Annotated in this window: 58 protein-coding genes (1 of these 58 running past the window's edge); 18 read left to right on the forward strand and 40 right to left on the reverse strand. The window is 52.1% G+C overall.

The features are described from left to right. On the reverse strand, positions 1-374 hold a 374-nt coding region (locus ABNS49_RS00900; RefSeq protein WP_348687673.1), incomplete at its 3' end, for a TetR/AcrR family transcriptional regulator. Between the two features lie 354 nt (positions 375-728). Between ABNS49_RS00900 and ABNS49_RS00905 the strand changes: the two genes are divergently transcribed. From ABNS49_RS00905 to ABNS49_RS00925, 5 genes are all read left to right on the forward strand, one after another. Further along, positions 729-2,099, forward strand: coding sequence for an MATE family efflux transporter (locus ABNS49_RS00905; RefSeq protein ID WP_288343339.1), 1,371 nt, complete (start codon positions 729-731; stop codon positions 2,097-2,099). Positions 2,100-2,174: 75 nt separating this feature from the next. Then, positions 2,175-4,307, forward strand: coding sequence for a polyphosphate kinase 1 (gene ppk1 / locus ABNS49_RS00910; RefSeq protein ID WP_135979232.1), 2,133 nt, complete (start codon positions 2,175-2,177; stop codon positions 4,305-4,307). Positions 4,308-4,328: 21 nt separating this feature from the next. Then, on the forward strand, positions 4,329-5,129 hold the full coding sequence (gene larE / locus ABNS49_RS00915) for an ATP-dependent sacrificial sulfur transferase LarE (protein ID WP_348687676.1): 801 nt from the start codon (positions 4,329-4,331) through the stop codon (positions 5,127-5,129). After that, entirely contained in the window at positions 5,104-5,790 is a 687-nt protein-coding gene (larB, locus tag ABNS49_RS00920; protein ID WP_277820721.1) for a nickel pincer cofactor biosynthesis protein LarB, read from the forward strand. The genes larE and larB overlap by 26 nt, the downstream gene beginning before the upstream one ends. A gap of 462 nt (positions 5,791-6,252) precedes the next feature. Continuing rightward, on the forward strand, positions 6,253-6,786 hold the full coding sequence (locus ABNS49_RS00925) for a DNA-directed RNA polymerase subunit alpha C-terminal domain-containing protein (RefSeq protein ID WP_135979235.1): 534 nt from the start codon (positions 6,253-6,255) through the stop codon (positions 6,784-6,786). A gap of 40 nt (positions 6,787-6,826) precedes the next feature. Here ABNS49_RS00925 and ABNS49_RS00930 read toward each other — a convergent pair whose 3' ends face one another. The 3 genes from ABNS49_RS00930 to purC form a co-directional block, all read right to left on the reverse strand. Then, entirely contained in the window at positions 6,827-7,213 is a 387-nt protein-coding gene (locus ABNS49_RS00930; RefSeq protein ID WP_135979236.1) for a hypothetical protein, read from the reverse strand. A gap of 112 nt (positions 7,214-7,325) precedes the next feature. Beyond that, complete coding sequence (gene purB, locus ABNS49_RS00935) at positions 7,326-8,762, reverse strand: adenylosuccinate lyase (protein ID WP_135979237.1); 1,437 nt, start codon at positions 8,760-8,762, stop codon at positions 7,326-7,328. Between the two features lies 1 nt (position 8,763). Further along, a complete protein-coding gene (gene purC, locus ABNS49_RS00940; protein WP_135979238.1) occupies positions 8,764-9,477 on the reverse strand; it encodes a phosphoribosylaminoimidazolesuccinocarboxamide synthase in 714 nt (237 codons plus the stop codon). 128 nt (positions 9,478-9,605) lie between these two features. Between purC and ABNS49_RS00945 the strand changes: the two genes are divergently transcribed. The 6 genes from ABNS49_RS00945 to ABNS49_RS00970 all read left to right on the forward strand — a co-directional run bounded on the left by ABNS49_RS00945 (position 9,606) and on the right by ABNS49_RS00970 (position 13,584). Further along, positions 9,606-10,928 (forward strand): Mur ligase family protein, encoded by a 1,323-nt coding sequence (locus tag ABNS49_RS00945; protein WP_135979239.1) that lies wholly within the window; start codon positions 9,606-9,608, stop codon positions 10,926-10,928. Continuing rightward, entirely contained in the window at positions 10,921-11,664 is a 744-nt protein-coding gene (locus tag ABNS49_RS00950; RefSeq protein ID WP_277820722.1) for a glutamine amidotransferase, read from the forward strand. The genes ABNS49_RS00945 and ABNS49_RS00950 overlap by 8 nt, the downstream gene beginning before the upstream one ends. Before the next feature lie 76 nt (positions 11,665-11,740). After that, entirely contained in the window at positions 11,741-12,601 is an 861-nt protein-coding gene (locus ABNS49_RS00955; RefSeq protein WP_135979240.1) for a DegV family protein, read from the forward strand. Between the two features lie 94 nt (positions 12,602-12,695). Beyond that, on the forward strand, positions 12,696-13,157 hold the full coding sequence (locus ABNS49_RS00960; RefSeq protein WP_135979241.1) for a methylated-DNA--[protein]-cysteine S-methyltransferase: 462 nt from the start codon (positions 12,696-12,698) through the stop codon (positions 13,155-13,157). Then, entirely contained in the window at positions 13,157-13,291 is a 135-nt protein-coding gene (locus tag ABNS49_RS00965) for a hypothetical protein (protein ID WP_277820723.1), read from the forward strand. Before ABNS49_RS00960 ends, ABNS49_RS00965 begins: the two co-directional genes overlap by 1 nt. Next, positions 13,264-13,584 (forward strand): hypothetical protein, encoded by a 321-nt coding sequence (locus ABNS49_RS00970; RefSeq protein ID WP_135979242.1) that lies wholly within the window; start codon positions 13,264-13,266, stop codon positions 13,582-13,584. Before ABNS49_RS00965 ends, ABNS49_RS00970 begins: the two co-directional genes overlap by 28 nt. A 21-nt stretch (positions 13,585-13,605) precedes the next feature. On the opposite strand, the gene ABNS49_RS00975 is transcribed toward ABNS49_RS00970, so the two are convergent. Then, a complete protein-coding gene (locus ABNS49_RS00975) occupies positions 13,606-14,820 on the reverse strand; it encodes an MFS transporter (RefSeq protein WP_135979243.1) in 1,215 nt (404 codons plus the stop codon). Between the two features lie 73 nt (positions 14,821-14,893). Beyond that, positions 14,894-15,427 (reverse strand): DUF1836 domain-containing protein, encoded by a 534-nt coding sequence (locus ABNS49_RS00980; protein WP_135979244.1) that lies wholly within the window; start codon positions 15,425-15,427, stop codon positions 14,894-14,896. Between the two features lie 112 nt (positions 15,428-15,539). On the opposite strand from ABNS49_RS00980, the gene ABNS49_RS00985 reads away from it, so the two are divergent. From ABNS49_RS00985 to ABNS49_RS00995, 3 genes are read left to right on the forward strand one after another with little or no spacing between them, the layout of a single operon-like run. After that, the gene (locus tag ABNS49_RS00985; protein ID WP_168353497.1) at positions 15,540-16,379 is read left to right on the forward strand and encodes a DegV family protein; all 840 of its coding nucleotides are present in this window, start codon (positions 15,540-15,542) and stop codon (positions 16,377-16,379) included. A gap of 49 nt (positions 16,380-16,428) precedes the next feature. Then, positions 16,429-17,352: a hypothetical protein gene (locus tag ABNS49_RS00990; protein ID WP_135979246.1), complete on the forward strand. Its 924-nt coding sequence runs from the start codon at positions 16,429-16,431 to the stop codon at positions 17,350-17,352. A 47-nt stretch (positions 17,353-17,399) separates the two neighbouring features. After that, positions 17,400-18,224, forward strand: coding sequence for an alpha/beta hydrolase (locus tag ABNS49_RS00995; RefSeq protein WP_135979247.1), 825 nt, complete (start codon positions 17,400-17,402; stop codon positions 18,222-18,224). A gap of 481 nt (positions 18,225-18,705) precedes the next feature. On the opposite strand, the gene ABNS49_RS01000 is transcribed toward ABNS49_RS00995, so the two are convergent. The 15 genes from ABNS49_RS01000 to ABNS49_RS01070 all read right to left on the reverse strand — a co-directional run bounded on the left by ABNS49_RS01000 (position 18,706) and on the right by ABNS49_RS01070 (position 33,490). After that, entirely contained in the window at positions 18,706-19,065 is a 360-nt protein-coding gene (locus ABNS49_RS01000; RefSeq protein WP_135979248.1) for a YccF domain-containing protein, read from the reverse strand. A 76-nt stretch (positions 19,066-19,141) separates the two neighbouring features. Next, complete coding sequence (locus ABNS49_RS01005; RefSeq protein ID WP_135979249.1) at positions 19,142-20,368, reverse strand: alkyl sulfatase dimerization domain-containing protein; 1,227 nt, start codon at positions 20,366-20,368, stop codon at positions 19,142-19,144. A 200-nt stretch (positions 20,369-20,568) separates the two neighbouring features. Continuing rightward, on the reverse strand, positions 20,569-21,372 hold the full coding sequence (locus ABNS49_RS01010; RefSeq protein ID WP_135979250.1) for a M15 family metallopeptidase: 804 nt from the start codon (positions 21,370-21,372) through the stop codon (positions 20,569-20,571). Between the two features lie 19 nt (positions 21,373-21,391). After that, the gene (locus tag ABNS49_RS01015; protein ID WP_135979251.1) at positions 21,392-21,688 is read right to left on the reverse strand and encodes an HU family DNA-binding protein; all 297 of its coding nucleotides are present in this window, start codon (positions 21,686-21,688) and stop codon (positions 21,392-21,394) included. Next, positions 21,688-22,683 carry an NAD(P)H-dependent glycerol-3-phosphate dehydrogenase gene (locus tag ABNS49_RS01020; RefSeq protein ID WP_135979252.1) on the reverse strand — a complete coding sequence of 332 codons (996 nt, stop codon included), beginning with the start codon at positions 22,681-22,683 and terminating at the stop codon, positions 21,688-21,690. The genes ABNS49_RS01015 and ABNS49_RS01020 overlap by 1 nt, the downstream gene beginning before the upstream one ends. A 106-nt stretch (positions 22,684-22,789) precedes the next feature. Further along, a complete protein-coding gene (gene der / locus ABNS49_RS01025; protein WP_135979253.1) occupies positions 22,790-24,097 on the reverse strand; it encodes a ribosome biogenesis GTPase Der in 1,308 nt (435 codons plus the stop codon). 14 nt (positions 24,098-24,111) lie between these two features. After that, complete coding sequence (gene cmk, locus ABNS49_RS01030; protein WP_135979254.1) at positions 24,112-24,768, reverse strand: (d)CMP kinase; 657 nt, start codon at positions 24,766-24,768, stop codon at positions 24,112-24,114. After that, positions 24,768-25,685: a hypothetical protein gene (locus ABNS49_RS01035; protein WP_135979255.1), complete on the reverse strand. Its 918-nt coding sequence runs from the start codon at positions 25,683-25,685 to the stop codon at positions 24,768-24,770. Before ABNS49_RS01035 ends, cmk begins: the two co-directional genes overlap by 1 nt. Before the next feature lie 125 nt (positions 25,686-25,810). Continuing rightward, a complete protein-coding gene (efp, locus tag ABNS49_RS01040) occupies positions 25,811-26,371 on the reverse strand; it encodes an elongation factor P (RefSeq protein ID WP_135979256.1) in 561 nt (186 codons plus the stop codon). A 252-nt stretch (positions 26,372-26,623) separates the two neighbouring features. After that, positions 26,624-28,015, reverse strand: coding sequence for an NADPH-dependent glutamate synthase (gene gltA / locus ABNS49_RS01045; RefSeq protein WP_135979257.1), 1,392 nt, complete (start codon positions 28,013-28,015; stop codon positions 26,624-26,626). Next, positions 28,015-28,854, reverse strand: coding sequence for a sulfide/dihydroorotate dehydrogenase-like FAD/NAD-binding protein (locus ABNS49_RS01050; protein WP_135979258.1), 840 nt, complete (start codon positions 28,852-28,854; stop codon positions 28,015-28,017). The genes gltA and ABNS49_RS01050 overlap by 1 nt, the downstream gene beginning before the upstream one ends. Positions 28,855-28,911: 57 nt before the next feature. Continuing rightward, positions 28,912-29,727, reverse strand: a complete 816-nt coding sequence (locus ABNS49_RS01055; RefSeq protein ID WP_135979259.1) for an AAC(3) family N-acetyltransferase — start codon at positions 29,725-29,727, stop codon at positions 28,912-28,914. Positions 29,728-29,755: 28 nt separating this feature from the next. Further along, positions 29,756-30,757 carry a zinc dependent phospholipase C family protein gene (locus ABNS49_RS01060; protein ID WP_135979260.1) on the reverse strand — a complete coding sequence of 334 codons (1,002 nt, stop codon included), beginning with the start codon at positions 30,755-30,757 and terminating at the stop codon, positions 29,756-29,758. After that, positions 30,750-32,141 (reverse strand): DUF2779 domain-containing protein, encoded by a 1,392-nt coding sequence (locus ABNS49_RS01065; protein WP_277820724.1) that lies wholly within the window; start codon positions 32,139-32,141, stop codon positions 30,750-30,752. The genes ABNS49_RS01060 and ABNS49_RS01065 overlap by 8 nt, the downstream gene beginning before the upstream one ends. 170 nt (positions 32,142-32,311) lie before the next feature. Then, positions 32,312-33,490, reverse strand: a complete 1,179-nt coding sequence (locus ABNS49_RS01070) for an AI-2E family transporter (protein WP_289108315.1) — start codon at positions 33,488-33,490, stop codon at positions 32,312-32,314. A 169-nt stretch (positions 33,491-33,659) separates the two neighbouring features. On the opposite strand from ABNS49_RS01070, the gene ABNS49_RS01075 reads away from it, so the two are divergent. The 4 genes from ABNS49_RS01075 (at position 33,660) to ABNS49_RS01090 (ending at position 38,670) form a co-directional block, all read left to right on the forward strand. After that, positions 33,660-35,291, forward strand: a complete 1,632-nt coding sequence (locus ABNS49_RS01075; RefSeq protein ID WP_135979263.1) for a CTP synthase — start codon at positions 33,660-33,662, stop codon at positions 35,289-35,291. Positions 35,292-35,400: 109 nt separating this feature from the next. Further along, entirely contained in the window at positions 35,401-37,488 is a 2,088-nt protein-coding gene (locus ABNS49_RS01080) for a glutamine synthetase III (RefSeq protein ID WP_135979264.1), read from the forward strand. A 72-nt stretch (positions 37,489-37,560) separates the two neighbouring features. Continuing rightward, positions 37,561-38,040 carry a hypothetical protein gene (locus ABNS49_RS01085; protein WP_135979265.1) on the forward strand — a complete coding sequence of 160 codons (480 nt, stop codon included), beginning with the start codon at positions 37,561-37,563 and terminating at the stop codon, positions 38,038-38,040. A gap of 156 nt (positions 38,041-38,196) precedes the next feature. Beyond that, positions 38,197-38,670: a hypothetical protein gene (locus ABNS49_RS01090; protein ID WP_135979266.1), complete on the forward strand. Its 474-nt coding sequence runs from the start codon at positions 38,197-38,199 to the stop codon at positions 38,668-38,670. Between the two features lie 68 nt (positions 38,671-38,738). Here the strand turns inward: ABNS49_RS01090 and ABNS49_RS01095 are convergent, their stop codons facing one another. From ABNS49_RS01095 to ABNS49_RS01185, 19 genes are all read right to left on the reverse strand, one after another. After that, positions 38,739-39,368 carry a lactate utilization protein gene (locus ABNS49_RS01095; protein ID WP_135979267.1) on the reverse strand — a complete coding sequence of 210 codons (630 nt, stop codon included), beginning with the start codon at positions 39,366-39,368 and terminating at the stop codon, positions 38,739-38,741. Between the two features lie 77 nt (positions 39,369-39,445). Continuing rightward, positions 39,446-41,965: a response regulator gene (locus ABNS49_RS01100; RefSeq protein ID WP_348687693.1), complete on the reverse strand. Its 2,520-nt coding sequence runs from the start codon at positions 41,963-41,965 to the stop codon at positions 39,446-39,448. Next, the gene (locus tag ABNS49_RS01105) at positions 41,955-42,314 is read right to left on the reverse strand and encodes an Hpt domain-containing protein (RefSeq protein WP_168353498.1); all 360 of its coding nucleotides are present in this window, start codon (positions 42,312-42,314) and stop codon (positions 41,955-41,957) included. The genes ABNS49_RS01100 and ABNS49_RS01105 overlap by 11 nt, the downstream gene beginning before the upstream one ends. Positions 42,315-42,316: 2 nt before the next feature. Next, the gene (locus ABNS49_RS01110) at positions 42,317-44,311 is read right to left on the reverse strand and encodes a diguanylate cyclase (protein ID WP_289197171.1); all 1,995 of its coding nucleotides are present in this window, start codon (positions 44,309-44,311) and stop codon (positions 42,317-42,319) included. After that, complete coding sequence (locus tag ABNS49_RS01115) at positions 44,301-45,377, reverse strand: PilT/PilU family type 4a pilus ATPase (RefSeq protein ID WP_135979271.1); 1,077 nt, start codon at positions 45,375-45,377, stop codon at positions 44,301-44,303. The genes ABNS49_RS01110 and ABNS49_RS01115 overlap by 11 nt, the downstream gene beginning before the upstream one ends. 4 nt (positions 45,378-45,381) lie before the next feature. After that, a complete protein-coding gene (locus ABNS49_RS01120; RefSeq protein ID WP_135979272.1) occupies positions 45,382-45,747 on the reverse strand; it encodes a hypothetical protein in 366 nt (121 codons plus the stop codon). Continuing rightward, a complete protein-coding gene (locus ABNS49_RS01125) occupies positions 45,744-46,118 on the reverse strand; it encodes a hypothetical protein (RefSeq protein ID WP_135979273.1) in 375 nt (124 codons plus the stop codon). Before ABNS49_RS01125 ends, ABNS49_RS01120 begins: the two co-directional genes overlap by 4 nt. Then, positions 46,115-46,555 carry a DUF4860 domain-containing protein gene (locus tag ABNS49_RS01130; RefSeq protein WP_135979274.1) on the reverse strand — a complete coding sequence of 147 codons (441 nt, stop codon included), beginning with the start codon at positions 46,553-46,555 and terminating at the stop codon, positions 46,115-46,117. The genes ABNS49_RS01125 and ABNS49_RS01130 overlap by 4 nt, the downstream gene beginning before the upstream one ends. Beyond that, entirely contained in the window at positions 46,552-46,860 is a 309-nt protein-coding gene (locus ABNS49_RS01135; protein WP_135979275.1) for a hypothetical protein, read from the reverse strand. Before ABNS49_RS01135 ends, ABNS49_RS01130 begins: the two co-directional genes overlap by 4 nt. Positions 46,861-46,869: 9 nt before the next feature. Further along, positions 46,870-47,928 carry a type II secretion system F family protein gene (locus ABNS49_RS01140; RefSeq protein WP_289108318.1) on the reverse strand — a complete coding sequence of 353 codons (1,059 nt, stop codon included), beginning with the start codon at positions 47,926-47,928 and terminating at the stop codon, positions 46,870-46,872. Further along, positions 47,928-48,797, reverse strand: coding sequence for a transglutaminase-like domain-containing protein (locus tag ABNS49_RS01145; RefSeq protein ID WP_135979277.1), 870 nt, complete (start codon positions 48,795-48,797; stop codon positions 47,928-47,930). Before ABNS49_RS01145 ends, ABNS49_RS01140 begins: the two co-directional genes overlap by 1 nt. Positions 48,798-48,962: 165 nt before the next feature. Then, entirely contained in the window at positions 48,963-49,913 is a 951-nt protein-coding gene (locus tag ABNS49_RS01150) for an NlpC/P60 family protein (protein ID WP_289113683.1), read from the reverse strand. A gap of 192 nt (positions 49,914-50,105) precedes the next feature. Continuing rightward, on the reverse strand, positions 50,106-51,416 hold the full coding sequence (locus tag ABNS49_RS01155) for an alpha-amylase family glycosyl hydrolase (protein ID WP_135979279.1): 1,311 nt from the start codon (positions 51,414-51,416) through the stop codon (positions 50,106-50,108). A 16-nt stretch (positions 51,417-51,432) separates the two neighbouring features. Further along, a complete protein-coding gene (locus ABNS49_RS01160; RefSeq protein WP_135979280.1) occupies positions 51,433-51,858 on the reverse strand; it encodes a hypothetical protein in 426 nt (141 codons plus the stop codon). A gap of 31 nt (positions 51,859-51,889) precedes the next feature. After that, positions 51,890-52,435, reverse strand: coding sequence for a sortase (locus ABNS49_RS01165; protein WP_135979281.1), 546 nt, complete (start codon positions 52,433-52,435; stop codon positions 51,890-51,892). Further along, positions 52,425-52,961 (reverse strand): hypothetical protein, encoded by a 537-nt coding sequence (locus ABNS49_RS01170; RefSeq protein WP_135979282.1) that lies wholly within the window; start codon positions 52,959-52,961, stop codon positions 52,425-52,427. Before ABNS49_RS01170 ends, ABNS49_RS01165 begins: the two co-directional genes overlap by 11 nt. Then, positions 52,958-53,797 (reverse strand): class C sortase, encoded by an 840-nt coding sequence (locus ABNS49_RS01175; RefSeq protein WP_135979283.1) that lies wholly within the window; start codon positions 53,795-53,797, stop codon positions 52,958-52,960. Before ABNS49_RS01175 ends, ABNS49_RS01170 begins: the two co-directional genes overlap by 4 nt. Beyond that, a complete protein-coding gene (locus tag ABNS49_RS01180) occupies positions 53,757-55,409 on the reverse strand; it encodes an isopeptide-forming domain-containing fimbrial protein (RefSeq protein WP_135979284.1) in 1,653 nt (550 codons plus the stop codon). The genes ABNS49_RS01175 and ABNS49_RS01180 overlap by 41 nt, the downstream gene beginning before the upstream one ends. 9 nt (positions 55,410-55,418) lie before the next feature. Further along, positions 55,419-56,057 carry the end of an isopeptide-forming domain-containing fimbrial protein gene (locus tag ABNS49_RS01185; protein WP_168353499.1) on the reverse strand. It continues 3,657 nt past the right edge of the window, so only the last 639 of its 4,296 coding nucleotides appear in the window; the start codon falls outside the window, past its right edge — the gene reads right to left on this strand; the stop codon is at positions 55,419-55,421.

Below are 56,057 nucleotides of genomic sequence, written 5' to 3' on the forward strand. Positions count from 1 at the left end.
CGAATCCATTTGGATACGACAAAAATAAAACCACCGGCCTTATAAATCAACCCGTTCAGGATAACGGGATCGTCCAGATCCGCGTTGCGATATTTTCGAAACATGTATTGAAGCAGGTCGATTAAATACGATTGGCTGGCTTTGGCAAGATCGGGTGTTTGCTGGATCTTCGTCATCAAGACCGGTTCGTCATAAACGAAATGCAAACATTTTCGATACCATACCTCGGTCGGCTCGTCGCCGATTTCAGGCTCTTTCTCTAAAAGAGCGTTCACTTTTTCTTTAAAATACTGAATAATGATATCTTCCTTGGAAGAGTAGGTTCGATAGTACGTCATGCGGGAAACTCCCGCTTTGCTCGTGATTTCAGACACAGTGATATCTTCGTATCGCTTTTGCTGTAGTAGGATCATCAGAGCTTCAAAGATACAACTTCTAAGAAATTGGCTCGATTTCTTTTTTTTGACCATGATTCGCGTCCCTTTCTAAGTGAGTCTATATTTGAATGGTGATGCTGTTGATGTAACAAAATTTGCTGTGCTGTTATCTAAATGTATTATAACGAAACTCAAAATTCGATTAAACCTGAAGGGTGCAATAAATTACACATTTTGATTTTTGTAACTCTTTCTATGCTTCAAAAGTATGGAAAACCATCGAAAAAAAGCATTCGATTTTTTTAATCGGGATTTTTATAATGAAAACGGAAAGCAGGAAAGGAAAAAAATATGAGGCAAACACTCGCCGCATTCACCACCAAAACACCAAAGACCACCCGAATGTTCACCAATGAAGCGCTCGGAAAACTCATCGTGCCGCTCGTCGTCGAGCAAGTCCTCGTCATGCTCATTGGCATGATCGACACCATTATGGTGTCTTTTGCCGGCGAAGCCGCCATCAGCGGCGTCGCCCTCGTCGATATGATCAACAATTTGTTCATCACCGTGCTCGCCTCCCTCGCCACCGGAGGCGCCGTCATCGTCTCCCAGTACCTTGGCTCGAAAAACAAGGCCGAGGCGGATCTGGGCGCAAGCCAGCTTATCTTAAGCGCCACGCTGGCCGGAACCGGGATCGGCGTTTTCTGCCTCGTTTTCAGACAGCCAATGCTCACACTGTTTTACGGCGGGGTCGAAGCCGACGTCATGGAAGCGTGCGCCGTGTATTTTCTATTCACGCTTTGCTCGTTTCTCTTTCTTGGCTTGTACAACGCCGGAACCGCCATCTTTCGCAGCATGCAAAAAACCGGTACGACGATGGTTGTCTCGCTTTTCATGAACATCTTGAACCTCGTCGGCAACTATTTGGGGGTGTTCGTCTTTCAAATGGGCGTGGCCGGCGTCGCCATCCCGACCCTCGTTTCGCGGATGGCGGGCGCCTTTCTCATTTTCGCGCTCACGCTGCGCCCGGGCCAGCCTGTCCAGGTCCGCTGTCCGTACGTGCTTTCGTGGCAGGGAGCCATGCAGCGCCGCCTCTTTCGCATCGCGGTGCCAAACGGCATCGAAAACGGATTGTTCATGCTTGGCAAAGTGCTCGTCACGAGCATCGTCGCTTTGTTCGGGACGACGCAAATCGCGGCCAACGGCGTATCCAACTCGCTGAATACAATTGCCATCCTCGTCGTCAACGCCATCAATCTGGCCATCGTCACCGTGATCGGGCAATGCGTGGGCGCCCGGGAATTGGAACAGGCACGCGCCTACACGAAAAAGCTCATGAAGATCTCCTATGTCGCGACAGCCGCCTTGTCGTTGCTCGTATGGGCGATTTTGCCGCTTTTGCTGCGCCTTTACGACATGAGCGATGCCACGTACACTCTCACTTTCCATCTTATCCTGATCCACAACGCCCTGGCGCTGCATCCTACTTCGTTCAATTTGGCCAACGCCATTCGCGCCGCCGGCGACGTGCGGTACACGATGTGGGTCGGCATCGCGTCCATGCTTGTTTTCCGGCTTGGCTGCGCCTTCTTGTTTGGTGTCGGACTTGGATGGGGAATTTATGGCGTATGGCTGGCGATGGGCGCCGACTGGCTGGGTCGATCCATCGCGTTCCTCTTTCGATACCACTCTGGAAAATGGCTGCGCCATCGGGCGATCTAACACAAAGAAGAATGGCTTTGGGCATTCTTTTTTTGTCGTCCATGATATAATCTTGGAAAAGGAAATGAGTGAATTATGAGTAAGACACATCACCGATATATGCAAAACCGCGAGTTATCGTGGCTGAAATTTAATCAACGCGTTTTAGAGGAAGCCAGCGATCCAAACGTTCCTTTGTTTGAACGGCTGAAATTCCTCTCGATTTTCACAAGCAATCTGGACGAGTTTTACATGATCCGGGTCGGCACTTTAACCGATTTGTGCTATGGCGATCCCAACCATGTCGACAGCCGCAGTCAAATGACGGTTCAGGAGCAGCTGCAAGCCATTTTCAAGGAAACCAAGCAGCTGTACGCAATGCGCGACACCATATACAAGGCGCTGGAGGAAACGATGATCGACCTCCAATTCGCCAACCGCGCATGGAAAGACTTGTCCCGCAAACAAAAAAAGCATCTTCAAAAATATTTCCGGGAGCGGATCCTGCCTTTGTTGTCGCCGCAAATCATGGACTTCCACCATCCGTTTCCACACCTGGTCAACCAGCAGTTGTACATTGTCGTCGAACTGTATGAAAAGGAAAAAAAGAAGTTCGGCATCGTGCCGGTTCCTCCGTTTGTCGAGCCGTTTATCAAGGTTGGCGAGGAGGGACAGAACTTCCTGCTGATGGAGCAGCTCATCATCAACAACCTGGATCAAATTTTCACCAAGAGCACGATCAAGGACGCCGCCGTCATCCGCGTGACCCGCAACGCCGATGTCGAAATCGACGACGACCGGGCGAAAGACGACGAGGATTATCTCGACTTCGTTAAAAACGCGCTCAAAAAACGCTCGCGGCTCGCGCCGCTGCGCATGGAGGTGTACCGGTCGATTCCCGACTCGATGCTCAACTATTTATGCGAGCAGCTTGACATTTCCAAGGCGCAGGTATTTTTGTCCAAAACCCCGCTTGAATTGAAGTTTTTGTTCGATTTGATTGGCAAGGCGCCGCAGGCGATGAAGGAAATGCTCGCGTATCCGCCGTTCGCGCCGCAGCCATCCAAATACGTCGATCCCGACCGTGGCGTCCTGTCGCAGGCGCTCGATCACGATATTTTGCTGAACTATCCGTATCAGACGATCGACCACTTTTTGAATTTGCTCAAAGAAGCCAGCGACGATCCCGACGTGCTGTCCATCAAAATCACGATTTATCGTCTGGCCACGCCATCGAGAATTTTGGACTATTTGATTCGCGCTTGCGAAAATGGCAAGGAAGTCACCGTTTTGATGGAGCTGCGCGCCCGCTTTGACGAAGACCACAACATTCAGGCGGCCCAATGGCTCGAAGAAGCCGGATGCACGGTTCTTTTCGGTTTCGAGCATTATAAAGTGCACTCGAAAATTTGCCTCATTACCGTGAAAACGAAAAAGGGCTTGCGGCTTGTGACGCAAGTGGGGACCGGCAACTACAACGAGAAGACCGCCAAGCAATACACCGATCTTTGCCTGATTACCGCCAACGAGCAAATCGGCCGGGATGCGGCCGCCTTTTTCCAAAACATGGCGCTGGCCAACGTCGAAGGCCAGTACGAGCGCCTTTTGGTGGCCCCGTCCTCGCTCAAACAAACGGTTTTGAAAAAGCTCGACGAGCAAATCGAACGGGCCAAAGAAGGCAAGGTGGCCGAAGCGTGCTTCAAAGTCAATTCGATTTCCGACACGGAAATCATGGACAAGCTACGTGAGGCGAGCTGCGCCGGCGTGAAAATCGTGATGGTCGTCCGCGGGATTTGCTGCCTGCTCCCCGGCGTCGAAGGCGAAACCGAAAACATCGAGATCTACTCGATTGTCGGCCGTTTTCTGGAGCATTCGCGCATCTACATGTTTGGGCCGAAAGAGGAGAGGACGATTTATATCGCCTCGGCCGATTTTATGACCCGCAATACGAATCATCGCGTCGAGGTGGCGGTTCCTGTTGAAAATCCGATGCTGAAGGCCGACATTGAAACGTATTTCCACAATTTGCTGATGGATAACGTCAAGCGGCGCCGGCTGACTTGTACCGGCTGCTACGAGCCAATCGAAAGCGAAAAGGAAGACCGGTTCGACTCCCAGCAATATGAGCTGGAAGCCGCCAAAGACCATCCTTGCTTGTATAAGAAAAAGGAGAACGCCTTCCAGCGGTGGTTCCATCAGCGAAGACGAGGAACAAAAAAAGAACAATAAACAAAAAAAGGGGGAATTTTGATGACAAAGGAAGATTTGCTTCGCGAGCAAATCCGCCAGTACGGCCGCGTGGCGATCGCCTACAGCGGGGGCTGCGACTCCGACTTTTTATGGACGCTTTGCAAAGACGTGCTTGGCGAGGAAAACGTGCTGCCCATTTTTGTGCGCGGGCCAATGATCAGCGAGGAGGACGCAACGGCCGCGCTCGGGCGGCTGGAGGGGACGGCCCATCTTGTGCTGGAACTGGACACGCTCTCCATTCCGGCGTTTCGACACAACGCCCGCGACCGGTGCTATTGGTGCAAGCATTCCTTAATGAAACAAATCCAAGACGCCGCGCATCAGCGCGGCTTTGATGTGGTGATCGACGGACAAAACGCGGACGATCAAGCCGAGTATCGCCCCGGAAAAGCGGCTTGCCAGGAACTGGGAATCGTGTCGCCGATGGCGCGAGTCGGACTTGACAAGGCGGCGATACGGAAATGGGCGAAAACGCTGGGCGTGCCGACGCACGACAAACCCGCCAACGCCTGTCTGGCGTCGCGTTTCGACTATGGAACGACGCTGACGCGCGAAAGCCTGGACCGGGTGGCGCAAGCCGAACGCTATTTGCACGATCTTGGCGTGCTGCATGTCCGGGTCCGGGACATGGACGGGCTGGCCCGGATTGAGTGCGAGCGAAAAGACTGGAAAAAAATTTTGGAAGCCAAGGAGTTTGTCGACACATTTCGCCGGCTTGGCTACCGGTATGTCACCTTGGATTTGAATGGCATCACAACAGGAGGGTATGATCGAAATGGGAATCCAACAAATCGACTTTGAAAAACAATACACGATCGACTATGAGCGAAAAAAGAGGACGGGCGCGCCCGAAATCATTTACGGGGAAGGAAAGACGAAGGAGCAAATCGAAGCCATCATCGCCGACATGCTGGAAAACGGCCAGGACGCGATTTTCGCTTCCCGTGTCGACGAGGAAAAAGCGGCGTACTTGCAGGCTCGTTTTCCAAAACTGGAATACGACAAGGCGGCCCGGGTACTCGTCTGGCGTCAAGACTGGAACACGGTGAATCCGGGACGGATTTGTGTCGTGTGCGCGGGAACCAGCGATGTGCCGGTCGCTATGGAAGCGGTGTGGATCGCCCGGTTTTTAGGCAACGACGTCGATTTTGTTTGCGATGTCGGCGTGGCGGGCATTCATCGTCTGCTGGCGCGAATGGATCAAATCAACGCCGCCAACGTCATCGTGGTCGTCGCGGGCATGGAAGGCGCGCTCGCTTCCGTCGTTGGCGGGCTCACAAATAAGCCGGTGATCGCCGTGCCGACGTCTGTAGGCTACGGCGCCAACTTCCAAGGTCTTTCCGCGCTGCTGTCGATGCTCAACTCGTGCGCAAGCGGCGTCAGCGTGGTGAATATCGACAATGGATTCGGGGCCGGATTCATGGCGCATACGATCAACTGTCTGGCCCGGCGCGGCGAGTAAAAAGCGGTATCCGGACGGATACCGCACACATATGATCTGATGCTCAGGGTCCCACCCCGCATTTGAAATAGGGGGTATATCCCAAAATTGGGCATGGTCCTTTAACACCATCTCCACGCAAGGCAGATTAAGCAGAAAAGAAGGATCACGACCGAATCCTTCTTTTGATATTTCTTCATTTTTAGGTAAAGCCGTGAATCAGAACAAGCTCTCTTGTTCAATTCCATTTTATGGATTAAAATGAAAAAAGTCAATTTATAATTCATTCTTTTCATGGATTTGTTTCAAAAATGCTTCAAGAATGAAGTAATTTGCAAAATAATTAAAAGAATGCACAAATGAATCTGTCTGTTTTCAATTTTCTTTCCACTCTCTGGAAAAAAACGAGAAAGTTATAGAAAATATAGTCTTTTAAAACGCTTTCTGTTATACTTTCCCTATCCCGCATGGAAGGAATAGGCGATGAACTATATATTGGTGGAAGCGCTTCCTTTTAAAGCCGGCACCCGCTCGCTGCTCAAAGAAGCCCGTTTCGATTCTGTCGAGGCGCTTCTGGAGCTGCCAATCGCAAAGATCGCGGCGCTGCCGGAAATCGACGCCGACAGTTTGGAAGAAATCGCGTCGTTCAAACGTCAGGTGGAAACCTGGCGGGCGCAGGGAATCGAAGTCCGGTTCAATCAGTCGCTGGATGGCCAGGCCACTGGCGACCATTGCTCGCTGCTGCACTATTTGTTTCCGCAAATCCAGCCCGGCGAACCGGTTGATTTCTTTTTTCGGGACGAGCAGGGAAACCAGGTTCGGGATCGTCTTGTAGACGAGGCCCGGATCTCGAGCCGTCTGAAGCATTCGCTGAAGGCCTGCGGTATTTTAGGGCTGAGGGAAATATTTCAGCTTGACTACCGGGCGCTGGACGATATTCGAAAGCTAGGGGAAAAATCAAAATCCGAATTGCTGGTGTATTTAAAAGAGAACACATGGCTTCAAATTGAAAAATAAGAGCGAAAACCAATCCAATGGATCGGAATTCGCTCTTTTTCTAAAGCAATGTTTCGATTTCATCGTCCGTTTCGATGAGCTCGTTTTCTTTGGCGATCGCGCGCACAAGCGGCAAGGCGCTTTCGGTCGCGAAAGCCATCAGCTTTTTAAACAGCCACGGATGCTCGTCCTTGCGGATCTCGAAGTTGTAGGAAAGCATGCCAATGGCTTCGCGAATCGGTTCCGATTCGAAGCTACACAACAAGTCGTACATGGGAACCTGGTACGCCCGGAAATCCAAGCCGCCCGACAACGTCCAAAAGACGTAGGCGTAATGGTTTTCTGGCTGCTTTTCGTCGCGGACAACGACTTCGGCCACTATCGGATTGGCGTCCCAGTTTTCCGGGTCAATCAAAACGTAGTTTGCGCGAAGATTGATTTGTTTCATGGCGCTCCTCCTTTCCTTTTGTTTCATTATACCGGCAGCGCCTTGTAAAAAAGAAGGAGAAGGCTCCCTACAAAAAAAACACCGCAACGGGTGTTTTCTATTGGTGAACAGGCTAGACGTTGATGTCGGCGTGCAAACCGAGATCGGCTTTGTTTTGGGCAAGAACCGGATCGACGTAGTCTTTGAAAAACTCCTCGGTTTGCTGCGGGGCGCGGCCGACAAAGTTTTTCGGATCCATGACTTCCAAAATTTGCTCTTTCGTCATGTTGAATTTCGGATCCGCCGCGATCAAGTCGATCAAGTCGTTTGGCTTGCCTTCTTCTTTCACGTGCTTTCCGGCTTCCATGGAGTGGACACGAATGGCTTCGTGCAGCTCCTGACGGTCGCCTCCCGCTTTGACGGCGTCCATCATGATGTTTTCCGTCGCCATGAACGGCAGCTCGCGCAGCAAGTCTGCCTCGATGACTTTCGGATACACGACCAGACCATCCGTAATATTCAAATACAAGTCCAGAATGCCGTCAATGGCTAAAAACGCTTCGGCCATGCTAATGCGCTTGTTAGCCGAATCGTCGAGCGTGCGCTCGAACCATTGCGTGCTGGCCGTCAAAGCCGGATTGAGCGCGTCGCAAATCACGTAGTTGGCTAAAGCCGCCATGCGCTCGGAACGCATCGGGTTACGCTTGTATGCCATGGCGCTCGAACCGATTTGTCCTTTTTCAAACGGTTCCTCGATTTCTTTCATATGCTGGAGCAGACGGATGTCGTTGCTGAACTTGTGGGCGCTTTGCGCGATGCCGACCAGCGCGTGCAGCACCCGAGTATCGTATTTGCGGCTGTAGGTTTGACCCGAAACGGGGAAGCAGGCGTCGTACCCGAGCTTTTCGCAAATCAGCCGGTCGATTTCTTTAACCTTTTCCGTGTCGCCTTCGAACAGCTCCATGAAGCTGGCTTGCGTGCCGGTCGTTCCTTTTTGTCCGAGAAGCTTTTTATGGTCGAGCAAGTACTCGATTTCCTCGTAGTCCATAAGCAAGTCATGCGCCCACAGCGCCGCCCGCTTCCCAACCGTGGTGGGCTGGGCCGGCTGGAAGTGGGTAAATGCCAGGCAAGGCAGATCCTTGTATTCGAGGGCGAATTTTTCCAAAGCGGCCAGCACATTGACGAGTTTCTTTTTCACCAGCTCGAGCGCCTCGTGCATAATGATCAAATCGGTGTTGTCGCCAACGTAGCAGCTCGTCGCGCCCAAATGGATGATTCCTTTGGCGCTTGGACATTGCTGGCCATAGGCGTACACGTGGGACATGACGTCGTGGCGGACGATTTTTTCGCGTTCCTGCGCCACGTCGTAGTTGATATCGTCCTGGTGGGCGATAAGTTCGGCGATTTGCTCGTCGGAGATGTCCAGGCCAAGCTCCTGCTCGGCTTGCGCCAGCGCGATCCACAAGCGGCGCCAGGTTTTGAATTTTTTGTCGTTGGAAAAAAGCGCCTGCATTTCCCTGGAAGCGTAGCGCTGCGAAAGCGGCGACTGGTAAATGGATGTGTCCGCCATCTTACTCACCAAACCCCAATCGTTTAAACACTTCCTGGTACGCGCCTTCCGGATCGCCCAGATCGCGGCGGAACCGGTCTTTATCGAGATGCTCTCCGGTTTCGATATCCCAGTACCGGCACGTATCCGGGGAAATCTCGTCCGCGAGCACGATCGTGCCATCGGCCGTCTTGCCAAACTCGAGCTTGAAGTCGATCAGCTCGATGCCGATTTCCCGGAAAAAGGCTTTCAGAAAGTCGTTGACTTTGAACGCATAGTCCGTAATCGTGTCGATTTCCTCCTGTGTCGCCGCGCCAATGGCTTTGGCCATGTACGAGTTGATGAGCGGATCGCCCAGGTCGTCGTCTTTGTAGGAGAACTCAAGCGTGGAGCATTTCAAAGCGGTTCCTTCCGGAATGCCGAGCCGTTTCGAGAACGATCCAGCCGCCTTGTTGCGGATAATGACTTCGAGAGGGATGATATCGACTTTTTTCACATACGTTTTGCGGTCGTCGATTTCCTCGACAAAATGCGTTGGCACGCCTTGCTCTTCGAGCTTGCGCATCAAAAAGTTCGTCATCCGGTTGTTAATGGCGCCTTTTCCAACGATCGTGCCCTTTTTCAAGCCGTTGAACGCGGTGGCATCGTCTTTGTAGTCGACGATCACCACATTGGGATCATCGGTTAAAAAAACTTTTTTCGCTTTACCTTCATAAATCATATCCAGTTGTTTCATTGTCTTTCCTCCATGTTTTACTTTCTCATTATACTCGATTTATATAAATAATCGAGATATGTTTTCGATTTCATGATTCACAACTTCGGTTTCCGTACGGTATAATGGGACAGTGAAAGGAGCGAATTATGCGCTTTTTATCTATATTGGCAACAAAATCAAGCGCGGCCATCCTTCAAAAGATGGGACGGGGCGGCAGTATGCCTGGTCAAATCGGATTGAAGCTGGACCCGCAGATTCTCAAAAAACTCAAGATCCACGCCCCGGTCATTTTGGTGACGGGCACCAACGGCAAGACGAGCACGGCGAACATGATCGCCAGCTTGTTTGAGCAAGCCGGCTACGAGGTGATTTCCAACCGCAAAGGGGACAACTTGCGGGAAGGCATCGTGACGACGCTGCTGTCGCACGCCGACCTTTCCGGACGGGTGAAGGCGGGAGCCATCGTCCTGGAAGTGGACGAGCTCAATATCAAACACATTTTGCCCAACCTGCCGGTGAGCGCTTTGGTCGTCAACAACTTTTTCCGCGACCAGCTCGACCGGGCCCGGGAAATGGAACAGCTGATTGAAAGCATCGAAAACGTGCTCCCCGGCTACGATCAGACTTTGATTTTAAATGGCAACGACCCCAATGTGGTCCGGCTTTCCCTGAAAGCGCCGCGGGCCCATATCGTTTATTTTGGCTTGGCGAAAAACGAGGCTTCCGTCACGTCGACAAGAGAGGCGAGCGAAGGAAAGTTTTGTCCGCGGTGCGGGCACCGGCTCCAATACGCGTACTATCAATATTCGCACATCGGATCGTTTTCGTGTCCGCACTGTCATTTCCGGACACCGATTTTGAATGTCGAACTCAAAAACATCGACTTGAAAAACCACACGTTCACGCTGCATGGCGAAACGTTCAAAGATCCGTATGACGGCTTGTATTCGATGTACAACTGCGCAGCGGTGCTGGCGGTGGCCGACTTGTACGACATTTCCAGCCATTGCGTGAAGGAAGTGTTCAAGCACGCCCCGCAGCCGAAAGGGCGCAACGAGCGGTTTGAACTGGATGGCCGGTCCATCATTTTAAACCTTGTAAAAAACCCGACCGGCGCCAACGAAGTCATGAAAGTCATCGAGGAGGACGAGGACAAAAAGTCGATCGTCATCGTATTGAACGACCGGGAGCAGGATGGAACGGACGTCAGCTGGATTTACGACACCCATTTTGAAAAGCTGATGAAGCCGACAACGCATCGAATCGTGACGACGGGAACGCGCGGATTCGACATGGCGCTGCGCTTGTACTATGGCGGCTATCAAGGGGTCCTGGAGGAGAAGGAAACGATCGAGCAGGCGCTGGATGAAGTGTTCCGGGATCCGGACGACATTTATGTCATCGCCACGTACACGGCGCTGCTGCCAGCGCGCAACGCAATCGTAAAGCAGGTGAAAAATTATGGATAGAACGATGCGAGTGGCCTGGATGTATCACGACGTGATGGATCTGTATGGCGACACAGGCAACATGATGGTGCTGAAAAAACGGTGCGAGGATCGCGGGATCCGCTTCGAGCTGGAAACCGTGGGCATTGGCGAAAAAGCGGATTTGGCCGCATTCGACTTGATTTTTCTTGGCGGCGGGGCGGACAAGGAACAAATGTCCATCATTCCCGATTTGCTTTCCCGCAAGGAAAACATTCAGGAAGCGATGGATAGCCGCACGTTCGTGCTGCTCATTTGCGGCGGCTACCAGCTGTTTGGAAAATATTACGAGGCCGCGGACCATTCCCAAATCCCGGGGCTTGGCTTTTACGACTACCATACCGATACAGGCAAGGAAGGATCCCGCTGCATTGGCAATGTCGTCATCGAAGCGGATCTGGATGGATTGAAAACGAAAATCGTCGGCTTTGAAAACCATGGCGGACAAACGGTCCATGTCGAGCATCCGCTTGGAAAGGTTTTGAAAGGCTACGGCAACAGCTTCGATGCGGGCTATGAAGGCTTTTACGACGGCCGGATCCTGGGCACGTATTTGCACGGGCCGCTGCTGCCAAAAAATCCGGAAGTGGCGGATTTCGTCATCACAAAAGCGCTACAAAAAAACGATCCGGACTTTAAACAAAGCGATTTGAAAAAGCTGGAGGATGTTTGGGAGACCCGGGCGCGGGAAGCGATTTTATCCAAGCTGGAACAATGAAATTTCAAAGAAGTCAGGCGAATTGGTTTGACTTCTTTTATTTCGTATAATAAAACGTAGAAAAGAGGTCATCGGTATGATTCAAATCATTTCGGATTCAGGAACGTTGTATTCGCAAATCGAGGCGGAAAAGAAAGGGCTGTATACGATTCCGCTTCAAGTCGTTGTGGATCACAAAAGCTATAAGGATTATGAGTCGATCACAAGCACGGAGCTGCTGCAAATGATCGACCAGAAAAAAGTTCCTTCCACCTCGCTGCCAAGCGTTGGCGAGCGGATCGAGCTTTACAATACATTAACGGGTAAGGGAGACGAGGTCATCGACATCACGATCGCCAATGGATTGTCGGGCGCTTACGCTTCGGCGCAAATGGCGAAAGAAGAATGCGAGCATCCTCAAATGGTGACGGTCGTGGACTCCAACACGCTGGCCGGCCCGATGCGTGCGCTGGTGGACGAGGCGCTCAAGATGGCGCAGGCCGGCGATTCGAAAGAAGCCATCGTGGCGATGCTGGACCATTCGATTCCGACGGAAGTGTCGTTTTTGATTCCGCAGGATTTTTCCTTTTTGAAGCGTGGCGGCCGCATTTCGGGCGTGGAAGCGGGAATCGGCGGATTTTTAAAGCTCATTCCAGTCATGATGCGCAAGCAGCAAAGCCACGAGGAAGGCTCGCGGCTCGTGAACTTCTCTTTGTGCCGGACGATGAAAAAAGCGTTCGTCAAAATGGCGGACCACATGGAAAAAAAAGGGGTCGGAGCCGGCTATACGATTTACATTTCGCATGCCAACAACATGGAGGACGCCGCCAAGGCGGAAGCGTATTTTGCCGAGCGCTTTCCAGACGCCAAGCTCGTCGTCATGCCGCTTTCTCCGGCGTTCATCACGCAGGGCGGTCCAAAGTGTCTGGCGGTGCAGGCCATTCAAATCATTCAGTGATTCAAAACAGGACGAAAACTTCGCGTTTTCGTTTTTTTTCGCCTTGTCTAGCCAGCGAATAGCGGTGTATGATGGAAAACAAGGAGAATCAACGATGTATTTTGACGACTATTTTTCACCGCTAGGAAAAATGCGGATCACCAGTGATGGCGAAGCCATTACCGGCTGCTGGTTTGAAGACCAAAAGCAGCCGGCTACCAAAAGCGAACGTTCCCCGTGTCCGGTAATCGTACAAGCCAAACAATGGCTTGACGCCTATTTTCAAGGAGAGCGCGTGCCGGTGACGTTTCCTCTTCGGCCGGATGGAACGCCGTTTCAAAAGGAAGTGCTCGCGACGCTGACAAATCTTGCGTACGGGCAGACGACGACGTACCAGGCGGTTGCCCGGCAAATGAACAAAGGTTCGGCCCGGGCGGTGGGCAGGGCGGTGGCGCGCAACCCGATTTTGATTTTGATCCCGTGCCACCGGGTGCTTGGCGCGAACGGAAAGCTGACCGGATACGCGGGCGGCCTGGCGCGCAAGGAGGCGCTTTTGCGACGGGAAGGGGTTTTGTGATGAAAACGCTGTGGTTGATTGGCGGACCGATGGGAATCGGAAAGACGACCGTTGGCCAGGCTTTGAAGAAAAAGCTCGACCGCGCGGTGTTTTTGGATGGCGACTGGTGCTGGACGCCGATCCATTTGTCGTGAACGAGGAAACCAAGACGATGATGATGCAGAACATCGCTTTTTTGCTTGCGCAGTTTTTGTGTTGCACCGTGTACGAAAACATCGTGTTCAGCTGGGTGATGGACGAACAGGAAATCATAGATTCGATTGTGGACGCCGTATCCTACAAAGAGGCGGTGCGCATTGCGGCGTTTTCATTAGTGGGCAGCGAGAAATGCCTGACGAAACGGCTAGAAAAAGACGTCGCGAACGGGATCCGTCAGCCGGATATCGTGGCGCGGTTATGCGCTCTTAAGCGGCAAATGGAAAAATAAAAAGTCTGCGTGCAGACTTTTTTAATCCGTGTTTATCGCTTGTTTGGCTTTGCTGCCGGTCAGGCACGGATAGCAAAGCAGCAGGCCAATCAGACTTAAAGCGACGCCAATTCCTAATACGAGGTGGACGCTGAGCATATCCATCAGCACACCGCCAAACAACGATCCGATGATGCCGGCCATGGTAATGAACATCGTGTTGACAGTTTGTCCCATTAAAATGTCGTATTCCGAAACGACCTGGTTGACATAGTACACGATGGCCGGGGTGAATAAGGCGTAGGCGCCGATTTGCAAAAAGGCGGCGAGGTAAATGCCCCAGACGTTGAAGGCGAAAAACGTGACAACGTGCTTGGCTAAATAAAAGACGAGCGATATTTTCAGCAAGCTTTCAATGCGGAATCGTTTGGCGAGTTTTTCGAAGCCAAACATGGCGGGCAGTTCGACAATGGCGGCGATAAAGACGGCGATTCCCATATTGGCGCTCGTGCCATGGACATTTTGAACAACTTGAATGTAAAAATTGTTAATGATGGAATGCGTCGTGTAGACGAGCATATAGCCAGTCAAAACGATTGTCAGCGTCTTGTATTTGGTCAGAAACTGAAGCAGCGTGATTTTGGATTTCTCTTCTTTGGCTTCAAAGGCTTTTTCGGTTTTTTGTTCCGGTTTGGACAGCTTGAGCCGATAGCTATGCACGGCCAGCGCGCTGATGAGCGCCAGAAGGAAATAAATCAGGGGCAGGATGCTGGGGGTTAGCGCGTCGATCAAGTAGCCAAGCGCCATGCTGACGATGGCGTAGGCGGCCGAACCGAGGCCCCGGGCCAAGCCATAGTTGATTCGCACGCCGAATTTCTCATACATGAAAGCGGCGGTATTGATCAGCGGCATCCCGCTCATCATGCAGGCGAAAATCAAAACGGTAATCATGGACAGCACGATGTTGCGTCCCCAGACGCGGCTGGATACGAACAGGAACAAGGAACCGAGCATGATGACAAGCAGCATCGCCAAAATCAGCCGCTGAAGAGGCACGTCGGGGTGTTTGTCGCCATACGAGGCGCAAAGCGGCTGTAAGATGAGCGAAACGACGGAATACAAAGCGAGGATGAGGCCGATTTCGGAATTGGAGTAGCCTAAGTCCAGCAAGTAGTTGGACGCGAAGGCGAGCATCGAGGCCATCATGGCGAAATACGAAAAGTTGATGAATTGATAGCGGGTGTTGAGTGACTTCATAATCCATTCTCCTTCGTCGTGTAGACGCTTTCATTATACCTGAATCACGCGTCTTTTCGAGGAGAATTTCTGGTTATCCAAAGGACTTTTCCGTTTTTCGAAGTAAGTATAACGTATAAATTTTGTAAACGACGGTTTTGATGGCGGAATCCATGAGTTTTTGCTCGTTGGAAGGGTCGGTGTACAGCTGGTACGTCAGCTGATCCGTTTCGAAAATCTCGTGGATGCTGTTTTCAAAAATCGCGATGAACCGGTCGTAGTGAAGCCCGATCTGGTCTTCTCCCATCGTGCGGTACAACTCGATCATTTCCGAAACCTCGTTGAGGGAGAAGCACTGTTTCAAAATGCATACGACGATTAAATAGCCAATATGCGCCTGCTTGTAATGTTTCTTGATGGGCGGGGTGATCATGCTGTTTTTCACGTAGTTGTTCACCATGCTTTTCGTAATAAAGACGGCCGGCTCTTCCATGGCCAGGCCTTGCAGGGCGCGGTTGATGTACTCGACGATTTGGTCCATATACAAGTCGATGTCGGGAAAATCGTTCCATTTGGGACATGAGAAAGCGAGCATGTCTTCTTTGATTTGGGTTGCGTTCTTTTTCATGTTCGAATCATAGCATAATCTTTAAAACCGTTCAATCTAGTTTTTAATACTAGATTATATTGACTTTCAAATCAGACCCTCTATAATGAACGGTAGAAAAGAGGACTTGAATATGGTTAAAATTATTAGCGATTCCTCCACTTTGTACACGACAAACGAAGCGGCGGCGAAGGGGATCGCGGTCGTTCCGCTCAATATCGTGGTGGATCAAAGCTCCTATAAAGATTTGGACGAGATGACGTCCACGAAACTGCTGCGGCTCATTCAGGAAAAGAAAATCCCGAGCTCGTCGCAGCCAAGCATTGGCGAAAAACAAGCGTGCTATGAACAATATCTCGAGGAAGAACAAATTCTGGATATCACGATGGCGCAAGGCTTGTCGGGAACGTACGACTCCGCCTGCATGGCGAAGCAGCTCGTCGACTCGGACAAGATCACGGTGTTCAACTCCAAAACCTTGTGCGGCCCGCACCGGGCGCTGGTGGACTACGCGAAGAAACTGAGCGACCAAGGCATGAGCGCGCAGGAAATCGTGGATTCGCTTGCGTCATGCGTCGAAACGGAAATCTCCTTTCTCGTTCCTCGTGACTTTTCCTTTTTGAAGCGCGGCGGCCGGGTCTCGCAGCTGGAGGCCGGCGTGGGCGGCTTTTTGAAACTCGTTCCAACGATGATCAAAAGCGCGAACGGGAAGCGGCTCGAGTCTTTCTGCGTGACAAAAACGTTTAAAAAAGCCGTAAAAAACATGATCGCGGAAATGAAGAAACGCCAGGTGGATTCCTCGTATACGTTTTTTATCTCCCACGCGTTCAACGAGGACGACGCCTTGAAAGCGCAGACGCTTATCGAGGAGCAATTCGAGGGCGCCCGCATCGTTTTGCTGCCGCTTTCGCCGGTTTTTATCGCCCAAGGCGGACCGGAATGCGTGGCGGTCCAGGCGATCCGCATCGCTTAAAAAGATTGGAAAGAAGCCCATTTTCTGATACTATTGAGTGGGTGATAGAATGAAGAAGTTTTTAAAGATCCTTTGCGTGTTTTGCATTGGCTTCGCCTTGACGGGCTGTTCCTCGAAAGAGGCCAAAACGGAAATCAAGGACGGAGTGGAATTTGAGCTGCTTGACGCGTTGCAGGTGACAAACGATACGACCAACACGGTGTACTATTATTTTTTAGGAAGCTTGTCCAACAACAGCAAAGCCGCGTATCATATGAGCGAGCTGTCGTATAAAGTGACGGACCAGGAAAACCAGGATGTCCACGCGATCGCCAGAGATCAGGCGACCAACATGGAAACGGTTCCGGCGGAGCAGTCGACGTTCGTGTATGGCTATGTGGGGTATCCCAACAACAACCAGAAAAACATGGGCATCTACTTTCCGAAAAACAAGGCGTTTTTATCGTTCGATTCGGTCAAGGTCCGCAAGATCAGCGATAAAAACGTGACGTATTCGACCGAAAACAAGTTTACCTTGTACGACGACAAGTCGTTCCAGTTCGATGTCGACGCCTCCAAGATGACGTATGATTTCGCGGATGGCAACTCCGTCGTGCAAGGCTTGACGATCACGTATACGAATAAGACCGACAAGCGGCTTGTCGTGCCGTACATCACGCCGGTGGCCACGCTGAAGGGAATCGACTTGAACGACTACAAAGACCGTGGCGACTTCAAGTCGATGGATCTTAAGCAAATCAAGGGCGTTGATTTTAAAACTAACGATATGGCGCCGAAAACGGAAGACATTGCGGGAAACGCGACCGGGTATCAATGCTTTTACCTGACGCCGAAACAGTCCGTCACGTGCAAGATCAACTTCACGTTTGAGCACGCGATTCCGGATTTCTCCAACTACAATCCGAAAGCCATTCAAATTGATTTGAATTCGGCGGCGCTTGGATATTCGCAAACGATTAGCGTCAAATATTAACAACAAAAACTGTTCAGCTCTGGACAGTTTTTTTATATAATGGGGGCATGGAAGAAAAAGTATACACCACACCGCTTGGCGATATTCACTATTGGATCCAATGGAAGGGAAAGGACGCGCAGACGCTCGTTTTTCTTCCCGGTTTAACGGCCGACCACCGTTTGTTCGACAAGCAAATCGAATATTTCGCGAACAAAGCGAACCTTTTTGTTTGGGACGCGCCGGGACACGCTTCCTCGTATCCGTTCTCCTTGCGTTTTTCAATGGACGACGAGGCGCGGTGGCTGATGGCAATTTTGCGAGAAAACGGCTTTTCCAATTTTGTTTTGGTTGGCCAGTCGCTTGGCGGCTATATCGGACAAGTGTTCACGCAGTTGTTTCCTGGCGCGCTACAAGGATTCGTGGCGATTGATTCGGCGCCGCTGCAACGCTGCTATATCACGAAAGCAGAGCTGTGGCTGTTAAAGCGCATGGAACCTGTCTATCGCTATTTGCCTTGGCAATGGCTGTTGAAGCAAGGCACAAGGGGCGTCGCGACAACCGAGTATGGCAGAAAGCTGATGCGTTCCATGATGCTTGTGTACGATGGCGACCAGCCGCGCTACGCGGCGTTGTCCGGCCATGGATTTCGCATGCTTGCCGAAGCGATAGAAACCAACCGCCCGTATTCTTTGACTTGTCCGGTTCTTTTGATTTGCGGAACAAAAGACCAGGCCGGCTCCTGCCGGCGCTATGCGAAAGCCTGGCACAAAAAAACCGGATTTCCGTTGGTATGGATTGAAAAGGCGGGGCACAATTCGAATACCGATGCGCCCGCGCAAGTCAATTCCTGTATCGAGCGGCTCATGAACAGCGCGCGAAAAAACACTTGATCCATTTATGTTCATCAGTGAAAGACAATTATGGGAACAATATCGAAACGGAAAAAAATGGAATTTCGATTGAATTTTTGGAAAAATATTAATTATAAAAATGGAAAACCCGTCGATTTAAAAAACCGGCGGGTTTTGTAGTCAAAAGACGCATCAATCGAATGAAAGACGCGTTCGAAAGCAAAGAATCCAAATCGTTGAAAAGAGATCCAAATACAGGCTACAGCAAACGATCCGGAAAACAACAACCACATTCATTACATAATATATATTATGCGAAGTAGTAAGTGAAATATAATTAGTCTGGATTTTTATCGCTTCCTACTGATTTGAATATCCAGATTTACTTTGGTATTTTTGGGTATTTTTAATTTGAATTGGTGCAAAAATGGTGCATTGTTTTTAGCCGGGTTAAAATCCGGATTCTTTCGCTAATCAAAAAAAAACAGAGAGAACATCCTCTCTGCTGGACCTTGTTGGCTTATACGATGGTTGCTCCAAACGGCATCAAAGCGAGCTTCGCCATTTTGAAGCACTGCAAACCAAACGGAATGCCGATAATCGTGCAGCACAAAATCAATCCATTGACCACCGCCTCCAAAGCGAGCGGGATGCCGCTCAACAACAGCCAAAACACATTGGCTAAAGTCGACATCGTTCCTCCGCCGTAGACGACTTCCTTTCCGAATGGAAAGAAGGCGAGCGACGCGAATTTAAAGCACTGGACACCGATGGGAATGCCAACGATGGTGATACACCAAAATAAACCGGCGACAAACCACGACAAACCTTGCCATAATCCGCAAAATATAAACCAGAGCAAATTTCCTAAAAAACTCATATTGTTCCTCCCTAGCGATTTGTTTTATTGTATCCTAAATAAGAAAACCATTCACGTCTTGTGAATGGTCGGTTGTTTAAAATTCTTTCGCTCTTGCCAAATAGAAGTGGCGCGCGTTGGCGTTGGCGACCTCGGCCGCCCTTCCCTCCAGCGCCGCTTTTTCCAGCACCGGATCGTGCAAGATCATGTTCAGCTGCAAAGCCATCTGGTACTGCTCCTGCATGACGCACGCTTTGATCTTTCTACGCAAATTTTCCTCGCCAATGAGCTCCAGCATCGTTTGCCGGTATTCCTCCTGCGGAACCGGAATCAAATTCGCCGCCTGGCCGTCGAACCAGCCTAAATAGCCGGTATAAATGGCTTTGACGGCCCATTCCACGAGGGAGAAGTATTCGCCAAGCGATTTTGTTTTGAAGCGCTCAGGCAGCTTTACCGCTTCGGCCGTTTCGTTCAGTGTCAAGCCGTCGTTCATGCAGCGCAGCGTTTCAAAGAGCACATACTCCAAAACGTCCCGGTAATTTTGAATGGATCGACGCGCCTCCTCTTTCCCGAGCAAAGGCCATGTGTGCCCCGGCAGAATCGTTTCCGCATCCAAAGCCAAAATCTGATCCAGAATTTCAATCCAGTTGGCTACATCGCGATACGACGAACCCCGCACGCTGTACATATTCGGAAAGACATTGGAGTAATTGTCCCCGACCGCGAGCACGTTGTATTCCGGCAGCAAAACCGAAATGGAATCTTTCGTTTCACCCGGCATGCTGATGAGCTTGAATTTGACGCCGTCAATTTCCCGTTCCACCGACTTTCCGGTATACAACGTCGTCGGCTCCAGCGGCACTTGCGAAGCGCCCGCCTTGATAAAGCCTTCGCGGGGGCCCAAACCATGGGTAATGGCGTCCTCGTCCGACAAGCCGTATCCCCGGGCGAAAATCTTTCGCATATTCAAAATGTTCTCCAGGCGGTCGTAGTACTTCAAATCCTCTCTCGCTTTCGCGAACGCGATGACTTCCTGCACCGTATCCGAAAATACGCCCGCTCCGCCCGTATGGTCGGGGCAAGTGTGGGTGTAAATAATCGTCCGGACCGGTTTTGGCGTGATCTTGCTCAATTCCTTCCGCAAATTTTTCGCGTACCGGTCGCAATCCAGCGCGTCGATCAAAATCACCGAGCTTTTTCCGATGACCGCCGTCGCGTTGCTGTTGCCAAAACCCGTAAAGAAATATACGTTTTCCGCAATCGCATACATCTTTTTTTGAAAATTCTCATTTGTGAACCGGATCAACAATTGTTCTCCATTCATAGTGTGTTTCCCCCCCACTAACTTCATGTCAAAATTGTTAATTCCCAAATTGTTTAACTTTCTTAAATTGTCTATTTCATTATAAAACAAAAAAGACAAAAAATGAATGAATATATACGTAAAACTCTATTTTTAATCTGAGAATTTCGCTTTCTAAGAAAAAAAGAGCTACAGAAACCCGTTCTGAAGCTCGATTTCATTTATCGCAACGCGTATTCTTCCAGACAAAGTCCGTCTTTTGTCATGGCTTGCGCCGCGTCCTTTCCCACATAACGAATGTGCCATGGCTGGCCGTTCATCTGCGTGTAAACCGCTTTGTCCTCCGGATAGCGCACGATAAAGCCATGTGCCGGCAGCCGGTCCAAAAGCCAGGCGTATTGCTCGTTTTGCGCGATATTCTGCTGGGCGTTTTCCCCCTCGCCGATCTGGATGTCCGCGCTCAGTCCCGTCTGGTATTCCGAAGAGCCGGGTCGGGAAAACGAGGCGTCGACCGCCGCTTCCCCATGGGCTTTTTTCAATTCCTCGTACGAGGCTTGAATCGAATCGTAAGGAATAAACGCGGTCATGATCCGCAAATCGACCTGGTTTTCTTTGGCTTCGGCTTCCAGCGCCCGATAGGCGTCGGCCGCCTCCTTGCGCAACGCGATGACGCCCTGCTCGTCCTGGACGACCACGTCCAAATCTTCCGGCATATAGTCCGAAGGCAACGTGTTGTACTGGTTGACCAAAACCGTGATCGAATCCGGATCCTTCACTTCCGCGGCGGACGTGTAGGGCTCCTGATCCAAATTCATCGCGACCCGTTTTTTGACTTCCGCCTCGCTCAAAGACGGATTCGCATCCGCGAATACGCTTTCCCGGGTGGAATACTTTGGCTGTTTTTGCTCCTGCCGCGTCTGTTCTTGGCCTTGCTCCTGGCCCAGCGTCTGAAGCATCATGAACCCGCCAATTCCGATTCCCGCGACCATGCCGACGCAAATCAAAACGATAAACAATTTTTTCATAATCGGATTCCGCCCTTTCCTATTCCCGATCTTTATTACATTTGGCTTTCAGTGTGGATGACGGTTTAAATTTTGGCAGTTTCGAAGCCGGAATGTCCATCGCGGTCTTCAAAACCGGATTGATGCCTTTGCGCGCTTTCCGGTCGAAAATCACAAACTTTCCAAACCCTGTGATGTCCACCTGGCCATCGCTGGCAAGCGCGTCGCCCATTTCGTCGAAAATGCGGTCGATGACCCGAATCGCGTCTTTTTTCTTCATGCCGTATTCTTCCATGAGAATCAGCGCCAAAGACGACTTGTTTACATATTTCGCCATTAAAATTCCGCCTTCAGCTTACGAATCATCAAATCGTTCGCGCAGTCTTTTGGTTCTTTGCCTTCATAAAGGATTTGGTACACTTCTTCGCAAATTGGCATGTCGATGCCTTTTTCCTTCGCCACTTCGTGAACGATTTTAGCGGTTCGCACGCCTTCCACTGTCTTGGTGTTGTCGCGGAAGAAATTTTCTACCGTGTTTTCCGAGCCGATTTGATGGCCCGCCTCAAAGTTGCGGGAGTGGACGCTCGTGCAAGTGACAATCAAATCACCAATTCCCGTCAACCCGATAAAGGTTTCCTCCTTGCCGCCAAAGTACGTCCCGTAACGAATCATTTCCTGAAGTCCACGCGTAATCAAAGCCGCCCGGGTGTTGTCGCCATAGCCCAAGCCGCTCAAAATGCCCGAAGCGATCGCCATGACGTTTTTAATGGCCGCGCCCAGCTCGCTTCCGACTTCGTCGTTGCCTGTGTAAATGCGCAGATACTTGTTCGAAAACAAGTTTTGAATGGCGATGGCGTCCGCGTCGTTTTGCGAAACCGCGTCGATCGAAGTCAGCTGCCGAATGACGACTTCCTCCGCGTGGCTTGGACCGATCAAAGACACGACGCTCGAAAGATGGTCAGGCGAGATACAGCGTCGAATGACGTCCGAAAGACGCTCGTTCGTTTTCGGATTGAACCCTTTCGCAACATTGACCACAATGGCTTTTTTTGTCAAAAGCGGGTCGATTTCCTTGCAAATCGGTTCGATCGCGATGGTCGGAACCGCCAAAACGACGACATCCGCGTCTTTCACGACGGAAAGATCCGTCGTCGCGCGCAAGACCGGATTCAACGCGGTTTCCGCAAAGTATTTAGAGTTTTTATGATTTTCATTGATATCGTTGACTTCAGCAGCATTGACGCCGTAAATCGTCACATCCTGCCCGTTATCGGCTAGAGTTTGCGCAAGCGCTGTCCCCCAGCTTCCGCTGCCGATTACTACCGTTTTCATGATATAGTTTGCCACATTCTTTTTTTGTTAAGCATACGGAACGAATTTGGCGAATGTGGCATCCTTTCCTCAATCGAATGTGCCGTTCAGTATGAGAAATCGCCCGCTACGATTTTTTACGGGCGATGATATGGATCGGCGTTCCGACAAAGCCGAACGCCTCACGCAGTTTATTTTCAATGTAACGCTTGTACGAAAAGTGGAAGAGCTCCGGATCGTTGACGAACAACACGAACGTCGGCGGTTCCACGCTGACCTGGGACGAATAATAAATCTTTAGCTGCCGCCCGTTGTGCGGTTTTGGCGGATTCATCATTTGCGCGTCCAAAACGACGTCGTTGAGCACGTTGGTCGGAATCCGCAGCGTGCACGCGTCGTGGACCTGGTCGATCAAAGGAATCAAATTCGACACTTTCGCGCCGGTTTTGGCGGATACGAACGCGATCGGCGCGTAATCCAAATATTTGAATTCTTCGCGAATCTTCTTCGTGATCTGGTTCATCGTCTTTTCGTCTTTTTCCACGCTGTCCCATTTGTTGTAGACGATAATCACGCCTTTTCCGGCTTCGTGCGCCAAACCCGCCACATGCTTGTCCTGCTCACGGATCCCCAGCTCGCCGTCAATCAAAAACAACGCGACATTCGACCGTTCGATCGCCCCCTGGGCGCGCAAAATCGAGTACTTCTCGATGGACTCGTAAATTTTGCCCCGTTTGCGGATCCCGGCCGTGTCGATGATCCGGTATTCCCGGTCCTCGTGCCGGAAAGCGGTGTCGATCGCGTCCCTGGTCGTTCCCTCGATGTTGGAGACGATCGAGCGCTCTTCTTTCAGGATCGCGTTTACAAGCGAGCTTTTACCAACATTCGGCCGACCAATGACGCAAAACGAGGTAATGCCCTCATACGAAGGCAAATTGCGATCCGGCATATCCTTGACGACTTCGTCGAGCAAATCCCCCAGTCCAAGGCGATGCGTGCCGCTAATCGGGATCGGATCCCCCAGACCCAGCTCGTAAAATTCATATGTGTTCATCCGCAAGGATTCATTGTCGGCTTTGTTGACCGCCAAAATAACCGGCTTCTTCGATTTTTGCAGCCGGCGCGCGATCGCGATGTCATCGCTGACGACGCCTTCCCGGGCGGATACGAGCATGACGATCACATCCGCTTCCTCGATGGCGATGTCGACCTGCATGTTGATTTCCTCGGAAAATGGCTGGTTTTCCAGCTGGATCCCGCCCGTGTCAATGACCCGGTACTGCTGGGTCAGCCACTCCACCTCTCCATAAATTCGATCCCGGGTCACGCCCGGCGAGTCTTCGACGATGCTTTTGCGTTCGCCGATCAATGCGTTAAAAATTGTTGATTTGCCTACGTTCGGACGTCCGACCAAGGCTATGGTTCCACGAATCATACGATTGCTCCTTTCTAGAGCGCTTTATCAATAATATCCTGTACGACTTCCTCCACCTCGTCGATGGTCAAGTCCGAAGTGTCCACCTCGATGGCGTCGTCCGCCTTTCGCAGCGGCGACACTTTTCGATGGGTGTCCTGATAGTCGCGGGCCACGATATCCTGATAAATCGTTTCATAATCGCTTTCGATTCCTTTTTCTACGTATTCATTATACCGTCGTTCGGCTCGCGCTTTTGGCGAGGCGCTCAAAAAGATTTTCACTTCCGCGTCGGGAAGCACGGTCGTCCCGATATCCCGGCCGTCGACGATAAAGTTTTTTGGCTCCGTGGCTTTTTGCTGGAGCGCCACCATGCGCTCGCGAACCATCGGAATCGTCGCGATCTTCGATGTGAAATTGGAAATTTCATTCACCTTGATCGCCTCGGTCACGTCGTTTCCGTTCAAATACACGACGGGTCCGTCAAACGAGATGCGAATCGTGTCCAGCAGCCGCTGAAGCGCCATCTCGTCATCGAGGGCGACATCGTTTTGCCGGATGGCCAAAGCGACGCAGCGGTACATCGCGCCCGTGTCGAGATGGGTCATGTGGTTGTGTTCGGCCAGCCGGTTGGAAATCGAGCTTTTGCCGACGCCGCTTGGCCCGTCGATCGCGATATTGATCTTACGCATTAGGCCGAGATCCCCATGACGAAGTAAATCGTCATCGCGATGGAGGCAAGCAGCAGAACGATCAAAACGATCAAGGCGATATTCAGCCACATACCGGATTTTTTCGACTTCTTCTCCGATAAATCGTTGTCGTAGTCTTCCGCGCGCATCCGCATTTTCGCGCTCGGCATTTCCACATCCTCTTTCACGACGACTTTTGTTTCTTCCCGTTTTGGCTTGGACGCGGCCGTTTTTTTCTTTTTCTTCTTTTTTCTAGGGCGGACGGGCTCTTCTTCAAAGTCGATTTCCTCCTTGCGCGTCATCAGCACGTCGAGACGGTCCGTATCCGCCTTTTCGTCCGCGCGGATGTCGTTGCTGGAAAGGACGATTTTTTCAATTTCCTTCTTTTCCTCGGCTTTCGCCTGCTCGATCATCCGGTTGACTTCCTCCTGACTGATTTCCGTTTCCTTGATCGCGACCGGATTGATGCGCGTCAGCTTTTGATTGGGCATCAAAGAGGAAAGCGCCGACTCCTCGCTAATGGATTTAGGCAGCTTCATCGTCGAACCGCCTTCGTCTTCGTCCTCCTCCATCGGCAGGAAGTGACGCGTCCGCTTTTTCGTTTCGGCCGGCGTGTCGAGCTGCCGCAAAATGTTGATTTGCGTATCGTCCGTGATTCGCGTTCCGTTGTCGATATTATACTGTTTCACTTCGCCAAGCAGCTCGTCCATGACAGGACTCGTCCGAAAATCGCTTTTCGCGCTTTGACGCGCTTTTGGATCCTCGTGCACATGCATCGGTCTGGACGCATGGGAAAGCTGATGGTTTTGCACCCGTGACAATCGAGGCTTGACCGGCTGGCTTTGCGCCGCCGTCGTTTCCTCGTCCAATTTATCTCTAAATTCCTGGTATTTTTTGGTTCTTGACAATTGAGCCATAGTGACCTCCCTTAAGTAATCTCATATATTATACACAAAACAAGAGTAAATAAAAACCGTCTGCGCATAAGTATCGGGCAAAACAGAAAAAAAGACATAGAAAAACTATGTCTGATTGCAAAAGACTATTTCGCGCGGCCCGAGTATTTTCCGTCGCTCGTATTGATGACGATCATCTCGCCCTCGCCAATGAAAAGAGGCACTTTCACTTCAAGGCCTGTCTCCATCACGGCCGTTTTCATCGCGTTGGTCGCCGTGTCGCCTTTGACCGCCGGCTCGCATTCCACGATTTGCAGCGTCGCCTTGTCCGGCAGGGATACACCAATGATTTCGCCATCGTAACTGGTGATGTTCACGTTGTCGTTGGCTTTGATGAATTTTCTCTCCCACTCCAGACGAGCCGTAGGAATCTCGACTTGCTCGTACGTTTCGTTATCCATGAAAACCATCGCGTCGTCCGTGTCGTACAAGTACTGCATTTCCTTTTTCTCGATCATGGCAGGTTCCACTTTTTCGCCGCCGCCCCAGGAAAGCTCGACGTTGCTTCCTGTCCGCAGGTTGCGCACTTTCGCTTTGACAACCATCGCGGAACGCGCTGTTTTGTTTTGGGAAATATCAAGAACGACATAAATATCGTTATCGACGCAAATCGTTTGTCCCGGTTTTAAGTCATTTGAGTTGATCATGATTATCTCTCCTTTTTTCCACTATTAAATGTAATGAACTTGGCGGTTTTTGTCAACCGCAAGAAAAAAAGCACCGAAGTGCTTTCTTTCTGTATCGAAAGGAATCGATATGAATAATATACTCACATACTTAAGGAAGGATGTATGTATGCGAGAAGTTGAGATTGAGCCTTGTCTCAACTTTTATCCGTCCTTATAGTACACCTATCGAAGAAAAATGTAAACCCTTACAAATTATTTCTTTTACAAAATTCACGATTCGGATTTCGAGCGGATGTACGCGTCCATCGCCGCCGCGCTTTTCTTTCCGGCGCCCATCGCGCTAATGACGGTCGCCGCGCCGGTTACGGCGTCCCCGCCAGCGTAAATGCCCTCTCTGGACGTCTGCTCGTTTTCATCCACGATCAAGCAGCCGCGCCGGTTGACTTCCAACCCTTGCGTCGTGTGGCGAATCAAAGGGTTTGGCGACGTTCCGATCGCCATGATCATACAGTCGGCGTCAATCGTGAAATTGCTTCCCTCGATCACGACCGGGCGTCTTCTGCCCGAGGCGTCCGGCTCGCCAAGTTCCATGCGGACGCACTCGACTTTCTCGACCCAGCCTTCCTCGTTGCCGATGACCGCGACTGGATTGCACAGCAAATCAAAAATGATGCCTTCCTCCATCGCGTGCTCAACTTCCTCCTTGCGGGCCGGAAGCTCTTCAAGCGAGCGTCGGTACACAATGTGCACTTCGGAGCCAAGCCGGCGAGCGCATCGCGCCGCGTCCATCGCCACGTTGCCGCCGCCGACCACGACGGTCTTGGCCGGACGCTGAATCGGCGTGTCCACGCCTTCCTTGTACGCCTTCATCAAGTTGATGCGGGTCAAAAACTCGTTGGCCGAATACACGCCTTTGAGGTTTTCACCCGGCAGTCCCATAAAGTTTGGCAGACCCGCACCCGAGCCAATAAAGATGGCTTCGAAGCCGTCCTCGATCAGCGCGTCGATCGTGTCGCTGCGCCCAACCACGAAGTTTGTGACGATCTCGACGCCAAGCTCCTTCAAATGGCTGATTTCCGCCTGCACGATTTCCTTTGGAAGCCGGAATTCCGGAATGCCGTACATCAGCACGCCGCCCGCGACGTGAAGCGCCTCGAAAATCGTCACGTCATATCCCATGCGCGCCAAATCGCCAGCCGCCGTCAATCCCGCCGGTCCGGCGCCCACGACCGCCACCTTGTGGCCGTTGGATTGCGGCTTGCTCAACGGCGCGTCGTGCTCGTTGCGATGCGTGTCCGCGACAAAGCGTTCCAGACGCCCGATCGCGACCGCCTCGGTCTTGATTCCGCGCACGCAGTATTTCTCGCACTGGCTTTCCTGCGGACAAACCCGGCCGCATACCGCCGGCAAAGACGAAGTCATGCCGATGATGCGGTACGCTTCCTCGAAATCGCCCTCTTTGATTTTTTCGATAAACTCTGGAATGTTGACATTGACCGGGCATCCCTGGACGCATGGCTTGTGTTTGCAATGAAGGCAGCGCTGCGCCTCCTCGATCGCCATTTGCGGCGTGTAGCCCATGGCGACTTCTTCAAAGTTGGTGATCCGGACTTCCGGTTCCTGGGTCGGCATCGCGACCTTGTTCGGGGACATGTTCGGCATTATTGAACCTCCTTCTTTAAAAGACGGCACGCGGCGTCGCGTTCGTGCCGTTCAAAATCGCCATACGCGCGGTTGCGGCTCATCGCCCCGTCAAAATCGACGGCGTGGCCGTCGAAATCCGGCCCATCCACGCAGGCGAACTTGATTTCATCGCCGACCTTCAAACGGCATCCGCCGCACATGCCCGTGCCGTCGATCATAATCGGATTCATGGACACGATTGTCGGGATTCCGTATTTTTTCGTCACTTCACAAACAAATTTCATCATGATCACCGGGCCAATCGCGATGACCTTATCAAACTTCTCACCGCTTTGAATGAGCTCTTCCAGCTTTTGCGTCACCAGACCTTTTTCGCCCGCGCTGCCATCATCCGACATCAAATAATAGGCATCGGACACCGCCTTGAACTCATCTTCCAAAATCACCAGATCCTTGTTGCGAAAGCCCGAGATCGTCGTCACGTCCGATCCCGCTTTGGCAAACGCCTTGGCAGTCGGATACGCGATCGCGCAGCCTACGCCGCCGCCAATCACGCACACCTTTTCACCTTCGATCTCGCTTGGCTGGCCAAGCGGGCCGACAAAGTCCGCCAGACTGGCGTCTTCCTCGAGCTCGTTGAGCAGCATCGTCGTCTTGCCCACGATTTGGAAAATGATCGTCACTTCCCCGCTGTCCGGATCGCTGTCGGCGATCGTCAGCGGAATGCGTTCTCCCTCGTCGTGAACCCGTAAAATGATGAACTGACCCGCTTTGGCGCGTTTGGCCACGTGGGGCGCGTCAATCACCATTTTGGTCACCGTTGGATTCAAGACTTCTTTTTTTAAGATTTTATACATTCCAAAGTCACCTCTCTCGTTTTTTGATATTACCTATCAATTATACTGAAAATTGTTTCAATGGTCTAGGCTGAAATTTTCAAAAGTTCGATGCTTCCGGAGCCACTGCACGCCAAAATCGCACAAATCGCGCATCGGCACGACCCGGCCCAGCTCGTTTTTTACGACGAAACCGCCCTGCCTTTCGTAGTCCATGCCAAGGCAAGCGAAGTCGCTGTCGTCGTAGTCATACTCGTCAAACGTCTTCCAAACCCGTTTTCCATCGACAAGAACGCTGGCGCCCTGACGCACGAGAGGAGTCGAGGGCAGATGAGCCTCGGACCAGTGCAAACACGTGCAGTTTCCATAGTCCACCCCCAGCAAAAGCACTTTCGCCTCGCGCGCGTACAACGTCTGAAGCGGTGAATCCGCCCCGAGCCCAAAGTCCAGTCCGTGACGTTCCACGATCGTTTCGGCGTGTGTTCCCCAGGCGGCGAACGAAACCTGGGGATGGGCGGAACGAACCACGGTTGGATCCATCAAAAAGTGCTCGACGACCTGCCCCATGGCGCGAACCGGACTCGTTCGGGAAAACGGCGGCATCGTGGCGCGGATCCGTGGCCACCACGAGGCGGGAACCGGCGGGTCCTGCCAGTATGACGGTTCGGAATTGGCGCCGGACTGGGCGGGCATGACAATCGTTCCCGCGACGGATTTCAACGCCTGGACGACGGTTTCGGCGCCGCCAACGACCCATCCAAGTTTTGAAAGCGAGGAATGCACAAGCACAATATCCTCTTTGCGGATCCCAAGATCCAAAAGCGCTTCGCGCAACGAGTCAAAGGTATGGGGCGCCAAGGTTTGCGCCACGACTTCTTTTTCTGTTGATTTCATCGGTTCCCTCTTTCTAAAAAAAGCGCATTCAAGCGCTTTTTTTGGTCTTTGTTTTTCCTGCGTCGGTAAAATCGCACACGTCGAAGTGGACCATTGGCAAATCTTCCGGCAGTCCCTCGTTGTACGTGCGGTTGCCGATAAAACGCAAAAAATCCTTTTCTTCGGCTTTGTCGTCAACGGCCGCCAAAAACAGCCGGATCGCCGTTTCGCCTGTGATGAGCGCCTTGTCGTACAAATCGAAAAACGATTCGGTCGACACGCGGTTCTCGTCGGCGGGATGGATCCACTTTTTATGCGTCAGGTTGCAGATGTCATAGTCGTCCACCGGGGCGTTTGGCACGATCAGTCCGGATGCCAGGTTTTTCGTGCCGGTCAGCTTTTCAAGGCTTTTGAGCGAAGCCAGTTTGACGCCTTTTGGATCGTGCTCCAGTTTTTGGACGCGGTGCCAGTCGTCAAGCGCGTCTTTGATTTGATGCGGCGCGATTTGCTCGTTGAAAACGGCCTCGATCGCCGGCACGTAAATGCGCGCGACTGCCCTGGCTTCCTCGAGCGAGCAGTTGGCGATCGCCGGCGTGTCGAATTGTTTTGTCGTTTCGCCGTTTTTCACTTTCAAAACGATCGAATCCAGCACCGATTCCATCCGGTGGTGGTTCCAGCTGTTTTGCGCCGAGCCGTGCCCCGTCCGGTAGTACACGTATGGATGGACGGTCGAATCGAGCGCCCAGTGGCTTAAATGACCGCACACGTAGGCGATCATGTCCTGGCGGATCGCCGGATCCTTCTCGTGTCGAATCGAGCGCAGCGCGCTTTCATAAAACGCGTTGACATGGCCTTTGTGCAGCTGCCCGCCATAGCGGCGCAAGGTAGCGCCTTTGAGCGGTCCGCCGGCGCCAAATCCATAAAAAAACAAGTAATCCGGTCCGTTGCTGCCTACGGTGAACAAATGCTCGCGCGCGTGCAGCCAGCCGGCATCGGGAAAGCGGTCCGCCATTTCTTTTGCGAACAATGAATGGGTAATGATGTTAGGCATAGTCCATCTCCTTTTCTAGTTGTTTTAAGTAATCGAGCAGCGCGTGCCAGACGACATACTCGGCGTACGTATCCATCATGCAGTACACCCGGATGGCGTGCTGGATGAGCTGCTTTTCGTTTTCGTCGGCCCGGTCGTAGTGCCGGTAGGCGAACACCGCGTTCATCCCGTCCTGGATATCCAGATCCTGGTACGAGTAGTCGGCGTTAAACACCGGCAAAACGCTTTTAAGCGAGTAGTGGCCCCGCATCCGGTTGTCGTAGTACAACCCCTGCTCGAACGGCTTGGACAAGTCGATCATCCGCGAGTACACTTCCTCGAGACGCTGCGCGTACTGGGGAAACTGCATGCCAAGCTGGACGAGCCGCAGCTTTTCGGCGCCCTCCATGTTGTACACTAAAATCGACCCTTTTTTCGGAATGTTTTCCAGCAGCGACTCGATAAACGCCTCGCGGCAGTCCCCGGTCGCGAAAAAATCCATATGGGATAGCGTTCCGTCCTTTTGCTCGACATGCAAAGAGTATTGAAAGCACAGCACGTCGAAAGGATGCATGTTCGGGTACGGGGGAACCGGAAACGTGTCCCATTCAAAATCAAGATAGGAAATGGGATATTCCACCTGCTCCATCCACGTGGACAGTGCGAACGCGTCGCAAAACGGCGCTTGCGTTTTCGACGCCATGAACTGCGCGTACTGCAACGCGAATCCTTCCATCTCGTCCGGATCCATCTCGCAAATGCGGCGGACGCCGTTTTCGTACGCGTCCAGCTTGGCGCGCGAGGTCGTCAAAAACAAAACCGAGTCGTCCGGCTCGTTTTGATCCTGGAAACATAAGTCGTAATAAGCGCATTTGCGCCCCGTCGTGCAGGCGCGGGTGCGCTGGGCGGGCGGCTGCTCTTTTTCCAGCAGCGCGCAAGTCTGGTCGATTAAAACGTCGAGATCGAGCTCGCATTCTTCCAGCAGCTCGCGAATCGTCTTGTTGGCTTTGTTGCGCTTGTTGAAAAGCGAATCGCTGCGAATCAAAAGCTTGGACAAGTCCAGCTCCTGCTCCCGCACATAGTCCTTGTTCAAATAGACGCTGTAAATCTGATCTACCTTGTAGCCAAGCCGTTCCAGGATCTGGACGTCGATCGCGATGTGCAAAATCTCGCTTTCCTTTGGATACGCGCTCAAAAACGGATAGTACAGCACGAGTCCGCGCTCCGTTTTTTGGAGGGCCGGAATTTTCGTGCGCAACGTCTTGTACTCGAACCGCGCGAACCGCACGACTTCGTTTTCCGCGATCAGCGCCGCGCTTTGCGCGTTGGAGTCCCCCGTTTTGCCGACCGCGCTTTGCTCGAATCCGAGAAAGCGGCTCCACAACGACGAAAACGACGTTTCCATATGGTAAAAGTTTTCCTGCTTTAATTTTTTATGTCTACTGTTCCACGCATATCGTTGGCAACGCTGCGCATGGAGAATGTCACTGACGTGTATCATTTCATCACCAGCCTTATCATACACAATCCGCCTGCCTTGTGCCAAACGGAACGAGCCGCAGCTCCTGATTTTTTCTATTCGTTTTCATATTCGCTTTCCAAATACTCCCGTCGCTCGAGCCGTCCTTTGGCGTCTTCCTTGATCAGCTGGTACAAACACGAGAAAACCGGAATAAAGAGAACCATCCCGATCACGCCGGCCAGATTGGCGCCAAGCGTCACGGCAACCATGACATAAATTGGCGGCAGCCCCACGGATTTTCCAACCACGTTGGGATAAATGAAGTTTCCCTCCACTTGCTGAATGCAAACAAACAATATCATAAAGTAAACGCCCTGCATTGGACTTTCGATCGCGATAAAGAGCGCCGAAATGATGGCGGCGCACAACGCTCCGAACATCGGAATGAGCGCTCCGATGCCGACAAGGATCCCGCTCAAAAACGCGAACGGCATCCGGAACAGCGACGAGAACGCGATCACGAGCGTGCCAAGAATCAAGCATTCCGTGCACGTGCCGCTAATGTAGTTGGTGAACGTGTTGCGCACCAGCTGCAAAACGTGGATCGTCTTCTTGTAGTGGGCGCCGGACAAGTACGCCTTCATGAGCACGTGCCCTTCCTTGACGACGGTTTTCTTGTGAAACAGGACGATGATCGAGAACATGATCGCGATTAGCGACGAAAACAAAATCGAGAACGTGTTCGAAACGACCGAGTATACGGAGCCGACGATTTCGCTCACGTTGCCGGAAACGACCCATTGCAGCACGCTGTCGATCATGGAGGAAATGTTGCCCAGATCGGCGTTGAGCGTGCGCAGCCACGAGTGGACGAGCGGAACGGGCTTGGAGGCGTAGTACGCCCAATGGTAAAGATTGTAGATCGTTTTGGGCATAACGGCGATGATCGTCTGCATGCTGGAGGCCACGCGCGGCACGACGATGAGCGCGAACACGAGCAGCAGCGCGACGATGACGAAAATGGCGCCGACGTTGGCGAAAAAGCGAATCGCTTTGTTTTCCTTTCGTTTCCCCGCGAAGCAAACCATGCGGACGAGATTGTTGGCGATGGTGTTCAGGACAAAGCCCATTCCCCCGCCAATTAAAAACGGCATGCAAATATTGAGGACGAGTCCGAAGATCCAGAGGATCTTTTCAAAGTACAGGGCGAGCATCGCGATGGCCACGCCAAATAAAATGATTCGCCGGTAAAGATTTTCCTTTTCTTTCATTGGTTTTGATATTTTCAGCATAGGTTGACTCCATGATTCCCAGTGGTTTACTTTTAATTTTAGCATAATTTAAAGCGGTTTGACGGGAAATGCGTGCAAAATGAAAGAAATTGAAAAGATGAAACAATATGCTTTGACAAACGGAAAGTCGTGGTGTATGAATAGCTTTGTTAAAATAGGTAGGTGGAATATGAGCGATACGAAATATATTTTTGTGACTGGCGGCGTGGTTTCCGGCCTTGGCAAAGGAATCAGCGCGGCTTCTTTGGGACGGCTGCTGAAAGCGAGAGGCTATAAGGTGACTTCGCAAAAGCTGGATCCTTACATCAACGTCGATCCGGGAACGATGTCGCCGTTTCAGCATGGCGAGGTGTTCGTGACCGACGACGGCTTGGAAGCCGATCTCGATTTGGGCCATTATGAACGGTTCATCGACGAAAATTTGCATACATACTCGAATCTGACGACTGGAAAAGTGTACTGGAACGTCATCAATAAGGAGCGGGACGGCAAGTATTTGGGCGAAACCGTCCAAGTCATTCCGCATGTGACCGACGAGATCCGCAACTTCATCATCCAGGCCGGCCGCCACGCGCAAGCCGACATCGTCATTACCGAAATCGGCGGCACGACCGGCGACATGGAAAGCCTTCCCTTCCTGGAATCCATACGGCAGGTGCCACTCATCGTGGGCCGCAGCAACTGCTTGTTCATGCACGTGACGTACATTCCGTACTTGTCTGGCAGTAAGGAGTACAAATCCAAACCGACGCAGCATTCGGTCAAGGAGCTTCAGTCCCACGGCATCAATCCGGACATGATCGTCGCGCGCTGCGACGAAAAGATCCCGCAAAACGTCCTGGACAAGATTTCCTTGTTTTGCAACGTGAGCAGCGATTGCGTCATTGAAAACACGACGCTGGAATCGTTGTACGAAGTCCCGCTGATGTTCGAGGATCAAAACGTGGCCGACATCGTCTGCGACAAGCTCGGCCTGGAAAAACGCCAGCCCGACCTGGAAGAGTGGCGCACGATGGTCGACAACATCAAAGCGTCCAAAGACCACGTGCGAATCGCGCTTGTCGGCAAGTACGTCCAGCTCCATGACGCGTATTTGTCCGTTTCCGAGGCGCTCAACCACGCGGGATTCAAAAACCACGTCCATGTCGATATCGACTGGGTCGATTCGGAAACGCTCGATCCGCAAGCGCTCGACACGGTGTTCAAAGACGTGGATGGCATTATTTTGCCTGGCGGCTTTGGCGGCCGGGGCATCGAGGGAATGATCGCGGTGGCCAACTACGCCCGCCGTCGCCAAATTCCATATTTGGGCATTTGCCTTGGCATGCAGATCGCGGCTATCGCGTTTGCGCGCGATGTGCTCCAGCTGCCGGACGCCAACAGCTATGAGTTCGACCCGCAAAGCGGCAACACCATCATCGACTTTATGGAGGATCAAAGCGACTCGATCCGCAAAGGCGGAACGATGCGTCTTGGCGCCTATCCGTGCGCGATCCGTCCCGGCTCGCAGTTGAGCGCCTACTATGGCAAAGACTTGATCGAGGAGCGGCATCGCCACCGGTACGAGTTCAACAACTTCTATCGCAGCGAGTTCGAGCAAAACGGCATGCGGATTACGGGCACGAGCCCGGACAAGCAGCTGGTCGAGGCGATCGAGTACGCCGACCACCCGTACTACGTGGGCGTCCAGTACCATCCGGAATTCAAATCAAGACCGAATCGGCCGCATCCCCTGTTTCTTGGCTTGATTGAGAACAGCATCGCGTATCGAAACAAAAAGGCGGCGTCCGCTGCCCAATAAAGCGGTTTTGTTTGTCCTTTTCTTTTTTGAAAAGGACTTTTTTTACGGTTTGTGAAAAACATGTGGTAAAAGATGGTATGATGTTTTGGAGAAAAAAGGAGAAGAGAGAATGAAAATCGTTGACAAGTATTTTGGATGTGATGTCTTCAGCAAACGGGAGATGGAAAAATATTTGCCGAATTCCATTTATAAACAAATGGTCAAGGTCATGGAAGACGGCGACGAGCTGCCGCCGCAAATCGCCGACGTCGTCGCCAACGCGATGAAAGACTGGGCGATGGACAAAGGGGCGACCCACTACACCCACTGGTTCCAGCCGATGACCGGCATCACCGCGGAAAAGCACGACGCCTTCATCAATCCGACCGGCCCGAACACGGTCATTTCGGATTTCCGGGGCAAGGAGCTCATCAAAGGCGAGCCGGACGCGTCCAGCTTTCCAAGCGGCGGATTGCGCGCGACGTTTGAGGCCCGGGGCTATACGGCGTGGGATCCGACCAGCTATGCATTCGTCAAGGAAAAGACGTTGTACATTCCGACGCTGTTTTGCTCGTACGACGGCAGCGCCCTGGACAAAAAGACGCCGCTGCTGCGCTCGATCGACGCGCTCAACACGTCGGCGGTGCGCCTGCTCAACCTGATGGGCTACGACACGAAGAAAATCAATATCACCGTCGGTCCGGAGCAGGAGTACTTTCTCATCGACGAGGCGATGTACAAGCAGCGCCTGGATTTGATGGTCACGGGACGGACGCTTTTTGGCGCCCCGCCCGTCAAGGGACAGGAGCTGGACGACCATTATTTCGGCAATATTAACGAGCGTGTGAAAGCGTACATGGAGGAAGTGGACGAGGAGCTTTGGAAACTGGGCGTATTCGCCAAGACCGAGCACAAAGAAGTGGCGCCTTGCCAGTTCGAACTGGCGCCGGTGTATACTTCGACCAACCAGGCCAACGACCAAAACCAGCTGACGATGGAAATCCTGCAGCGGTGCGCGACCCGGCATGGCTTTGTGTGCCTGCTACATGAAAAGCCGTTTGAAGGCATCAATGGCTCGGGCAAGCACAACAACTGGTCGTTTACGACCGACGAAGGCGAAAACGTGCTCGAGCCGGGCGACTCCCCGCAAGACAACATCCGCTTTTTGACGATGCTGGCCGCCATCATCAAGGGCGTCGACGAGTATCAGGACTTGCTGCGGATCTCGGTGGCGAGCGCGGGCAACGACCACCGTCTGGGCGCCAACGAGGCACCGCCGGCCATTATCTCGATTTACTTGGGCGAGGAGCTGACGAGTATTTTGCAGGCAATCGAGGAAGGCCGCGAATACGTCGACCAGATCGACAAGAAGCTCGAGCTTGGCGTCAGCGCCCTGCCGCAAATCGCCAAGGACTCGACCGACCGCAACCGGACTTCCCCGTTCGCGTTTACCGGCAACAAATTCGAGTTCCGGATGCTTGGCTCCAATTTGAACATTTCGTGTCCGAACACGATTTTGAACACGATCGTGGCCGAGGAGCTCGACCAGTTCGCGACCGAGCTGGAATGCTATCCAAAGGAAATGATGACCGAGGCGCTCATTGGCATCGTGCGCCGGACGCTCAAAGAGCACAACCGCATCGTCTTTTCCGGCAACGGCTACAGCGAGGAGTGGAAACAGGAGGCCGCGCGCCGTGGCTTGCTTGAGCTGAAAACGACAGCCGACGCCCTGCCCCACTACACCGATCCGAAAAATCTGGCGCTTTTCGCCAAGCACAACGTGTACCAGCCTCACGAGCTGCACGCCCGCGAAAACATCTTGCTAACAAACTACTACCAGGTCATCGTGATCGAGGCCAAAACGATGATTTACATGCTGCGCAAGGAGATTTTGCCGGCTATCTTCTCCTACGAAGCGAAACTGGCGCAAATCATCCAGACGAAAAAATCGTGCGGCATCGTGGCGCCAATGGAAGAAAAGATTTTGAAAGACATCAACTCGCCGCTGGAAATCGTGTCCGACCACGTCGACAAGCTGGAGACGCTGCTGCAAGTCAATCCGGAAAGCGAAAAAGAGGCGGCGCGGTTCGCGGCCGACGCCTTGCTTCCGCTCATGGAAGCCATTCGCGCCCTGACGGATACGATCGAGAAAAACGTGTCGAAATCCGAATGGCCGCTGCCGGACTACAATGATATTTTATTTAAGTCTTTTCAATAATTTTCAATGTTTTCAAGTTTGAAATCTATTCCGTTACCGTTTACAATAGTAAATGCATAGAGGAGGCAAATTATGAATAAAAAATTCGTTTTAGGTGCTCTTTCGCTGTTCCTGTTGGCTGGATGTGGCACAAGCACAGATACAACTAAAGAAGAAACAAACGAAGAAGCAACGACAACGGTTGACGAAGCCGGTGGAGCGCAGTCGAGCGCGGAAGTAACGGACGCGGACGGCGCGGTTACGAAAGCGGAACTGGAAGAGGAAAACGGAAAAATCACTTCGGTTTCGATCGACGTCATCGACAAAGACGGAAAATCGAAGAAAGAACTGGGTGACGAGTACAACATGAAGCAGGCTTCCGCCATTGGTAAAGAATGGTACGAGCAGGTAAAATACCTCGAACAGTTCATCATCGACAACGGAATCGACGCGGTGAAACTGAACGCGGACGGTTACGCGGAAAACGAAGACCTGAAATCCGGATGCACGATCAACTTGACGGACATCATGGAAGCAGTCAACGAAGCCAACAACAACAACGCCCAGAAATAAGAAAACTGATTTTTAAGGCATAGACCTGCGCAAGCGGGTCTTTTTTTATAAGTTATACTTTTATAAAGACAACTTTTTGTTTTGTCTGGTTTGCGGTCATTCCGATTGAAACGCCCTTTGAAAGCGCTAGAATAGAGTTAACAGGAGGCCAAGAATATGTACAAAAAAATCTCACTCGCAGCACTTTCCCTCGTCCTGCTCGCTGGATGCGCCAATGAAACTGCAAAAGAACCAGCCGCAGACGACACGGGCACGAAAGACATCGCAAACGAAACCATGAAAGGAACGTCCCAATACGACAATGGCGGCATCGTCAATGCCACCGTTGAAAAAGAAGGAGAAAACCTTTCAAATGTCATGATCGAATTCGTGGACAAGGATGGAAACGCCATTACGGAACTCGATCAGTTGTACGGGCCTGACAAAGACACCCAGACCAGTATCGACACGGAATGGCTGGATCAAGTCGACTATCTTGAAAACTACATCAAGGAGCATGGCGTTGATTCGATTACCGTGGATGAAAACGGAAAACCAACCAACGACGATTTGAAAGACTATGTCAGTCTGGACGTTCGTCCAATGCTCGAGGCAGTCAAGGGCGCCATCGGGAACGAAGCCGACGACTAACAGAGAATTTCCTTCGTTATGAAATAAGAAAAAAAGCCGATTTGTGAAAGAACCGGCTTTTTTTGGCGTCAAAACCCGAGATTGTCGTTGACAAGAATCACATGGATGCGTTCCGGATGTCTGGAAAAGCGGGTAATCAAAAACTGACAGCAAATCGTATCCGGCGACTTGCAGTCGAAGCAGGTGCCGGTTTTCGCGCACGGCGTATTTAAATCGAAACGCTGGGCGTTGATCGGAGCCGCCACGTTGCGCGCCCGCTTCATCGCCTCGTCGACATCCGAGCACACTTTGTTCATTCCCGCGATGAAAATCACGCGGCGCGGTCCTTGCGCGATGGCCGACACCCGGTTGGCGTTGCCGTCGATGTTGACAAGCACCCCGTCTCTTGACAGCGCGTTGATCCCGGACAAAAAGACGTCCGCGTCGTAGGCGGCCAGCATCGCGGCCCGCTTGTCTTCGCACTCGTCCCGGTCGATAAACGTGTAGTCTTTCGTTTTCAGCGCGTCCTTCAACCCGATTTCCTCCACGCTGACGCCTCCGCCCATCGTAATCGTGCTGTGCTTTGGAATGAGGTCCAGGGCGATGCGCAGCGCTTCCTCGCGGCTGGCGGCGTAATGGCCTGTCATATTCCGGCTCGCCAGTCCCTTGATGACGACTTGCGCCAGTTTGGCGTTGCGCAAGCTTTCAAAATCATTCATACTCTTTCTCCTTTGTGTTCCCTTCCATCTTATCAAATCCATAGACTGAAAAAAAGATGCCCGGCATCCAGGCATCTTTATTTCAAATGTTTTCTTAGCTCGTTTAAAACGACATCCACGTCGATCGGCTTTGGAATATGGGCGTCCATGCCCGCTTCCCTCGCCTTTTTGGCGTCGTCGACAAACGCGTCGGCCGTCATCGCGAAAATCGGCACGTCGCGATCTTTTCTTCGCAGCGCCCGAATGGCTTTCGTGCTTTCAAATCCATTCATTTTTGGCATCCGGATATCCATGAGCACCGCGTCGTAGTAGCCCGCTGGCGAACGGGCGAACATGTCCAGCGCCTCCTGGCCGTTTTGGGCCCACTCCAGCAAAAAGCCTTCCTCCTCGAGCAAGTCGTGGGCGATTTCCCAGTTCAGCTCGTTGTCCTCGGCCACAAGCAGGCGCCGGCCGGCGAACGAGAACGTTTCCGGTTTGGCGGCTGGCTCGGTTCCGGTCTGCCGGTTGGCGAACGGAACGAGTCCGGCATACAGCGAAGAGGCGAACAACGGCTTTTGAATGAATCCGTCGACGCCGGCATCCAAGGCTTCTTGCTCGAAATCCGACCAGTCGTACGCGGAAATCAAAATGATCGGGATGTGGTCGTCCAGCGTTTTGCGGATTTGGCGCGCGATCTCGATTCCATCCAGATCGTCCAGCTTCCAGTCCAGAAGAATCGTGTCGTAGCGCTTTTGGCGCAGACAGGAAAGCGTCTGGTGCCCGTCCGTGATGTAGTCGGCGCGAATGCCGATTTCCGCCAAAGCCGACTGTGCCGTTTGGCAAAGCTGCTCGTCGTCGACAAGAAGCATCGTCCAGTTTGGCAGACAAAGTTTTTCATCCGGATTGGGCGCTTTTTCCAAATCCACCACGATGTGGAACGTGCTGCCCTCGTTGACTTTGCTGTCGATCAAAATCTCGCCATGCATCGCGTCCACGATGTGTTTGGTAATCGCCATGCCAAGGCCGCTGCCTTCCGTGCGCGTGACGCGCAAGTGGTCGTCGCGGGCGAACGATTCGAAAATGACTTTCTTAAAGTCCTCGCTAAACCCGATTCCCGTATCCGACACGATAAAATGGACTTCGACGTTTTGATCGGAAACCGAAGACGCCTTCTCGTACAAACCGATACGAATGCTGCCCTGTTCAGGCGTGAACTTGATCGCGTTGGACATAAGGTTGAGCAGCACTTGATTGAGGCGCAGCGCGTCGCAATACACGTTTTCAGTGATGATGTTCGAAACCGAGACGTCGAAATTTTGATGTTTCGCCTTCATTTGCGGCTGCACGAGCGCGACGAGGTCGTTGACGATCGTCTTCAGGGACACGATGTCGTTGGACAACGTCATTTTTCCGCTCTCGATTTTCGACATGTCCAATATGTCGTTGATCAACCCAAGCAAATGCTTGCTGGAGAGCGTGATGCGCTTCAAGCAATGAAGCACCCGGTTCTTGTCGTCGATGTTCGTCGTGGCGATCGCCGTCATCCCGATGATCGCGTTCATCGGCGTACGGATATCGTGGGACATGTTGGACAAAAACTCGCTCTTGGCCTGGTTGGCTTTTTGCGCCTCGACTTTCAGCTTTTCCGACACCTTGATTTGCTCCCGGGAGTAAATGTAGTAGCGGTAAAACAAGTAAAACAAGCCGGCCAAAATAATGAGCGTGCCGCCAATGTACAAGGTCAAGTCGGTTCTTGTCATGTCGTTGACGATGTTGTTGATGGGGCCAAACGGAAGTTCCGTAATCAAATACCACTCTGAATACGGCAGCGGCGTGGCGAAAATGTAGCTTTCCTGCCCGTTTTCGCTCAGCACCCCGGTAAAATCCTCGTTTTTGTCAATCGCCTGTTTCAGCTCGGCTAGTTTTTCCGTGTTTTTCTCGTCCTTCCACTTTTCAAAATACGTTCCGGCGAACTCGTGTCCGAACTCGCCCGAGTCGCGGATGACATACGTTCCGCCTTTTCGAATGATGGCCGATTCCACCATGGACGAGTTCTCGCTTTGAAACAGCGACTCCGCCAGCGAGGAAGCCGGAAATCCGACAACGAGCGCGACCGATTTTTCATCGCCTGGCATGGGATAGGAAACCGGATAGCTGAACAAGATCGTCCGCTCGCCATTGTCGCCAAGAACCGAGGCGATTTGCGTCTTGTCCTGCACCAGCGCCTCGACAAACTCCCTGGAGCCTTTGATGACGATCGGATCGCCATACACTGTGACGAATTTGTCGTCATCCATGTACAGCGACGCGCATTCGAAACCACGCAGGCGGGCTTCCTGCTCCAAACCGGCGAAAAACGCCGTTTCGTTTTCCGAAAGATCCAAACCGTCGACGAGCGCCTTCAACTGCATAATGCGCAGCTCGACAATCGTTTGAAAGTGCTGGATGTTTTTCTCGTTGATGCCTTTCATGTAAATTTCGCCGATCTCGTCAATCGAATTGCGGCTTTTTTGATTCGTGCAGTAAAACACGAAACTGAACATAAAGGCGGTGACGAAACAAAAAACAACAAACGAAAGAACGAGTTTGCGCGGAATCGTCAATTTCTTACGCTTCATAGCCGACGTGCCTTTCGATTGCCGTCATGACGCGCTCGTATTCCGTTTTCAGCTCGTCTGCTTTCGCCGCTCCTTCATCGCTCCATCCAAAACGGAAAAGCTCGCAAAGCGTGTCGGCTTTTTGGTATAAAGCCGTCATACTTAAGTTTTGCGCCACGCCTTTGATCGTATGCAAAGCCAGGAACGCGGCCTTGTCGTCATGCGCCGCGATGGCCGCTTCAAACCGGGAAAAGCTGGGATCGTCCGCGAACTTTCGCAAAAATTTAACGATGAGCCGATCCGCGCGCAGGCGGCGCTTCGCTTCCTCGTAGTCGCCATCCATCGCTTTATAACATTGTTCCAAATTCATATTCATTCCTCTTGGGCAAGATGGTCGATTCGATACGCGTTCTTGCCGCTTTTCTTCACTTCATACAACAGCCGGTCCGCGGTTTCAAACAAGACGTCGTAATCGCGGGCGCACGTTTCGGTCGTCGCGACCCCGACGCTTGTTTGAATCGGATATCCTTTGTATTCGCCTTGAATGCTATGGAAAATCCGGTCGATCACCGGCGTAATGTGGTCGTGGTACTGCAAAAACACAACAAACTCGTCCCCGCCGATGCGCGCGGCCACGTCGTAGGAACGAATACAGCGCGTGATACGGCTGGCGAGTGTTTGCAGCACCTCGTCGCCAAATTTATGGCCGTTTTCATCGTTGGCCGTTTTAAAGTTGTCCAGGTCGATAATCATCAGGGCGAAATGGTCGTTCGTCTTTTCATCCAGCCGCGACTGAATGAGCACCGGCGCGTACGCTTTATTCACCAGGCCGGTCAGCCCGTCGTGGTGGGCGCTGCGCTCCAGCGCCTCCCGCTTCACTTTTTCGTCATGGACATCCACGATCAATCCAAAGTAGCCATGGCATTCCTCCTCGTTGAAAATGCCATGCAAAATAAAGTTGAACCAGTGCGGCTCCCCATTTTCCTGAAGCGCCAGCTCCAGTTCGCATTCCGGTCGCTCCCACGAAAGCTGGCGGATTCGATCGCACAGGCGTTCAATGTTATCCTGTCCGAGCACCGCCATGAGATCGGGCTGGTCGAGCGGGTCGGCGATGACGGAGTCCAGGTTAAACTTATGGGCGGCCAGCATGCTAAGCGTAAGCACGGGTGGACTGAAGGTGTACTCGAACCGCATTTCCTGCGAGCGGCTCGTGTAAAACGCGTACTTGGTGCGTTCGTACACCAAATTCGAAATCGACTTCTCGTTGTAAACCGGCGCGCTCGTGGACAAGGACGAAGGATCGGCGGACGCGGATGGATCCGGGCCGAAATCGACTTGTTTCAACCGGCGGCGGGCGCGTTCCAGACAACGCAGCAGCCGCTGGGAAAAGCAGCCGCATTCCCCGTTCAAAATCATGGTCAGCGCCTGTTCGGGCGAAAAGGCTTTTTTATACACCCGCTCTTCCGTCAAGGCGTCGTACACGTCGGCAAGCGCGACAACCTGGGCCGAGATTGGAATTTGCTCGCCTACCAGGTGGTCCGGATAGCCTTTGCCGTCGTAGCGTTCGTGGTGCCAGCGCGCGATTTCGATCGCGGTTTTTACAAGCTCGTCATGCTGGTAGCTTGGCACCTTTTCCAGCATTTGGGCCCCGTAAATTGTATGGCGCTTCATTTGCTCGAATTCCTCGTCCGTCAGCCGGCCGGGCTTGTTCAGGATTTTCTCGTCGATCGACATTTTTCCGACATCGTGAAGGGCCGAAGCGAGCGCGATACGCTCGATTTGCTCGTCGTCCATCGTGAAGGTCGGATCCATGGCGCGCAGTTCCGTGAGCAGCAGCTTCGTCATCGCCCGCACATTCAAGACGTGCCGGCCCGACTCCTCGTTGCGGAACTCGACAATGTGGCTCAGGATGTTGATCAGCATGTTGCTTTGGCGCGTTTTTTCCTGCACCTGGGCGGCGACAAGCCGTTCGAGATGTTTTTGGCGCGCGTCGAGCAAAATCATGTTTTCGACCCGGTGCGTGACGATCGAGGCGTCAAACGGCCGGGAAATGAAGTCGTACACGCCAAGGTCGTACGCCTTATGAATGTAGTCGGCGCCGGTTTCCGCGGAAATCATGATGACGGGCAACTGCGCGTTCCATCCGCGTTCCCGCATGACTTCCAGCACCTCGAAGCCATCCATTTCCGGCATCATGTAGTCAAGCAAAACGAGCGAGAGTTCGAATCCGTGATCGTTCATAAGCCGGATCGCCTCTTTACCGTCTCCCGCTTCGATCAAGTCGTATTTGTCTTCGAGCATATCCGTTAAAATGAGGCGGTTGATTTCCGAGTCGTCGACAATGAGCACTTTAGGTTTAAACGACATGGAGCTTTTTTTCCTTCAGCTTTCTGGAAAGCGTCGTTTTGTCCTGAGCGTACGCGATCGCGCTGTCGCGCGTGATCCTGCCCGCGTTGAACAAGGCGAGCAGCGCGTTGTCCATCGTTTGCATGCCGCCTTCCTGGCTGGAAAAGATCACGTTGTCGATTTGATGGATCTTTCCTTCCCGAATCAGGTTGGCGATCGCCGGCGTGACGATCATGACTTCGAAGGCGGGTACGAGCGTGCCGTCGATACCGGGCACAAGCTGCTGGCTGACCACCGCTTTGAGCACCATGGACAGCTGGACGCGGATTTGCGCCTGCTGGTTGGCCGGAAACGTGTCGATGATCCGGTCAATCGTTTTCGCGGCCCCCAGGGTGTGGAGCGTCGACAGCAAAAGCTGGCCGGTTTCCGCCGCGGTCAGGGCCGTTTGAATCGTGTCGAAGTCCCGCATTTCCCCGAGCAAAATCGTATTGGGGGTTTGGCGCAGCGCCGCCCGCAGCGCCGAGGCGTAGTCTTGGGTGTCCAGACTGATTTCGCGCTGGGAAATCAAACAGTTTTTGTGCGGGTGGATGAATTCGATTGGATCCTCCAGAGTGATAATGTGGCCGGTTTTCGTCCGGTTGATTTCGTCGATTAGGCACGCCAGCGTCGTCGATTTTCCCGAGCCGGCCGGTCCCGTCACGAGAATCATCCCGTTTTTTGTGCGCGCCAAGTCGATGACGGTTTGCGGAATGCTCATTTGTTTCGGGTCGGGCAAGCCGAATGGAACGATGCGGATCACGGCCGCGTACGAGTTGCGTTGCTTGTAGGCGTTGCAGCGAAAACGTCCCACGTTGCGAATCGAAAACGAGAAATCGTCGTCTCCGGTTTGTTTCAAGGTTTCCTGGCTCCTGCTGGCGTTTTCATAAATCTGGCTGATTAGCTCCAGACTTTGCGCGGGCATGACGGGCTGGCTGCCAAATGGCTCCATGCGTCCTTTGACTTTCACGTGGATCGGCGCCCCGGGCACAATAAACAAGTCCGATCCCCCTTTTTGGAGGCTGTCCTCCAGTATTTCTTCGATGTTCATAGTCTCAATCCTTTCCATCCCAGACCGGGATCGGTTCGGTTTGATCCCACGTGTTCTGGTTTTCAACGTATCGTTCGGCAATCACGTACCGGCCGTCCCGCTTTTCAACGCGGGCAATCAAATACTGGCCGTCGAGAATTTGCACGGAAATGTATTTTTTATCCTCGTCCATCCTGGTTTGATTCATCGCGTCCACCTGCTCGCTAATAGAGGCGAGCGCCTCGTAATAGCGGCTCGAATAGTCGATGGAAGAGCGGCTCATCCGGTTTTGCAAGTCGGCCTGGTAAAGCGCCAGCAGCGAAAAGCACGTCAAGGCGAGCACAAGCGCGATCAGCACGAACGAGGCGGTGCCGACACCGTTTCGCTTCATTTTGATTCCTCCTTGCTGATGGTCGTGTGGAAGTCGATCAACGTCGTTTCCTGTTCCTGGAGCGTGAGCGTGATCGAAGCGAGCGTCTCGGTTTCGCTGCGCTCGACACACAACAAATACCGGCCGTCTGGATCCAGGTTCATTTCCTCGTTGAAGCGGTACACCCCGTCTTGCGCCACCGGCGTGGCGGGATCGGCCATCCACTGGTTCATCAAATCCTCGAGCAGGATCTGTCCGTTGGCAAGGGCGATGTTTTGCTTGGAAAGCGTGAACGCTTTCGCGAACATTTGCAGCAGGATAAGCGAGGCCAGCGAAAAGAAGACGATGACGAGCATCAATTCAATCAAAGCCGGATTGCGTTTTCTTTTCATACGCCTACCTCCTGGACGTGCAAAACCTTTTCAAACCCTTCCCGGTCCGTGAGCCGGATAACGAGTTGTCCGTTGTCCGGACGGATCGAAAAATCTTCGACAGCGACGATCTTTTCGCCCTGCCCGTCTTCCAGCGGCAGCCCGTCCAAGGTGTAAAATTCGCAAAGAGTCCCGTCTTGTTCGTAAATATACGTGACGAGGTCGCCTTTTTTGAGCACGAGCACGTCATGGTCGGCGCCAACGGCGTCAAGACGGTTGCGCAGCTTGTTTTGAATGTACGTCATGGCGGTGCGGCTGTCGTGGACGCGTCCGCTTTCCGAAACGATGTTTTCATAAACGCGCGCCCCGATCACGACGAGGAACAAAGCCAGAAGCGCGAACATCGCGTAGACGAGAAACAAACTAAGCGAAGCGAACGTGTTTTTTTGTCGATTCATGGCCGGCTCCTTTCCGTCACCTGCACGCGCGGGCGGATGTTGTCGGCAAAAATATCGTAGACGATCATGTACGTGTCGGGGTCGTACGTGAATCCGTGCTCCTTGATCATGGATTCAAGCGAGGGCGGATAGCGCCCTTCTCTGGCGTACGTGTCGACGATGATTTGCTCCAGGGCGGTTTGGATCGTTTGCGTCGACTGGCGATACGCCGTTTTGGATATCCAGTCGAACACGAACAAAAAACAAAGCATCACAGCCACGAATTCCGCCAGCATGAGCGGTTTGTTTCGTTGTTTCGTTTTCATGGCCGGCCCTCACGTCATGGACATCAGGATGCCGACAAGCGGAAGCATGATGGCAAGCAGGATGCCGCCCACGATCAGCGTGAGCAGCGCGACGAGCACCGGCTCGATCGAGGCGACAACGCCGTCGATTTCGCTTTCGACTTGGTGGTTGTACAAGTCGGCCAGCTCGGTCATGACGGATTCGATTTGACCGGTTTGGTCGCCGACCTCGATCATTTTCTCGTGGATCGTGTCGTAAAAGCCGTTGGCGATCATGGCTTCGGTGAACTGGTTTGTCTGGCGCATCGTATCCAGACTGACTTGCGCCATCGTCCGGGACTGGGCATCGGGCATGAAATCGGGCGCCATTTCCATCGTTTCATCCAGCGAGAAACCGCTGCGCATCGCCATCGCGACGATGTCCGCGTAGCGGGCGGCCGCCTGCCCTTTGTGGATTTTTCGAAAAAACGGAAAGATTTTGGCCGCGCCTTTGAGCAGCGTTTCGGTTTTCCCTTTTTTCCACATCGCGATGACGACGATCGCGAAGACGCTCAGCAAGATGGCGAACACCATGACGGCGTAGCCGACAAAGATCCCGGCTGACAAAATCGTCTGGGTGGAGCCGTCGAGGCTGACGCCCATGTTGCGGAACACCTGCATAAAAACCGGGATGACTTTGACGACCAAAATCGCGATGACGACGCTCATCATCACCACGAGCGTCACCGGATAAAAAATGGCGTTTTGAATGTTCTCGTTGCGCAGCGCCTCTTTTTTATAATACTTGGACAGCGAATCGAGCACGACATCCAGATTTCCCGTCCGTTCCGCGATTCGCACCATCTCGATCATGTATTTTGGAAACCGGCCGGTGCTTTCGAGCGCCTCGTAAAACGGCTGGCCTTCTTCCAGCGCGCCGGCAATACGCTCGAACAACGCCTGCTCGCTGGTGTTTTCATACGTCGAAACGAGAATGTCGGCCCCGTCGTACAGTAAAATGCCGGTTTTCAGGATCATGGCCCATTGCGCGCATAAGAGCGAAAGCTGCGCCGGATCCAGCTTTTTCAAGTTTGTTTTTTTCTCCATCATCAATACCTCCTGTCGTCGACATAGTCGCTTTGCTCATTGGAGTTGGCGGACCCGTAGGTTGGATCGTACCAGCGCCACTGGCCATCCACATACACTTCGTTCCACGCGTGGTAAATCCCCTCGCTTGTCAAGTTTCCCATCACAAGCCGGGAGGGGATGTCCTGCGCCCGCAGCATGGCGGCCATGAGCGCGGCGTAGTCGAAACAAATGCCTTTCTTTTCTTCCAGCACACGGGTCAGATCCGGGATGTAGCCCGACTGCACGCTGGCCGCCTTGTCGGTGTCGTACGTCATGTAGTTTTCAATGTACCGGTAAATCGCGTCGACTTTTTCCTGGTCGCTAGAAAGCGACTGGCAAATGTCGTACGACAACAAAACCGCCGGATACTCGCGTGTGTACCACACAAGCTGGTTTGGAAAGACAAACACGCGGTTGTCCTCCTCGAGCGCCACCGCAAACGATTCGGAAAAAATTTGCGCGTAGCTTGTTCCTTCGGTGTTTTGGTAGACGGAAATCGTGTACTCGCCATCGCCCATTTGAAGCGGAAACACGACATATTCGCCATCGGATGGCAAATCGTATGTGTACTGGTCCGCCTCGTGGCTGATGCGGCACTTCAGACGGGTGTCGAATCCGCTCAGCGTTTTGATCATCAGGTAGCCGTCGGCGACATTGGACACGTCGACGAGGATCTGTCCGCCGGAAAGCACCTGGGCGTTTGTCGCTTTCGGCTCGTGGATCTCAATCGGCCCTTGATAAACCGATCCCGGCTCGATTTCATGGAACGGCTCCTCCTGACTGGAACAGCCATTAAAAAAAAGGCAAACAAACCCCAAAAAGAACCCGATCCATTTGCGTGTGCCTTTCATTCCCTTTCCCCCTTCTCGTTTTTTGAACGCGAATTATTGTAAGTCATCCTATTTTATCACATAAATTCACATTGTTCAATCACGCAGGCATATTCCTTGTGTCAAGCAAATGACTGTGTGATAATATATCTTTTTTTCATAAAAAAAACCTGGAATTTCCAGGTTTTAGTGCGCCACGTGGACGTAGCCGATGAGCGGCTTGTCGCATTCGACGGATGTGACAACGGTTTGATTGCCCAGCCATCCGCCATGGACGGCTTGGCCATCGCCAATGTAAAGGGCGACGTGGCCGCTGTAAATGATGATATCGCCCGGAACCGGGTTGTTGGTGTAGCTGCCAAGCTGGGCGTATTCTTCCGGCCAGCCGTGGAAGTCGATGCCAACGGCTTTGAGCGCGTTGGTGACAAGCATCGTGCAGTCCTGGTAGCGTCCCACTTGCGAAAGCGCCGCCTGGGCGATGCGGTCGTAGAAATCGTCTTTTTCCACGACGACTTTCATCGCGCTTTTGGTTACGTTTCCGCTGGCGTCCTTGGCTTCGATGTTGACAGTGTATTCGCCGGGTTTGGCGTAGTCGATGGACTCATCGACTGTCAATTCCACCTGGCCGCTGTTGTCGCTGGCTTCGATGTGCTCGTTCAAATCGAGCGTTTGGTTTTCAGTCGTTTTCACGACTTCGGGAACGCGGATCGTTGGCGCCTGCCCGTCGCGGACGTCGATCACGGCGTTTTTTACCGAGACGATTTCCTTTTCGGAAGAGAGGGTGTTGGTTGGCTTGTTTTCGCCCACCTTGGCGGTGCGGCTTTTCATCGCCATTTTCACGATTTGATACCCTTCCTTATCCAGGTCGATGCCCTGGATGTCGATGATGGCGTCATCCAGCAAATAGCACAATCCGTTTTCCGTTTCTTTCAACGTGTATTGTTTTAGGTTTTTATGAAAGGCTTCTTCGACGATCGACGTCAGGGACGTCTCGTCTTTGTAGGCTGCTTCGTAGTATGCCATGGGGGAATGCGGCATTGAATTGTTTACGTTTTGGTCCGCGGCAAAAACCGGGGCGAACGCGTTGAATCCAAGAGCGATCCCAGCCGCAAAGCCGAATATTTTCGTTTGTTTCATCGTTCGTTTCCTCCTGTTTTCCAGTCTGATTTCGGACTGTTTGTTTCACAAGTCCCGACTTTACACGAGGAAACCGAACTTTTCAAGCACATTCGTTGATTTTCCACGAATTTTATGCATTTATCTATACTTAGACGAAAATATTTGCACAAAACAAAAAAGAGAGCGAAATTTGCTCTCGAAAATCACAAATCACGATTTTTTAGTCAAGATCATGGCACCTTTGGCTGGAATTTGGACGCACCAGTCCACAAAAACCGGCTGCGAATCCGCAAGCCAGTCGACGCATTCCGCCTGAAAATCCACACCGAGGTCAACTGGCGAGTCATCAAGATTGATGGCGGTCCAAACCGTTTCGCCATCCAGCTCCCGGGCGTACACGCAAGCGGTGTTCGTCAACGCAACCTGGCGGTACGACCCTTCGTACAACGGGCGCAAGGCGTGGTGGATGTCGATCAGCGTATGGATCCAGTCCGTGAGCTCGTTCCATTCCAGCGCCTCGACGGCCGGGCGCAGGGCGGTGTCGTTCCAGTTTTTCTTTCCTTCCATTCCCCACTCGCTGCCGTAATACAAGCACGGAATGCCCGGCATCGTCATGAGCATGGCGTAGATGAGGGGCAAGTCGGCTTTGACGTTCAAAATGGAGGCGATGCGTTCCACGTCGTGGTTGTCGACAAAGTTGAACAAGTGCTTGCCTCGGTAAAGGCACCATTGCTCGTTGCCGAACTGCCGGTTAAACGAATACAGGATTTCAAAAAAATTGCGGGTGTTGAAGCTGGAATACAACCCTTTGTAGCACTCGTAGTTCGTGCAGGAGTCGAGCATTTGCTCGTTGACCCACTGGTTGTAGTCGCCGTGCAGCGTTTCGCCCATTAAAAAGAAATCGGGACGAATCGACTTGGTAAACGTATGGAGGGCGCGTAAAAAATCAGGGGCCAGACAATATGCGACGTCGAGCCGCAAGCCGTCAATGTCGAATGTGTCGATCCAGTCTTGGACGATGGAGCATAGATAGTCGACGACGGCTGGATTGTTCAAGTTGAGTTTGACAAGATTGGCGTTGCCTTCCCAGTTTTGATACGACAAGCCGTCGTCGTACTCGTTGTTTCCGTTCAAGTCGATGTCGAACCAGGAAAGATACGGGGAGTTTTCGCGGTTTTGGAGCACGTCGGCAAACGGGGCGAACGCGCGCCCGACATGGTTGAACACGCCATCCAAAATGACGCGGATATCGTTGTCGTGGCAGGCGCGCACGAACGCGCGCAAATCGTCGTTGTCGCCCAGACGGACGTCGACTTGCGTGTAGTCGGTCGTGTCGTAGCCGTGGGAGATGGACTCGAAGACCGGATTGAGCAAAACGCAGTCGATGCCTAGTTTTTTCAGACCGGGGATCCACGAGGTCAGTCTTGTTAGCCGATGCGTCTTTTTATGATCGTTTTCAAAGGGAGCCCCACACGCTCCCAGGGGGTAAATTTGATAAAACACGCTGGATTCATACCACATAGTTTTTTCCTCTTTTCTACGCCGCGTCGATGCGGTTTTTGATGTAGTCGTACATTTGGGTCGTGATTTCGGGTGTTGGCTCGTTGAACAAAATCGTACCGCTGTCCGCGGTCACGATCGCGATGTAGTCTTTGTGCGTCAAATACAAATACGCGCTGCATCGGCCGATCGTTTGAAAATCGGCGTTTCCATTGTAGTAGTGTTCAAACTCCACGCCTTCCTGGATCCCTTTTCGTTTCAGGTCGTAGTTTCTCAGCAGCTCGATCGAGCGGATTTGATCGTACGGCACTTGCTTGTAGATGAGGCCGTTAAACTCGATAAACCGGTCGGTGCAGGCGATTTCGGCCGGACCGGTCGCGGGCGCTTCGAGCGCCACCCCGATCATGACCATAAGAAAAGAGAACAGGAAAGCATAAACCATCATCCAACTGTACTTGTTCATGTTCCTATTCTCTCATATTTATGACTGTCAGTCATCTATTTTCATCCACGTTTTCCTCGCACAGCGCCGCCCTCACCGCGACGCGGCGGACGCCGAAAGGCGTGCACGTAAACAAAGTGAGGGCGTAGTCGGATTCGACCATGCGTTTCACTTCGGTTGGCTCGAGCACTTCCACTTTCTCGATTTGATAGCGGTACGACGCACTTGAGGTGCGGATCGTGATTTCATCGCCAAATCCTAACTGGCCGATGCGGCCGAAATGGCTGTCGGCGTTGTGGGCGCAGACGACAAGATGCTCCCCGTCGTTGGCGTACAGGCACGGGTACTGGTCCATCGCCTCTTGCGAGTAGGTGGACAGCACCGGAAGCTCCAGCTCGAGGGCCGGAATGAGCAGGTCGCCGAAAAAACGCTCGTCGGCCGGATTTTTTTCGGATGGCGTACGCAAAGCGGAGAGCTGCTGTCTGGCCAGCGCCGCCTTGGTCATGTTGTCGTTCCACTCGAACAGCCAGACGGCCAGCGCGGCCAAAATAAACAGGCAGCCCAGGCGCGTCAAATGCCGGGCGGTTTTATTTTTCATACGGTTCTCTCAACAGCCGGCCGCCAAGCAAACATGTAATGCCCAACATGGCGAAAACATAGATCAGCCATCGGGGCTGGGCGGTGTATGGCAGCGTGGCGTCGTGGCGGCTGGATCGTGGAAAATCGGGATTCGACACGACGGGCGCGGTTTTGGGCGTTTCCTCGACTTGCATGCCATCGGCTTGCAAATGGACGAGGTGCGGCTTGAACGGCTGCCGGTTGGGGGCGTGGCGCGTTTGCCGCAGCAAATACAGACCGGGTTCAAGCTGTTCAAAACGGATCGTGTTCGACGTAATGGCGGCGGTTTGGGGTTCGACGCCTTGGTCAAGCAGCGCGGCGACGAGTTCGTCGACTTCCAGATTTTGAAGCTCGACAGGGACCGCGTACAGAGCGACTTCACTTTCGCGATCTTCCAAATGGAGCACGATGCTTCCGTCGCTGGCGGCGCACACCGGTTGAAACCATGCTGTCATCCCAAGGGCGCATACAAGGCCCAAAAGCACGCTCCATAGCTTTTTCATCATTTTTCCTTTCTTCTCGAAACGAGTTGCGCGATGAGCGCGACCAGCATGCCAAGGCACAAAAAGATTCTTGGCCACGGAATGGCGTAAGGTTCGGGCTTGTCGTCCAGCGGAATCCGGTGTCCGCGCACGAGCAGGCGGTGCGTGTTCACCTCGAAGGGCGTACACGTCACCAGCGTGCAAAGATCGGCGTCCGGGTCGATTTCGACATAGGTCTCGTCGCCTGGCAGGACGGTTTTGATTTGATCGACTTCGTACAAAAGCCGCTGGTCGATCGTTTCAATTTGAAACCGGTCCCCTTTTTTCACCCGGTCCAGATGCGTGAACAGCTGGGCGGAAGGCAATCCGCGATGGCCGGAAAGAACGGCGTGCGTCCCCTTGCCGCCGACAGGCAGCGAGGAGCCGGGCATGTGTCCGATGGCCACGGCCAGCACGCCTTCGTCGGTCCCGTGGTAAATCGGGTACGTGATACCTAGAGTTGGAATCGACACCGATCCCATGACGCCGGTTTTTCCCGGATCCAGCAAGTCAAGATACGTCGCCCATTCCGATTCTGAAAAATTCCAGCGATCTTCCCGGGTCAAAAGCGTCTTGTTGTAGGAACGAGCCTGCGCGACCATTTCCTTCTTGAACGGCTCGTCCAGATCTTCCACCATTTGCGCGTATTCGGTCAGCATATGCGTCTGATGGATCGAGTTCCACCAGTCGGCCGCGGTCGGATAGGCAATCAAGCCAATGCCAACGAGCAGCATCCAGACGCTGAGCCGGTCAAGCCAATCGGGCTTTCGTTTCGTCTTTTTAGTCTTGTTCGTGACGGCGCCGTGCCATTCGAATGCCAAGGCCGCCTAGCGCCAAAAGACCGCCGACACCGTAAATCAGAGTTTGTCCAAACGCACCGGTCGAAGGCATTGTGAAGCCTTTGCCGTTTTCCACGACAACGCTCATCGTTCCAGATTGATCAATGCTTGTTTTCTTAACACCGTTCGCATCATTCGAATTTGTGTTAAAATCAACCGGTGAAGTAGCCTCACCAAAATCATAAACTCGTGATTTATTCGCAATAACCTCTACCGATTGCAATCCTTCCATGATATTATAACCAACGGGGGCTTTGATTTCCTTTAGGTAGTATGTTCCCGCATCCAATCCTTGGATTTCAAATCCTCCATTTTCTCCTGATATCAGCTTCGAAGCTGATTTTTCATCCTTTGTCCAACCCGTAAATTTATGAGATGTAGCATCCATCATCGCGTAAGAAGGGTTCTTTTGATCCGTATTCAATAAATAGAATTCCGCTCCTTTCAATGGCGTCTTTTTATCACTCGCATCTTTTTTTGTTCCAGACAATTTGTACGTCAGTACCAGAACCTTATCTTCCGGCGTTACAGCGTAGTCTGAATCCGTATACGGATGGTTGGTATACGCAAGATAGACTTTGTTCGTGTTTGGTGTATCGTTTCCATTTGCAATTCCAACAAGAGCGTTTGAATTGAGTTGGGCTGTGTAAGTTACTATTACCTCTTCACCACCATGATCTTTTAAGTTTGAAATTTTTACATGCAGTGAACAACCGTCTTTTGTTTCTTTTTGACCGTTAACAATGGTATAGTCTGTCCCTTTCGTTAATTTATCACCATCCAATAAAACCTCAATACTATCCTCGTTCAGATTCAACCCTTTACTTAGCGTATCGTGAAATTCATAGGTGTATTCATCATAATGCGTAGTCTCTGGAACTGTTGAAGTGATTTGGAACGGAACATCGTCTCCAATAGAATAATCCGCCACATCCTGATAATTTAGTGCACCATTTTCCCCATTGTTTTCTCCAACTTGTTTCTTAACAGTTGGCGTCTCAGCTTTTCTTTCAATCTTCATATCGCTTGTCAATTGTAGCAATGATTCATTCCACGTGAAATCCGGATTCGTCGTATTTTTTGTTACATCTTTGATCAAATAATACCCGGGAACCAGAGATACAGAGGTTCCTGCAATACTTGTGCTTGTTTCACTCAAATGTTTTGAAATCAGAAGAGCGATTTCTCCGGCACGTCTTTCTTTTTCCGTTTCATCACTACCTTGAGATACATACGTTTCAATCGCTTGCGCCACTTCTTTTGGTGTGGGATCTGTTGTGGTTGTTGAAATGATGCTTTTTGACCTCAAAGAGCTAATCAAATTATCTCGATCAACTCCATCGCCCCATTTCACATTGGATAATACTCCATTTGAAACATCACCCTTAAAGATTTGATAGGCGGCAAATGTGTGACCCTTTAAACTCTCAGGGATTGTCAGGTTCACTGTTGATTTGGTACCTGTTTCCGAAATGTCCGTTGACGTAGTGTCCCCAGTTTCCGTTGCTTTTATCGGAACGGCAACTGTCATTCCCCAAAGCAAGCACACGAGGGCAAGTGCTCCCTTCATCCGATTTTTAAAACTTTTTTTCATGTTCTCTTGTTACCTTTCTTTCGATTTTCGTCGATTCCATATCCGCACACAGATCAGACTTGCGATCATTACACCTCCTACATATGCACTGATCTGATTTTTATTCGCGCCGGTTTCCGGAAAAACAAATCCCCCGTTTTCCTTCCGCCGGTTCGTGACGACAATTTCAACCCCCGTTTCAGTCGTCAATTTTTCATACGTGGCATCGAAACCAGCCATTGGCTGTTCCTGCACGTCGTATGTATAGTAAACTTTTTTTCCGTTGATATTTTCTTCGGTTATCAAGTCAGGGATTGTCGTTTTATAGTCGTTTTGGTTGTTGAGCGGGATAGATTCAATAACTGTTCCATTCAACTCTGGTTCGATGAGTGTTACTTTTGGAAATCGTAAGCCCCAATTCTCCGCTGTTAAAATCAAGTTATTTTCCTGAAGCGGAATCCGGTAAGTAAAACGAGTATAGGTCTGCCAGGTTTCCTCTCCCGGAATCCCGGAAATAGATTCAACAGGTGAGTATCCGTTCCAATTTTGGTCATGGATAATCCCATCCCCAGAGCTAACATTTAGTAATTCAAATGTGATTTCAAGAACCGAACCTTTTTTAACTGGCACATTCGTCTGTTCCAGTAAAACAGTTCCACTCGATTTAAT

The organism is uncultured Dubosiella sp. (assembly GCF_964018005.1).
In the GTDB taxonomy this organism is placed as follows: Bacteria; Bacillota_I; Bacilli_A; order Erysipelotrichales; family Erysipelotrichaceae; genus Dubosiella; species Dubosiella muris.

What these genes read in the sequence shown, in the direction of transcription:
- ABNS49_RS00955 (WP_135979240.1), top strand. Translation starts at nt 11,741, where the DNA reads ATGATTCAAATCATTTCGGATTCAGGAACGTTGTATTCGCAAATCGAG.
- larE (WP_348687676.1), top strand. Translation starts at nt 4,329, where the DNA reads ATGACAAAGGAAGATTTGCTTCGCGAGCAAATCCGCCAGTACGGCCGC.
- ABNS49_RS01000 (WP_135979248.1), bottom strand. Translation starts at nt 19,065, where the DNA reads ATGAGTTTTTTAGGAAATTTGCTCTGGTTTATATTTTGCGGATTATGG.
- ABNS49_RS00960 (WP_135979241.1), top strand. Translation starts at nt 12,696, where the DNA reads ATGTATTTTGACGACTATTTTTCACCGCTAGGAAAAATGCGGATCACC.
- larB (WP_277820721.1), top strand. Translation starts at nt 5,104, where the DNA reads ATGGGAATCCAACAAATCGACTTTGAAAAACAATACACGATCGACTAT.
- ABNS49_RS01090 (WP_135979266.1), top strand. Translation starts at nt 38,197, where the DNA reads ATGTACAAAAAAATCTCACTCGCAGCACTTTCCCTCGTCCTGCTCGCT.
- ABNS49_RS01180 (WP_135979284.1), bottom strand. Translation starts at nt 55,409, where the DNA reads ATGAAAAAAAGTTTTAAAAATCGGATGAAGGGAGCACTTGCCCTCGTG.
- ABNS49_RS00980 (WP_135979244.1), bottom strand. Translation starts at nt 15,427, where the DNA reads ATGAAAAAGAACGCAACCCAAATCAAAGAAGACATGCTCGCTTTCTCA.
- ABNS49_RS01155 (WP_135979279.1), bottom strand. Translation starts at nt 51,416, where the DNA reads ATGTGGTATGAATCCAGCGTGTTTTATCAAATTTACCCCCTGGGAGCG.
- ABNS49_RS01065 (WP_277820724.1), bottom strand. Translation starts at nt 32,141, where the DNA reads ATGGAAACGTCGTTTTCGTCGTTGTGGAGCCGCTTTCTCGGATTCGAG.
- ABNS49_RS00995 (WP_135979247.1), top strand. Translation starts at nt 17,400, where the DNA reads ATGGAAGAAAAAGTATACACCACACCGCTTGGCGATATTCACTATTGG.
- ABNS49_RS01120 (WP_135979272.1), bottom strand. Translation starts at nt 45,747, where the DNA reads ATGAAGCGAAACGGTGTCGGCACCGCCTCGTTCGTGCTGATCGCGCTT.
- ABNS49_RS01050 (WP_135979258.1), bottom strand. Translation starts at nt 28,854, where the DNA reads ATGTATAAAATCTTAAAAAAAGAAGTCTTGAATCCAACGGTGACCAAA.
- ABNS49_RS01020 (WP_135979252.1), bottom strand. Translation starts at nt 22,683, where the DNA reads ATGAAAACGGTAGTAATCGGCAGCGGAAGCTGGGGGACAGCGCTTGCG.
- ABNS49_RS00945 (WP_135979239.1), top strand. Translation starts at nt 9,606, where the DNA reads ATGCGCTTTTTATCTATATTGGCAACAAAATCAAGCGCGGCCATCCTT.
- ABNS49_RS01170 (WP_135979282.1), bottom strand. Translation starts at nt 52,961, where the DNA reads ATGATGAAAAAGCTATGGAGCGTGCTTTTGGGCCTTGTATGCGCCCTT.
- gltA (WP_135979257.1), bottom strand. Translation starts at nt 28,015, where the DNA reads ATGCCGAACATGTCCCCGAACAAGGTCGCGATGCCGACCCAGGAACCG.
- ABNS49_RS01095 (WP_135979267.1), bottom strand. Translation starts at nt 39,368, where the DNA reads ATGAATGATTTTGAAAGCTTGCGCAACGCCAAACTGGCGCAAGTCGTC.
- ABNS49_RS01115 (WP_135979271.1), bottom strand. Translation starts at nt 45,377, where the DNA reads ATGAACATCGAAGAAATACTGGAGGACAGCCTCCAAAAAGGGGGATCG.
- ABNS49_RS00950 (WP_277820722.1), top strand. Translation starts at nt 10,921, where the DNA reads ATGGATAGAACGATGCGAGTGGCCTGGATGTATCACGACGTGATGGAT.
- ABNS49_RS01080 (WP_135979264.1), top strand. Translation starts at nt 35,401, where the DNA reads ATGAAAATCGTTGACAAGTATTTTGGATGTGATGTCTTCAGCAAACGG.
- ABNS49_RS01105 (WP_168353498.1), bottom strand. Translation starts at nt 42,314, where the DNA reads ATGAATTTGGAACAATGTTATAAAGCGATGGATGGCGACTACGAGGAA.
- efp (WP_135979256.1), bottom strand. Translation starts at nt 26,371, where the DNA reads ATGATCAACTCAAATGACTTAAAACCGGGACAAACGATTTGCGTCGAT.
- ABNS49_RS01015 (WP_135979251.1), bottom strand. Translation starts at nt 21,688, where the DNA reads ATGGCGAAATATGTAAACAAGTCGTCTTTGGCGCTGATTCTCATGGAA.
- ABNS49_RS01130 (WP_135979274.1), bottom strand. Translation starts at nt 46,555, where the DNA reads ATGAATCGACAAAAAAACACGTTCGCTTCGCTTAGTTTGTTTCTCGTC.
- ABNS49_RS01070 (WP_289108315.1), bottom strand. Translation starts at nt 33,490, where the DNA reads ATGCTGAAAATATCAAAACCAATGAAAGAAAAGGAAAATCTTTACCGG.
- ABNS49_RS00975 (WP_135979243.1), bottom strand. Translation starts at nt 14,820, where the DNA reads ATGAAGTCACTCAACACCCGCTATCAATTCATCAACTTTTCGTATTTC.
- ABNS49_RS01110 (WP_289197171.1), bottom strand. Translation starts at nt 44,311, where the DNA reads ATGTCGTTTAAACCTAAAGTGCTCATTGTCGACGACTCGGAAATCAAC.
- ABNS49_RS01135 (WP_135979275.1), bottom strand. Translation starts at nt 46,860, where the DNA reads ATGAAAACGAAACAACGAAACAAACCGCTCATGCTGGCGGAATTCGTG.
- ABNS49_RS01140 (WP_289108318.1), bottom strand. Translation starts at nt 47,928, where the DNA reads ATGATGGAGAAAAAAACAAACTTGAAAAAGCTGGATCCGGCGCAGCTT.
- ABNS49_RS00930 (WP_135979236.1), bottom strand. Translation starts at nt 7,213, where the DNA reads ATGAAACAAATCAATCTTCGCGCAAACTACGTTTTGATTGACCCGGAA.
- purB (WP_135979237.1), bottom strand. Translation starts at nt 8,762, where the DNA reads ATGGCGGACACATCCATTTACCAGTCGCCGCTTTCGCAGCGCTACGCT.
- ABNS49_RS00925 (WP_135979235.1), top strand. Translation starts at nt 6,253, where the DNA reads ATGAACTATATATTGGTGGAAGCGCTTCCTTTTAAAGCCGGCACCCGC.
- purC (WP_135979238.1), bottom strand. Translation starts at nt 9,477, where the DNA reads ATGAAACAACTGGATATGATTTATGAAGGTAAAGCGAAAAAAGTTTTT.
- ABNS49_RS01010 (WP_135979250.1), bottom strand. Translation starts at nt 21,372, where the DNA reads ATGAAAAAATTGTTTATCGTTTTGATTTGCGTCGGCATGGTCGCGGGA.
- ABNS49_RS01160 (WP_135979280.1), bottom strand. Translation starts at nt 51,858, where the DNA reads ATGAACAAGTACAGTTGGATGATGGTTTATGCTTTCCTGTTCTCTTTT.
- ABNS49_RS00905 (WP_288343339.1), top strand. Translation starts at nt 729, where the DNA reads ATGAGGCAAACACTCGCCGCATTCACCACCAAAACACCAAAGACCACC.
- cmk (WP_135979254.1), bottom strand. Translation starts at nt 24,768, where the DNA reads ATGCGTAAGATCAATATCGCGATCGACGGGCCAAGCGGCGTCGGCAAA.
- ABNS49_RS01100 (WP_348687693.1), bottom strand. Translation starts at nt 41,965, where the DNA reads ATGAAGCGTAAGAAATTGACGATTCCGCGCAAACTCGTTCTTTCGTTT.
- ABNS49_RS01165 (WP_135979281.1), bottom strand. Translation starts at nt 52,435, where the DNA reads ATGAAAAATAAAACCGCCCGGCATTTGACGCGCCTGGGCTGCCTGTTT.
- ABNS49_RS01060 (WP_135979260.1), bottom strand. Translation starts at nt 30,757, where the DNA reads ATGCCTAACATCATTACCCATTCATTGTTCGCAAAAGAAATGGCGGAC.
- ppk1 (WP_135979232.1), top strand. Translation starts at nt 2,175, where the DNA reads ATGAGTAAGACACATCACCGATATATGCAAAACCGCGAGTTATCGTGG.
- ABNS49_RS01055 (WP_135979259.1), bottom strand. Translation starts at nt 29,727, where the DNA reads ATGAAATCAACAGAAAAAGAAGTCGTGGCGCAAACCTTGGCGCCCCAT.
- ABNS49_RS01035 (WP_135979255.1), bottom strand. Translation starts at nt 25,685, where the DNA reads ATGGCTCAATTGTCAAGAACCAAAAAATACCAGGAATTTAGAGATAAA.
- ABNS49_RS00965 (WP_277820723.1), top strand. Translation starts at nt 13,157, where the DNA reads ATGAAAACGCTGTGGTTGATTGGCGGACCGATGGGAATCGGAAAGACG.
- ABNS49_RS01145 (WP_135979277.1), bottom strand. Translation starts at nt 48,797, where the DNA reads ATGAAAGGCACACGCAAATGGATCGGGTTCTTTTTGGGGTTTGTTTGC.
- ABNS49_RS01005 (WP_135979249.1), bottom strand. Translation starts at nt 20,368, where the DNA reads ATGAATGGAGAACAATTGTTGATCCGGTTCACAAATGAGAATTTTCAA.
- ABNS49_RS01085 (WP_135979265.1), top strand. Translation starts at nt 37,561, where the DNA reads ATGAATAAAAAATTCGTTTTAGGTGCTCTTTCGCTGTTCCTGTTGGCT.
- ABNS49_RS01150 (WP_289113683.1), bottom strand. Translation starts at nt 49,913, where the DNA reads ATGAAACAAACGAAAATATTCGGCTTTGCGGCTGGGATCGCTCTTGGA.
- ABNS49_RS01125 (WP_135979273.1), bottom strand. Translation starts at nt 46,118, where the DNA reads ATGAAAAGAAAACGCAATCCGGCTTTGATTGAATTGATGCTCGTCATC.
- ABNS49_RS01075 (WP_135979263.1), top strand. Translation starts at nt 33,660, where the DNA reads ATGAGCGATACGAAATATATTTTTGTGACTGGCGGCGTGGTTTCCGGC.
- ABNS49_RS00985 (WP_168353497.1), top strand. Translation starts at nt 15,540, where the DNA reads ATGGTTAAAATTATTAGCGATTCCTCCACTTTGTACACGACAAACGAA.
- ABNS49_RS00990 (WP_135979246.1), top strand. Translation starts at nt 16,429, where the DNA reads ATGAAGAAGTTTTTAAAGATCCTTTGCGTGTTTTGCATTGGCTTCGCC.
- der (WP_135979253.1), bottom strand. Translation starts at nt 24,097, where the DNA reads ATGATTCGTGGAACCATAGCCTTGGTCGGACGTCCGAACGTAGGCAAA.